This is a genomic window from Dyadobacter endophyticus, from assembly GCF_014641595.1.
GTDB classification, from domain to species: Bacteria; Bacteroidota; Bacteroidia; order Cytophagales; family Spirosomataceae; genus Dyadobacter; species Dyadobacter endophyticus.
Window position 1 is genome coordinate 2,479,877 of sequence record NZ_BMIA01000001.1, and the last position, 57,671, is coordinate 2,537,547.

Sequence of the window (57,671 nt, forward strand, 5' to 3'; positions counted from 1 at the left end):
GGTTTTGATCGTCCGGCAAAGCTCGGTCCCGTCCATTTCCGGCATCATCACGTCGCTCACGATCAGGTCCGGAATATGTTCCAGGGTCATATCGAGGCCGGCCCTGCCATTAGCGGCTTCCAGCACCCGGTATTCTTTCTGAAATACTTCTTTGAGATACTCCCTGAACTCGTCGTTATCCTCTACGAGCAGGATCAGAGGCTTTTCCTTGCCCGCTTTTTCGTCGTAAAGGTCGACATCGATGGGGGCAGCGTCCACCGGCATTGCGTCGGCTTCCTGCACGGGCACCACACGCGCAAGGCGCTCACGCAGGGGAACCGTCACGGTAAATGTGCTGCCCTTGCCTACCTCACTTTCGAGATCGATGGTACCTCCGTGCATTTTGATAAACTCTCCTGCAATGGAAAGCCCGATACCGCTCCCCTGGTTGATCATGTGTCCCGGCGTAGGGTGCTGGTAAAAACGTTCGAATACTTTCTGCTGCGCTTCCGGCGGAATGCCTATGCCGGAGTCTTCCACACTTATCTCCAGAGCCTCCCCGCCCTCCTGCCCTACCGTCCGGAGCCGCACCGTTACCTCGCCGTTTTCGGGCGTGAACTTGAATGCATTGGACAGCAGGTTGTACATCACTTTCGATAATTTATCCTGGTCGAAATCGGCGTAGCGCGACTCCACGGCACTTTCGAACCGGTACCGGATATGCTTGTGTTCCGACAGTTCAGAAAACGTCTGGGCGATTTGTCTTACAAACTGCACAATATCGCCACGCTCCGGCATAAACCGGGTTTCCTCCACTTCCAGCTTTTTGAAATCGAGCATCTGTGTGACCAGATTGAGCAACCGCTGGGCGTTACGGTGCACAAGCGAAAGCTGCCGGTGAACGGTATGGTCCGAACGAATGCCCCTCAGCAGGTTTTCGAGCGGGGTGAGCATGAGTGTGAGCGGCGTGCGGAACTCGTGGCTCACATTGGTAAAAAACCTGATCTTCATCAAATCCAGCTCGTGCATTTGCTGGGCATAATGCCGCTCCTGTTCCAGCTTGAAATTCATCCGCTCCCGTTCGATCAATATCCAGCGGGCGATCATCAATGCGGCCGCTATCAACAAAAAATACAGCAGATAGGCCCAGGGCGTCTGCCAGAACGGCGGTAATATCCTGATTTCCAATCGCCGCTCGGTCGATTCGCCGCCTTCTTTTGTTTTAACCTTAAATGTGTAAGTGCCCGGGTCAAGGTTGGTATAGGTGACGCGGCGTGTGTTGTCTGCCTCAAACCATTGGTCATTAAAACCCTCCAATCGGTACTGGTAATGGTTTTTTTCGGGATGAAGGAAATTCAAAGCCGCGAATTCAATCGTGAATACGTTCTGGCTGTGTTCCAGCACAATGCGATCGGTCGTTGAAATAGATTTTTCAAGAACTTGGCTGCCATCCGCGAGCAGACCCGGATGAATGCTTTTATTAAATATTTGAAAATCAGTCAAAACCACTTTTGCCGCCGTGCGCTCGTCGGTAACGCGTGCGGGATCGAAAATGGAGAAGCCGTTGGCACCGCCAAATACCAGTTCGCCCGAATTCAGCCGGAGCGCCGCATTCTCGTTGAAGCCCCGCCCCTGCAAGCCGTCCACCTCGTTGTAGGCCCGGACCTGAAATGCAGTTGAAGCGGCAGATGTCGCTTTCCTCCTGGTAACCTGCAAATTCACCATTCCTTTCGGGGTGCCAAGCCATAAGTTCTGCCGGGCGTCGACGATCACCGTCAGAATGGAATTGTCGGGCAGCCCGTGGCGGGTGTCGTAAGTCACAAATGCATTCCGCGCGGCATCGTATCGGTTGAGGCCTTCCGAGGTGCCGATCCAGATCGTACCCGCATTGTCCTGCGCCAGCGACATCACGGCATCGCTGCTAAGGCTGTTGCGGTCGCCGGCGCGGTAGCTATAATGCACAAAACGGCCGGTCCGGCGCATCAGCACATCGATACCATTCGCGGTCCCTACCCACAAATTACCCTGCCTGTCTTCCAGCATGGACGAAATGTAATCGGAATTGACGGAGTTGGGTGCGCGGTTGCGATAATGCCGGAATGTCTTCGCCGACCGGTCAAACAGATCGAGTCCGTCGGCCATGGTACCGACCCACAGCCTCCGGCGCGAATCTTCAAATATCTCCCACACGCGGTCGTCTATCAGGCTGGTAGAATCCGCCGGATCGTGCAGATACCGGGTAAATTTCCGGCCATCGAAGCTGTTCAACCCACCGAAGTAGGTTCCGATCCAGAGCACATCCTGCCGATCGAGGAACAGGCTCACAATCACGTCATTGCTCAGGCTATTGGCGTCGCCCGGCTTGTTTCTGAACTGCCGGAAGCTGTTGTTCCTCCGGTCGTAGTAGATCAGCCCCCCGCCATTCGTACCTACCCACAGGTTACCCTTCCGGTCTTCGGCAAACACGTTTACATCGTCGAACGGCAGACTCGTCGCATCGCCGGGTAAATGGCGGACGAGCGAAAATTTGAAAATATTCTGATGGTAATTACAAAAACCCTGCTTGTAGGTCCCCGCCCAGATCATGCCGGTGGCATCCTTGTACAAAGCCTGAATGCTGTTCTGGCTGAGCGTCCTTGGGTCGCCGGGGTTGGAGCGCAGCGTGGAGACCCTGCCGCTTTGTTTGTCCAGGATATTGATACCGCCGTGGTCCGTCCCGATCCAGATTCGGCCGTCAGGCCCGGAGATCATCGCGCTTACGGCATTGTTACTCAGCCTGAAATCCGGGCCGGACGTGCCTGCAACGCGAAGGGTGTTTTTCGTGCAATCAAAATTAAATGCCCCGACAGCCGCTTTGACTATATACACCCAGGGTTCGCCCTGCCCGTCTACAAAAACCTTGTGATTGGACAGCTTGCCCAGATTGCGGCGCTGCAACAACACGCTCCGGATGTCGATCCCTTGCGTGCGGGCATTCACCCGGGCGAGAAGACCGTCGTCGCATACCACCCAAAGATTCCCCTGAGCATCCTCATCGAAATCCGAAATCGTACGCGTACCCGGCGCATCCTGCGTAGGTCCGAACCTTACCTTGATGAGCTGCTTCGAAGCCGTACGATATTTCAGCAGGCCCAATTTGTTGTGACTGATCCAGTAGTCACCCGAACGAGTCTTGATGATGCGATTAAAATCGGCGTCACTGAGTCCGAAACGCTGCGCGGCCTGGTTTGCATTGTGATCGATCGTCTCGGTAACCGGGTCGTAAATATCGAAGCCGAGCCTGGTATTAATCCAGATATAACCTTGCGGATCTTCGAAAAGGGCATTCACCTGGTGGTCTGAAATACTGGTAGAATCGGCCGGATCGTGCTTGAACACCCGGAAAGAATAGCCGTCGAAACGGTTCAGCCCATTAGCCGTGCCTATCCACACAAACCCGCGGCTGTCTTTTAAAAAACAATTGACCTGATTATGGGAAAGCCCTTTTTCGGTATTGTAACGGACAAACTGATAGTCGGCATGGGACGGCGCGGCCGGATGTGGTGCGACCGACTGCGGCTGGGCCGGTTGGCCAATACCACGCCCCACCCATCCCACGAGGCCCGCCAGGGCCAGACAAATATTGATAACCCACCGATTCATTAGCGTGAAGATAACATCGTTTTCCTTCAAAAAGAATTCCAAATTGTTACGCTAAATTGCCTGAATGAAGATCCTGATCATTGAAGACGAGCCCGGCCTGGCCGAAAGCATCGGCGCCTACCTGGCCGCGCAGGACTACCTGTGCGAATACGCAACCACATGGGCACAGGCGCGCGAGAAAGTGGAAATGTACCGTTACGACTGCATTCTGCTGGATCTTATGCTTCCGGGCGGAGATGGCATCGATATTCTCGAAACACTCAAAAAGCAGGGACAGCAGGACGGCGTGATCATAATTTCTGCCAAAGGTGACTACGAGAACAAGATCAGGGGTTTGCACGCCGGTGCGGACGATTACCTGGTCAAACCCTTTCATTTACCCGAACTTGCCGCACGCATTTACTCGGTGATCCGCAGGAGGAATTTTGGCAATCACAACCATGTGGTTCAAAATGAGTTGAAGGTTGATCTGCTCAGTAAAACGGTTACTGTTCACGGCTCATTAATAGTACTGACAAAAAAGGAGCTCGACCTTTTGCTTTTCTTTATCGGAAACAAAAACCGGGTGATCGCCAAAAGTGCATTGGCAGAGCATTTGTCCGGCGATATTGCAGATATGTTCGACAACCATGACTTTGTGTACGCACATGTCAAAAACCTGAAAAAGAAACTCAGCGAGGCCGGTTATGGTAATTATCTGAAAACAATTTACGGTACCGGCTACAAATGGGAAGGATGAAAAAGCTGCTCGACCAAAGTCTGCGCCCGCTGGTGATTTATGCGTTCACGGTACTGGTGATCAGCATTCCGGTTTACTTCCTGATCGTCGACTGGATTTGGGAAAACGAGCTGGACAAGCACCACCATGCCATTCGGGAGAAACTGGAAAAACGCCTCACACGCCTGAGCTTGCCCGACACCGCGGTGGACAATATGATCGCCGCCCTCGACAAAGTGCAGCCCGGCTTCTCGTTCAGCGAGACCGCCGCTCCCCGGCCCGACAGCCTGTATACCGTCATCCGGTTCGACAGTTTCATGAACGACCGGGAACAGTTTCGCTGCCTGACGACCGATATTCGCGTCAATGGTAAACTATACCGGGTGCTGGTCGAAACGAATATGGAGGAGATCGACGAAACGATCCTGGCCATTGCCGCGGCAACGGTTTTCTTTATCACGTTGCTGCTTATCGGCTTTATTTACCTTAATAGAAAAACCGCCTTACGCATCTGGCAACCGTTTTACGATACGCTGGCCAGCCTGCACACTTTCCGGCTGGAAACCGGCAAAGCCGTGCCCTTGCCGGCATCGGACGTGACCGAGTTTGCGGATCTGAATGCCAGCCTCGATTCGCTGATGCAGGGCAGCCTGGCCTCGTACCGCCAGCAAAAGGAATTCACCGAGAACGCTTCGCATGAATTGCAGACCCCCCTGGCGATTGTCAAATCCCAGCTGGACATGCTTTTGCAGAGCCAGTCGCTGGATGCGGAGCAGATGCGGATCGTCGAGCAGGTTTATCAGGCCATTAACCGCGTTTCCCGCATTAATAAGAACCTGCTCCTGCTGGCCCGGATCGAGCATGCGCAATTCGAGGAAAACGGGCAGTTAGCACTCGATCAAACGCTGGCAGCCGTCGCAGCGCAGTTCTCCGACCGTTTTGAAAACAATGCAGTGCATTACGCCGAAAACATCGAACCTTTTCCCATCGAAGCAAATCCGGTACTAACGGAAATTCTGCTGACCAACCTCCTCGTGAATGCAGTACGCTACACGCCGGCGGGTGGAGATGTGCGGGTGCATTTGCGCGGTGGTAAACTTACGGTTTCCAACACCGGCCCGACGGCATTGCAGGCCGAAAACCTGTTCAGAAGGTTCGCGCAGGCGTCGGGCGAACATGCCGGCAGTGGGCTCGGGCTCGCGATCGCACGCGAGATCTGCGAGCGCTACGGCTGGCAGATCGGCTATGATTTCGCCGATGGAATGCATCGCTTCTCGGTCCGTTTCTGAATTCGAAATTTCTTCCAAATCAGTTTTCATTTTTGCCATCAGATAATTCAATATGTACTCTGAATGGCTTTCAAAACAACCCTAACGTTGCTTTTTTGCTTTTTTATCTTGGTCCAGCTCAGGGCGCAGGTAAGTAAAGTAACGCTTTCCGGACAGGTTACTTCTGCTGCAAGCGGGCAAGCGCTCCCGTTTGTCAATATTGTTCTCAAAACTGAAAAAGACAGTGCATTTGTAACGGGAACGATTACAAACGAACTGGGACGATTTAGTTTGCCGGATGTAAAGAGCGGCAATTACCGCATCGCATGCGTTTCGCTGGGTTACAAGGAATTGCAAAAGCCCATCACCGTGGGCACATTGAGCCCGTTTCTCGACCTGGGCGAGTTCCGGATGGCCGATGATCCCCAAAACTTGCAGGAAGTGACCATCACCGGCCAGCAGGCTGAGGGTGTCGACGACAAGCTCGACCGGAAGACCTTCAACATCGGCCGCAATGTAAGCCAGAGCGGCGGGTCGGTATTGCAGGCGCTGAAAAACCTGCCGGGTGTTACCGCCGGAGAAGACGGCAAAGTACTCCTGCGGGGAAGCGATAAAGTAGCTATTCTGGTGGATGGCCGGCAGACCGCGCTCACGGGTTTCGGCAGTCAGACGAGCCTCGACAACATCCCGGCGTCGGCTATCGAACGGATCGAGATCATTCATAACCCTTCGGCGCGCTACGATGCGAATGGCAATGCAGGGATCATCAATATTATTTACAAAAAAGAAAAACAAGAGGGCTTCAACGGGAAAATCGGAATGGCAGCCGGATTGGGTGCATTGTGGGTACGGAAAGAAAACCTGCCCGATATCCGTCCACAATACCGCAATACCCTCAAATTAAACCCCTCCATAGCCCTGAACTACAAAAAGAAGAAGGTGAATGTGTTCTTCCAGGGCGATTACCTGCACACGCCGACTCTCAACAAGAACGAGTTTGTGGACCGGTATTACGACAGCGGCGATACTGTGCGGCAGCAAACCAAGCGCAACCGAAGTACCAATGTGGTCACTGCCAAAACCGGTGCCGACTGGACTTTCGACGAACGCAACGCATTGTCAGTGTCGGCACTATTCAGCAGCGAGAAGATACTCGACCGTGGCGACGAACCTTTTTTCAATGCAAACCTGACCCGGCGAAACCAGCTATGGCAGTTCCTGGAAGACGAATTGAAAACCACCCTAACCGCCAGCGCCTCCTACCAGCATAAATATGCCCAGCCGGGACGCTTGCTCAATATCGGCCTCAACTACACTTTCCACCGCGAGAACGAGCAGTATTTTTTTACCAATATCATGCCCGATTTCACCGGTAAGGATGCTTTCAAACTGATTTCGGACGAGAATGTATTTGATTTTAACGCCGACTACATCCGCCCGCTGCGCTACGGGCGGCTTGAAGGCGGGTTGAAACTGCGCCGGCGTTTCATCCCGACGAATATGCAGTTTTTCCCGGGCCTCAACTCCCCTATCGACAGCCTGGCAGGCGGCTGGGCCGATTACAAGGAGACGATTCCGGCGGTTTATGGAAATTATGTGTTTGAAAACAGAAATTTCGAGGTGGAAGCAGGTTTGCGGGTCGAGTATATCAACCTCCGTTATGACGTCAACCCGACCCACCCTACCTATCACAGCGACGGTTACACTTATGCGAAGCCCTTTCCGAATGTCCGTTTCGCCTACAAAATCGACGATCACAACAAGCTTTCGCTGTTTTACAACCGGCGCGTCGACCGGCCCAATGAGGTAGACATCCGCATTTTCCCAAAGTACGACGATGCGGGGATCATCAAAATCGGCAACCCCGCCCTTAAACCGCAGTTTACCAGTTCCTGGGAGGCCGGTTATAAAACCAGCTGGACCAACGGATCTCTCTACGCCGCATTATACCGCAAGCAGATCAACGGCACCATTATCCGCATCGGCACCATCGTATCCGGCAGCACTTTGATTTATAACATTTTCCAAAATGCCGGCAAAAGCTATAATACAGGTGGTGAGCTGGTTTTGCAGCAGGACCTTGCTCCATGGTTTTCGGTGAATGTAAATGGTAATATTTATAAAAATACGGTTAACGCATTCTCCGTCGAGAACCTGTACCCTGTAAAATCCAAATACAGTTCCGCCAAACAAACGCTCACTTCGGGGAGCGCCAAGGTAAGCGCCCTGCTGAAAAGCAAAAAGACCGAGGTGCAGGTGGTCGCCATTTACCAGGCCCCGGATATCGTCCCCCAAGGCCGCACAGGTTACCGTTTCTCGGTAGACGCCGGTGCCAAACGACAATTGCCCAAAGGCGAGCTTTTCATCAACGCAACAGACCTTTTCGGAACACTGGTTATCCGGAAAACCGTGTACGGCGACGGCTTTCATTACACCAGCCGCGATTATTACGAAACCCAGCTGGTGCGGGCTGGATATAGCTTTAAATTTTAGCATTACTTACCATGCGCTTCCTCTTCTGCCTCCTCCTCACCTCCATCTCTTCCTTCGCAAGCCCGCTTACACCCGCCGACAGCCTGCGTAAACCGTTGACGTTGCACGCGTTATATACGCCCGCATCACTGATCATCGGCGGTCTTATCGCCAACGGCCATTCGGAAGAGTCCATTAAAAACGAGCTTGCCGAAAGCCGGAACCGGCACATTCCCCGGTTCCACACGCATATCGACGATTATATGCAGTTTTCGCCGCTCGTATTCGCTTACGGCCTGGACGCATTCGGTATTCAATCCAAAACCGATGTGCTCAACCGCACCGCCATCCTCGTCAAAGGCGAAGCCATGGCACTTACCACCGCTACCATCCTGAAATCGGCTACACACACCCTCCGGCCCGACGGAAGCTCCTATAACTCGTTCCCATCCGGCCACACGACCCAGGCATTCGCCGCGGCCACGTTTCTGAACGAGGAATACAAAGACCGCTATCCGTGGATGCCCTATGCTTCGTATACCGTCGCGTCGTCCGTGGGGCTATTGCGCGTAGCAAATAACCGGCATTATATCAGCGATGTGCTGGTGGGCGCCGGGATTGGGTATTTGTCGATGAAAGTGGCCTATTGGACGCACAGGTACAAATGGGGAAGAGCTCATGCTAAAATGCAGCCGGTGTATTGATGACTTAATCGGGCATGCGCCGGAACCATTCGGGTCGTTTCAGTTCGTCCGTCCAGAAAAGGGCGGCCTGGCCCCATACTTCACCGCTTGCGTTTCGCAGCTCCCACACTATCCCGTCGTAAATGGTGAAGCTGTTCCCGTATTTATCAACCCTGGGGCCGGTATAGTTGTAAACGATGCCGTCCCGCAGAACGATTTCAAGCATCCGTTGCCGCTCCTGCCGGTCCTGTTCCGAAGCACTCAGCCGGGACGGTACTGCAAGTATTTCGTCTGGCGTATATCTGAATGAAGCCAATGCATGCTTATTGGCATAAATAAAGCGCGGGTCGGCTGCGGTATTGTGCGCCAATATGCCATACGGGGCTTCCTCGTGAAGCCATTGATCAACGGCGGCGGCTCCCGGAGCGTAAAGGGGCTTACCGGATAACCGGTAAAAGCAGTCGTTTATTTGCCGGATTAAAGTGTCGTTTTGTGCAGGGATCATTCGCTATAAATTTTTCAGACGTGGATTCTTACCCAATACTTGGTTTGGGTCAACGGGGACTTCAATGAGCATGGAGCGGGACGGCCTGTCGTTTACTTTACGCAGTATTTCCTCAAGATTACCGAGGTCGGGCGCGAGGCGTATTGCATCCCAGTCGTTTGCCCGGGCAATCGCGCAGTAATCGACGGCGTCGAGCCGGGAATGGTAATAGGCGGTTCCAACATCGGGCAAAACCTTTCTTAGGCCCTGTTCCACAATACCGAATGTCTCGTTATTGAGCAGGAACACCACCAATCCCAAGCTACTCACCTCCGCCAGAGAGCCGGAAAACAGCCGAAAACAGCCGTCGCCGGTAAACAAAAACACTTGCCGGTCGGGATCGGCCAGTTTGGCGCCAATGGCAACCCCAAAGGCACCGCCCATCGCCGAACCGCGATATAGTGAGTAAAAGCGGATATTGTTGTTGGGCCGCTGGGTTACGTATTGGCGGTCTTTGTAAGCCAGGCACGTATCATCGATCCCGATAGAACCCTGCGGCCACCATTGATCGAGGCGTTGGTAAAGCGCAGCCATATCGGCATAGTTGCCCCGGGCATTGTCAAAAGGCAAATCGTTCAGGTTCCGGGGTGCCGGCTCCGTGGGTATATTGGTAAATGGGCGTTCGGCTACGTCGTCAATCAATGTCTGCAGCGACGAATCCAGCGGAGCATGCATTTGATAATACCTGCCTTCCACAACGTGCCGCAAGCTATTGTCGACAAATCCGTAAGCCTGGGAAATATTGCTGAAATGAAATGTAGCGGATGCAGGAATCTTCTTAAAATTGACCGTGTACTCGTCGGGACACGCGCCGACAACCAGCAACACATCACTATCTCCCAATGAATTGTAAAGCGAAATAGCCCTGTCATTACCTCCGAAAGAAATATAACCATAGCCATAAGGATTGTCGCGGCTTACGGCATTGGCGCCATTGATGCTCCATATCGTGGCACCATGCAGCACCTTGCTGAGCCGGGTAGTCAGGTCGGTGGCGTTGGGGTAGCGTGCCATTTCCTCACCCACGAAGATCACTACACGCTTACCCTCCGTTTCCCTCCTGAATGCATCCAGGAACGCTTCGGAATAATGATTTTCGATGACGGGGATGTCAGGTATAGCGGTAGGGATATCAGGCCCTGTTTGTGAAACGCTGAGCCCTTCATTATCCAGAACCAGCACAACCGGCTTCGAGCGGTCCAGCTGCGCCTTTGCCAGCGAGAGCTGTTCGGTTAAAGTTATCTGGTTATCCAGCACAAAAACAGATTCAGGTAATTCGGCGCGCAATTGCATTACGATATTGCTGCCATAAGCTGTGGTGTCTTGCAGGGGCGAGAAGCCTGCGGTACTCCCGTTCGAGACCGGTACTACATATACGGCGGGGATGTCATGCAGCTTGGCATCGCTTAACCCGCAGCAGATAAGCTTGGTAGCTGCGCCGGTGGTCGCAACAGAAGCCGCTATTTTGCCGCTCCCCAGGTAGTAGCCCAAAGGAATAAATCCCGCCGTGTATTCCCCGATGGTCAGAAAAGAGGGCGTTTCGATCGCGCCCTGATCAAGGGGGTCCAGATATTTGAGCAAATGGATCACTCCTCCCCCATTTACACCCGCATATAATCGGATTCCCCAGTTGTTTAATGTGTTAATAATGGTCTGATAGCTGTCTAGACTAAATTGTTCTTCCAATGCGGTGGCAAAGGACGCGGATTCGCTCACTTCGGGATTCATAACGATGTGCTTGCTGAGTAAATGTTTAATTTAACTGTTTCCTGGTCCGGACCGATGCGAGCAAAAGTAGAAATAGTTTGATAATTAATTTGTCAAACTATTTGCAATGAAATAGTAGATATTAATCTATAAATCAGTATCGATTCTGTTTGTGGAATATTTGAGTTCTGCGCTCGGCGGAGCCCTGGTGGTCGGTAGAAGGATTGCGGGAGCCCGTTAAATAGGATGTTCTTGCCCCAGAGTCCGGCATTTGATAATATTGCATTTCCTTCCTCGCGATATTCTTGCTGGCACCCAACTAACTTACTTATTTATGGAACAGCCACACTTGTTGTTCATCGATGATGAAGTTCAATACAGTGAACTGACGAAGGAGTACCTCGAAATGAAGGGATGCAGGGTAATGCTCAAACACGACGGACAGGCAGGGCTCGACGCATTTAAGTCACACCCCTTCGATTTATGCGTTCTGGACATTAAAATGCCTAAAAAGGACGGCTTTACGTTGGCAGAAGAGATCAAGCAGATCGATGAAGCAATCCCCATTATTTTTCTGACCGGGCAGTCACTCAAAGAGGATAAAATCAGGGGCCTGATGCTCGGAGCGGACGATTACCTCACCAAGCCGTTCAGTATGGAAGAGCTCTATTTGCGGATCAGGGCCATTCTCAAACGGGTGAAAGTGCAGGAAAAAACACGTGTGTGCGACCAGTACGAGTGGGGACAGTCCCGTTTCGATCCCGAACTGCGGCAACTCGTCGTTTCCGGCGAGACTATCAAACTAACCTCTATCGAGGCCAAACTCCTGAAATTGTTTTGTGAACACCAGAATAAAGTCCTCACGCGCGACGTCGCGATGATCGGCATCTGGGGTGACGAGGAACATTACCGCGGATACAGCCTCAATGTGTACGTCAGCAAGTTAAGGAAGTTCTTAAAGGCGGACCCGGCAGTAGAGATCCTGAATTTGCATGGCGAGGGTTATAAACTCATTTTCAAACCGGGTGTTGCTTCGTGATGGACCTTTCGCTGCTTGGCAATCTGATGGGCGACGACCAGCAGCTGGTCGAGCGCTTCGTGGCTATCTTCAAAACCCAGGTACCCGGCCAGGTGTCCATGCTTCCGGAGCTCTGCGAGGCACAGGACTGGGAAGGACTTTCAACGGCGCTGCACAGCTTGAAAACGCAATTCAACTACGTAGGAATGAATGGATTTGCCGAGCAAATGCGTAGCCTGGAAGAACAGGTCGACAGCGGACAAACCGATGGAATTTCCTTACAGATCCGAAACTTCACGCAGGAATTTCAACAATCCTGGCAGCCGTAACCAGCTCATTCAAATGTGCCGGCCTGGCTTGCCGGCAATAGCTTCCTCATTTTGTATTTCAATTTCTTAGCTTCAATGGGCTTGGTAATGTAGTCGTCCATACCGGCGTCCAGGCATTTTTGCGCTTCGGAGGGATTGGCGTTGGATGTAAATGCCAGTATCGGCACGCGGCGGCCGTTTTCACGTGCACGAATGGCCCGCGTGGCGCTGTAACCGTCCATTACAGGCATTTTCACGTCCATCAGTACAATATCGAAATCACCGTCAGCCAGTTTTTGCAATGCGATCTCCCCATTGTCGGCAATCGTCACGCTGACGTCGCGGATCAACTTCTTCAAAGTTTCTTCCGCTACCACCTGGTTAAACAGATTATCTTCAACCAGCAATACCGCCAGCCCGGTAAGCGGCGTGTCGTCCCCGGCCTCGGCATGGTCTTCGGACGGGTTGCATATCTGAAATGTGAGGTCGAAACTAAAAGTGGTCCCCTGCCCTGGCCGGCTTTGGACCTGCATCCGTCCGCCCTGTTCTTCCACCAGTTTTTTGGCAATAAAAAGCCCCAAACCGGTACCCGACTGCCTGCTGTTCGAATCGTCGTCGATCCGGGCGAAGGTCTCGAAGATGTATTCCAGCTTGTCTTCGGCGATGCCGATGCCGGTATCATTCACGGCGAATTGCAGTTGCTCGCACGTCCCGTCGCGCGAGGCAACGCCTGCACGAATGGATACGGAGCCATTTTCGGTAAATTTCACTGCATTACCGGCCAGATTCAGCAGAATCTGGTGGAGCCGGATCGGGTCGCCGATCAGTTGCGGGCTCACGTCGGGATCTACGGAAATTTCGAGCTTCAAGCCTTTTTCTTCCGCTATTACCCTCAGAATGTAGCCCAGCCGCTCCAACCGGTCGCGAACCTCGAAGGGTTTATTTACAAATGAAAATTTGCCCGCCTCGATTTTCGAATAGTCGAGAATATCGTTGATAATGGCCAGCAGGTTTTCCGAAGAATAGCGGATGCCCTTGGCATATTCCAGTTGCTTGTCGTTGAGGGGAGTATCAAAAATCAGTTCGGACATTCCCAGAATCGCTGTCATCGGTGTCCTGATCTCATGGCTCATATTGGCAAAAAACTGCTCTTTGAACCGTGATTTCTGCTCCACAAGTTGCTTCTGCCGCTCTATTTCTTCCTTTTGAATCTGGATTTCAGCCGTTCTGACGGCCACTTTCTGTTCCAGCTTTTCATACAAAATCGCATTTTCGATCGCCACCGCTATCTGCCCTGAGAGGAGTTTGATCAACTGGGTGCGTTCCTGGGTAAAAACCCCCGTCGCCAGGTTGTTTTCCAGATAGAGCGCGCCAACGACTTTCCCCTGATTTAATGCGGGGATACACAAGGCTGAGCGAACGCCCCGGACAGCCACTACCGGGTCGCTTTTGAATTCACTCAACTGCGCATCCGGTAAAACAATATCGGTCTTGTTCAGGAAAACATGCTCAATAATGCCCGGCGGAACCGATACCGATTCGGCTAAAGGGATTTTCCGAATATCGGTCCGTTCGTTCACCACCGACCGCGTCGCTTCGATCATCAGTTCTCCGCCCCAGTCTATGATGAAGTAACCCGATTGTGCACCTGCGTTTTCGATCGCGAACTGCATGAGTTTTTCCATGAGCTGATCAAAAATAACCTCGCTTGAAATGGCCGCGGAAGTCTTCATTAATGTCGACAGATCGAGCGTCGATGCAATGCTTTCGCCGGCATTCAGCGGTGCTGTTTTTCCGTGCTCTTCCATGGAGTGGGCTATTGCGGGGAACGCGGCGAGCAATTGTCGCTCCTTTAATACGCACCCCCACTCGTGGTAGCCGTCCAGCGCGGCGCGCAGGTAAAAGTCGGCCGCTTTTCCCTGCCCTTTTTCAACCCAATACCTGCCGCAGAGCTCATGTGCGAGCGCGGCCTCATGTGCGTGACCATTTGCCTGCGCCGCGACAATGGCCTGGTCGAAACAGGCAATGGCCTGGCTGCCTTTACCTTCAATGGCCATAATCTCGGCATCGAGCAGGTAATAGCGGTGCGCAAAGTTGACGGGAACCGTTGCCGCCAGTTTTTGCAACTTTCTCAACTGGGCCTTGGCCGAACGGATATGTCGCGGGTTACGGTCGCCCGCGCGATGTAAGCCCACATTGACCAACCCCAGAAAGAAAGTGTACAGCGGATCAAAAAGTGATGCCTTTACGGCATCGAGGTAAACTGAGGCATGTGTAGCATGCAGCATTGCCCGGGATGGGTTTCCGTCGAGGTATGCGATAATCATTTTATAGACAAAACAGGCAAACATCCGTGACCGGTCCTTTTGAGCCAGGATTGCCGCAAAATCAGGTTTTTCATCAAAATAAGGCCCTGAAAGTGTCGCGGGGTCGTCGGTGTTGCCGAGGAGGCTGGCGATTATCTGGATAAATGGCTCGTTGTGATGGGTTGTGTGCTCGCGGGAAAGTGCCCGCGGCGGCTCATTGAACCGCATGATCTCATGCTTGACCCAATGCAGGTTTTTCCCAGACAGCATTAAATGAAAGGCGTAGCTGTTAGACGCATAGGTGCAATACTCTAGATCACCCATTTCAATGCCCGTCAGGTACGACTTCCGCAATGGTTCGAGGGAATCGTTGATATGCTGGCCCCACGGGCGGTTCACGATGTTGTACACCAGCAAAGTCCTTTCGCGCGCTACGCCGCCGGCTTGCTCGGCCAGTTTCAGGGCAAGATTGCCATAGCGGTAACAGGCCGCGGGATTCGTTTCGACGGCATTGACTATCGCCCCATAGGTTGCAAATGTGATCGCCGATTCCGCCGCCACACCATGCCTGAGTGAAAGCTCCACCATTTTGATAACCATCAGCGGATACAGCGCGGGGATCCTGGCATACACAATGGCGGTGATGTTCTGCAACACCCGCATAGCCGCCAGCGCGCGAACATCCGTCATGGCCGGCAGCAGCAACAGCGATTCGATCGTTCTCCCGCGCAGCCACCATTTCGATTTCAGATAGGCAGTAATAATATGTACATTGCCGGGTCGGCCGGGAAAACGGATGCCCAGCTCGCGCAGAACAGCGAGGGCAATTTCAATAGCAGCGCCTTCCTGTTCACTTAAAATAAGACACCGGATCTGAACGTCGTAGATTTCCACCTTGTCTTCGAGCCGGTTGGCACGGGCAAGTATCTCCCCCGCGATGGCCAGGCAAACCTCGTGATGACCTGCCAGATAAGCGCTCTCTGCGCATTGAATACCGAGGGAGAACGCAAGCGGGTAATCATCCTGCCAGTCTTCCTGCCTAAGCAGCTCCCTGCCCTTTTTAAAATAGGCGAATGCCACCGAATAGGCTGCCGATGCCTTGGCCTTTTCGCCGGCGTCACAATTGAGGCGGGCGATCCGGCGGCGCTCGGAGGCGGCCTCGTATTCGGGGCAGTAATTCAGGTGATTGACTATCTCGAAAAGCTGCTGTCCCCGTTCCTCCGCCGAAAGCCTTTCGAGGAGAAAATAGCCAGTGTTCAGGTGGGTATCGGTCTGTTCCCCAACCGTAAGCAGGTCATAGGCCGCAGCCTGAACCTGATCGTGCACAAAAATGTATCTGTTTTGAACCAGGTAATGCGCTTCCGGCTGCCGGCTTGCGACGACGCGGAGCAGGTGTTCGGTTACAGCCTCCTGGACATCCTCCCCCGTTTCCTGCGGGGTTTTGTCCAGCAGCGCCGACAACACCACCAGATCGAATTCGGTACCGATGCAGGAGGCGGTGGTCAGCGCTTTCCGGGCCGCGGGAGAAAGGCTGGTGATCTTGGTGGCCAGCAAATGCTGGGAGGAAACCGATTTCGTGTCGCTGTTTAGCCGTTCCAGGTCCCATAACCATTTCTTCTCCTTCGCATCGTAGGTGATCATCGCCTGGTGATAGTACCTTTGAAGGGTTTCCGACACAAAGTAGGGATTACCCAACGTTCCTGCCAGAACCACCTCCGCCAATGGCATTGCTGCACTTGCAGGACATGAAAAAGTATCAGCCACGAGTTCTGAAATGGTCTCTTTATGCAAAGGAAGAAGTGCGATCTGGGTCAGGCGGGACTGGCTTTTATCGAGTTCCCGGATGGCCGTCCGGAGGGGGTGCGCGGCCGGGACTTCATTGTCGCGATAGGTGCCAATTATGAGCAGATTCCTCCCCTCTACCGAATGCGTAACGCGGCTCAGGAAACGCAGGCTGGAAAGGTCGGCCCAATGCAAATCGTCGAGGAATATGACCAGCGGGTGTTCTGGTTTGGTAAAAACATTAATAAAATTGGTAAATACATTTACGAACCGGTTCTGCGCTTCCAGCGGCGAAAGGCGTTCTACGGCAGGCTGGCGCCCAATGAGATGTTGCAACTCGGGAATAACGTCAACAATAATCTGCCCAAAAGGCCCTAGCGCGCCTGCAATGGTCTTTTTCCAGTGAGCTGCATCGCCCTGCGATATCTTGCACACCAGCTCTTTGAAGGATTTGATCACCCCTTCGAACGGAATATTTTGGACATACTGATCAAATTTCCCGGAAATAAAGAGCGCCCCGACGGCTTCCAATCGTTGCTGCACGGCGGCGACCAGCGACGATTTCCCGATCCCCGATTGCCCCGATACCAGCACCAGCTCATTGGCCTCGTGAATGCGTGCGTAGGCGGCCAGTATCTGCGCCACCTCATCCGCGCGCCCGTAAAGGCCGTCGGATATTCTGAAAACGCCGGGTTGATCGGCCTTGCCGGCCACAAAATCTTCCGACAAAAGCCCATTGCTTTTACAGATCGCCAGGTCCGCCAGTATGCCGCGGGTGGTCTGATAACGGTCTTCCGGCTTCTTCGCCAACAGTTTCAGTACAATGCTTGAAAGCGCGGACGGTCCTTCGGAAAGGCGCCCGGGCGTACGCGCAATGTGCGCATGTACGAGTTCATTCGGGTCGGTGCTGTCAAACGGCAATTTGCCGGTGAAAAGGCGGTAAAACAACACGCCCAGGTGGTAATACTCGGAGCGATAATCGACCGGGACGTCGATAAGCCCGCTTTGCTCGGGGGCAATGTAATGCAGATCGATAGCCGAGTGGTGGCCCAAGACGCCAGGATCGGTGGCCGACGGCCGTGCATGGAGCATGTCTGCGAGCCGGATGCTTGCTGTCGAAGGATCGATCAACAAGTGTGCCGGGCGGAAGTCGGAGTGCGTAATGCCCTGGTAATGCAGTTCCTCCACGATCAGAACGAGCTCTTCTGCGATCGCAATGCCGGTGGGAATGTCTATTTCATTGGTATCCAGATATTGCTCTAACAGCATACCGTCGAAATAGTCCAATTCGGTAATGTGGTAGCTTTCTGTCCGCACGAACCGCCGGGTATTCAGAATGCGGTCGAACCGCCGGGTATTTAGCCAGGCGAATCCCTCGGACGACCGGTCGTACACCTGCTCGCTCCCGGCGGAAACGGGGACTGCTTTTAAGATGACTTTTTCGCCCGTGCTTTCACGCACCGCCGAAAAAAAAACGCGGCTCCGGTCTTTATAAAGTTCCTGCGTGACCCGGTAGTCCGGCACTTGTATGTTGTCGAGACTCATTACATCTTAAAATATTCAGTTTCAAAGCAATGCAAAGGTAACTTCCAGACAATACCGTCAAATGGAGCCTGCCTGATTTTTATATTTTTTTATACTTTTTAAGGAGTTCTTACCACTTGGCACCAGTCGGTGACGGTACCTTTGTCAGCATCAAATGAAATCAAACACATCGGACAATGAGAAAGATAGCAATTATGGGCGCGGGCCAATCGGGACTACACCTTGGTATCAGACTGGTCAGAAGCGGATATGACGTGACCATCATTTCGGAGCGTTCGGCAGAGGAGATCTTCAACGGGCCGCCAACCGGCGCCACCTACCTTTTCAACGATACCCTGCAATTGGAGAAGGAGCTGGGCCTCGATCTCTGGGCCGACACCGCTTTCCATTCGACCGGGTTCAATATCAACTTCGGTACCCCCGCCGGTGACTTTGCTTTCGGAATCCAATCGCGCACCAGCAAACCAGGCGCTTCCATCGATCAGCGTTTGAAATTTTATCAATGGATCAAACTGTTCGAAAAACTCGGCGGCAAGTTCATTGTAAGCGACACCACCCCCTCCGACCTACTGGCATGCACGGCACAGTTCGATCTCGTCGTCGTTTCATCCGGCAAAGGCCCTCTGGCGAGGCTGTTTACAAAAGACGAAGAACGGTCGACACACCAGGTGCCGGCCCGCAAGCTTGTGCAGATCCATATCAACGATTTCGAACACACACACAGAACCCGGTTCAATGCGATCACGCTGGACGCGGTAATGGGTGCCGGGGAGATTATTACGGCACCGTTTTACCAAAAGGACGACATTCAATGCGCCTTCCTGCTTCTCGAAAGCATTCCGGGGGGTCCGATGGACGTTTTCGACGAAGCCGATTCGGCGGCGGCGATCCTCGACAAAGCAAAGGAAATGATGCGCACGCTCCTGCCCTGGCGGTATCCCGCATTTGAAAATGCGGCACTTGTCGGCAACAACGCTTTTCTGAAAGGCTCCTTCACACCCGTGGTCAGAAAGCCCGTTGTACAGCTCAATTCGACGGCGGCCGTGCTCGGTGTGGGCGACACTGTTATCCTCAACGACCCGATAGTAGGCCAGGGCGGGAATAATGCCTCTAAAATGGCGAATACTTATGCCCAGGCGATCATTAACCGGGGTGATGCCCCGTTCGATGTAGAATGGATGAACCGGACTTTTGAAGAATTCTGGCAGTATTCGCAGCATGTCAACCGTTTTTGCGACATTTTTCTGGCGCCTCCCGCCCCGCATGTGGTCGAAATTCTGCAGGCAGCCGCCCGCTATCCCGAGGTCGCTTCCGATTTCGTGAACGGTTTCAACCATCCGCCCGCCTTGTTCCCCTGGCTCGACGACGCCGATGCCGCGCGCGAATACCTCACAAGAAAAACCAAGATACCCGCCTCGGCAGCATTCTAAGCATTTCCTTTTTTTAGCACATACTTACACCAAACTCAACTGAATCATGCAGAATCAAAGCTTCGCGTCTCTTCGGGACGCTGACGGGGACTCTATTGTGCTCACCGCCCCTGCACCCACCCGTCGTGTAACCGCATCCGATGCCGTCAGTCTTCTGGTTGACAATGCTGGCTGCCGGAGGGCCGCAGGAATCCGAATATCCACTGCTGGATGCATTGATGAATAACTTATATCAGATGAAGCTGGCGGGCCAGCTCGATAGCACTACGCTGACGTTTCTGCAAGGCTTGTTTCACGACGAATTCCGGGCGGAAACGATCCACGGATACGTATAAAGAAAGCCGTTGGATTATGCAGGTGATTTCCGGCTGATCAGGCCACACTTTGTATGAATTAATGCTTTCAAGAATTTTTCGATTCCATTCTATATCCATATCAATTCAATTATCCATGAAAACATCATTCAAAACAATTCTGGGCAATGTCACACTTTTTGCCTGCATCGCATTAGTCTCCGCTTGTAGTTCAGACAATGACGATCAAAACCCCTCGCCGGCGATCAATTTCACTGAAATCAAAGGCAGCGGCGATATTAACACGCAAATCTCGGCATTCAGGACATTACTGGGCAATCCGCTGAACACGACCGTCAATACAACCGGCCGCCGGGAGATCAACTGGGACGCCGTACCCGACAACCAGACAAACACCGACAATTTCCCTGGTGACTTTTTCAACAGTACCGACCCCGCTCTGCCCGCCGGCAGAAAGCGCGGCGTTATCTTCTCCACGCCCGGTAAAGGCTTGCGGGTAAGCGACAAGGATTTCAGCGACGCGGTTTCCGGCCATAGCGAGCAATTCAAGGCGTTCAGCCCGGCCCGCACTTTTGCCGCTATCGGCAGCAACAAAATGGACCTGACTTTCAAAATACCCGGCACGTCCAATGCCGCATTCGTGAGGGGCTTCGGAGCCATATTCTCCGATGTGGACCGCGACAACATCAGCAGTATTGAGTTTTTCGAAGGAGATAAAAGCCTGGGTAAGTTCAATGTACCTGCCAGAACGGACGGCAACGGCTTCTCATTCCTTGGCGTCGTTTTTCCCGACAACAAAGTGACAAGGGTTACGATTACCTCCGGTTCGGCGGGCATTTCCGGCGGGTACAAATACAATGCCAACGACGATCTGGTGATCATGGACGACTTCTTTTACAGTGAGCCGGCAGCGGGTCAATAATAGACGTTGAATATTCCCCAAAGGCACTGCCAGGCGATACGTCGTCCGGCGGTGCCTTTGCCATATGCAGGGTATACGTTCATTGTTCAGGCATGGTTTTTATTGAAATCTTTCTGTGGAGCACTCCTCTGGGGGCGTTTTCCCGGAAAGTGTTTCATTTAACAGACCATTCAAGAATTGACCATGAGTTTGGAACCCTCAGAATCAACCAAAATGCATCGTACACTCCCCAAATCGAGCAGCGGCATGCGCGGCCTCGACGAAATAACTGCGGGTGGATTGCCCTCCGGCAGGCCAACACTGATTTGCGGCGCTGCCGGGTCAGGGAAAACCCTGTTCTCGATGGAATTCCTGGTTCACGGTGCTACACGGTATAACGAACCTGGTGTTTTTGTGGCTTTTGAAGAAAAAGCAGAAGAACTGGCCGTCAATGTAGCATCCCTGGGATTCGACCTGAACCAATTGCAGGCCGACGGGAAAATCCGGATCGATCACGTGCGTGTTGAACGCAGTGAGATCGAAGAGACTGGTGAATACAATCTGGAAGGCCTCTTTATTCGGCTCGGATATGCGATAGACAGTATTGGTGCCAAGCGCGTGGTGCTGGATACCATCGAAAGCCTCTTCGCAGGGTTGACCAATCAGGGCGTATTAAGAGCCGAGCTCCGCAGGCTGTTCGAATGGCTTAAAGAAAAGAAGGTAACAACGATCATTACCGGCGAAAAAGGGGAGGCATCCCTTACACGCCAGGGCCTCGAAGAATATGTGTCGGATTGTGTAATCCTGCTCGATCACCGGATTGAAAACAAGATATCTACCCGCATTCTAAGGATCGTAAAATACCGCGGCACGATTCACGGCACCAACGAATATCCGTTTCTGATCGACGATGAAGGCATTTCCGTGTTACCTGTCACTTCACTCCAACTGAACCATCCGACCTCGGTCGAAAGGTTATCATCAGGCATTCCCGCACTGGACAAAATGCTCAACGGAAAGGGCTTCTTCAAGGGCAGCAGCGTATTGGTTTCCGGCACGGCGGGTACGGGAAAAACCAGCATAGCCGGGAGTTTTATCGACAGCACGTGTAAAGACGGCGGACGTGCCATCTATTTTGCATTCGAAGAATCGCCGCACCAGATCGTTCGCAACATGCGATCGATTAATATCGATCTGCAAAGTCACCTGGATAGCGGCCTGCTGCTATTCAGTGCATCCAGGCCCACGCTTAACGGTCTCGAAATGCATTTGCTGAACATCATAAGGCTCGTCGAAAAGTTCAAACCCAACGTGGTCGTCCTCGATCCGATCAGCAATCTCATTACAGTCGGCTCAACCAGCGAGGTAAAGAGCCTGCTCACACGCCTCATCGATTTTCTGCAAAGCCAGCAGATTACCGTCATGTTTACAGCGCTGGCACTCAATGACGGCAAAGCTGAACAAACCGACGAGAGCATCTCGTCCCTGGTGGACGTTTGGATACTCGTCAGGGACATCGAGTCCAATGGTGAGCGCAACCGTGGATTGTACGTCATGAAATCGCGTGGGATGAAGCATTCTAACCAGGTAAGGGAGTTTGTCATTACGGACGAAGGCCTTAAACTGGTAGATGTATTCCTCGGCCCCGTAGGCGTGCTGACGGGCTCCGCACGGGAGACACAACAATTGTTGGAAAGAACCTCCGAAGCCATTCACGACCATGCCATTTCGAGAAAAGACCGGGAGATCGAACGCAAAAGACTCGTCCTCGAATCGAGGATCGCGGCTTTGAAGGAAGAATTCGAGTCGGTTCAGGAAGAGCTTAACAAAAGTTATATCGAGGACGAGCTCAAAAAGAGCATTCTAAACGACAATCGCAAAGAACTCACGCACAAGCGCGACAATTTGCTTTAACACCGTATTATGGAGGTAAATGAGGAAATATGGGAGCTCAGACTTTACGTCGCCGGGAAAACCGCCCGGTCCGTGACCGCGCTCGCAAATCTTAAAAAATACTGCGAGGAGCACCTGAAAGATAAATATGTGATAGAAGTGATCGACTTACTGGTTCAACCGCAACTGGCCGAAGGCGATCAGATACTAGCCATTCCGACGCTCGTCAAAAAGGTCCCCGAGCCCATTCGCAAGATCATCGGAGACCTTTCTAATGAAGAAAAAGTATTGGTAGGACTCAATATTCGCCCGGCAAACTAAGTGAGATGATTCAAGGAATACACCAGAAACAGGATTGGGATGATGGCGACGAGGTGGACAATCACTTCGAGCTAAACCTGTATATAGCCGGTGCTTCCTCCAATTCGATCCGGGCGGTAGCGAATCTTAGGGAAATCTGTGAACAATACATCAAGGAAAGATATACGCTCCGGGTGATAGATGTTCATCAGGAGAAGTCGCTTGCCTCGCAGGAACAGCTTGTGGCCCTGCCGATGCTGATCAAATCAAGGCCTTTTCCCGAGCGGCGGCTCATCGGGGATATGTCCGATACGCAGAAAGTTTTGAAAGGTCTTGGTATTTCCGGCGAATGATATGGGCGATCTGAAAACTTACGAACAATTGCTTCGGGAAAACGCCGAGCTAAGCCGGCGATTGGAGGAAGCCACCGACACCATCGACGCGATACGCACGGGTCAGGTGGACGCCCTGGTGGTTAACGACGCGAAAGCCGGACATCAGCTTTACACGCTCAAAACCGCCGACCACTCCTACCGCCTCTTTATCGAGAAGATGAATGAGGGCGCCGTAACCTTGAACGAAGACGGCATTATTCTCTACGCCAATTCGCGGTTCGCGTCCATGCTGGACGCCACTTTATCGGACATCGTCGGAAAGGTTTTCGAATCATTTGTTTCTGATGATTGCCAACCGGAGTTCAAAGATGCGTTCGGTATGGCCTGGAACAAGGATATGCAGATCGAAGTTAAGATTTGCCGGGATAGCGACGCAGTACCGTGCCAGCTATCCCTTGCGGTGCTGCAACTGGACGAGGGGCTGTCGTTGAGCGTGATCGTCACGAACCTTACTTTTCAAAAAAGGATCCAGGGCTTGCTTAAAGAGAATAACGAACGCCTGACTATCGCCAACGGGGAACTGGAAGCGAGCAATCACGACCTCCAACAGTTCGCTTCGATCGCCTCTCATGACCTTCAGGAGCCTCTGCGGAAAATATTGATTTTCTCTAACATGATCAGGGACCGGCATGCGAAGGAGCTTCCCCCGGAAAGCCGCAAATACCTCGATAAAATCATTTCGTCATCGCAAAGAATGCGTTCGATGGCATCGGATATTCTGAATTATTCCAGCCTGTCGACAAGCCCTCACGCCTTTGATGAGGTGAATCTGGAAGCGATAATCGCTGAAATCCTGGACGATTATGAATTGCTGTTACAGGAGCGGAATGCCGAAGTGCTCGTAGAACGGCTGCCGGTCCTCGAAGGAAACCGGGCGCAGATTAAGCAGGTTTTCCAGAACCTGATCAGCAACTCCATTAAGTTTTCCCGGCACGACCAGCCGCCGGTAATCCGGATATTCTGTACGCCGACGAATGCTCCTTCCGACGGACCAGACGAGGTTGCACTTTACCACATTGTCGTTGCCGATAATGGCATCGGCTTTGAAAAGCAATACCACGAAAGGATATTCTCCCTGTTCGAACGGCTCAATAACAAAGACCAGTACGAGGGTTCCGGGATCGGGCTGTCAATCACCCGGAAAATCATAGAAAGGCATCACGGAAGGATTTCCGCCGAAAGCACCCCGGGTAAAGGCTCCCGCTTCACGATCAGCCTGCCCGTTAAACAGCCGATGGCCGTGGCCTGATACGGGCAAACATATAGGTCAGGTTTAAGTTGTAGTTCCGATTACTTTTGATGTATTAACCGACTTCCTTACACCTCTGTCTTTCAGCATTTGGCTAATCTGGCTTGCCATGTAAATAGAAGCTTCGATTTCTGCTTTGCGGATAGCCACGCTCTCGATATTGAAACCAAAGGGAATGGACCGCTGCATGCAGAATGTGGTAAGTTCGGAAGCAATGTCAAGGCATATATTGACCGACCTTTCAAGCATATCATCGGACTTTCGAAGATCTTCTTTCAGCTCTTCGGGCACATTAATGCCCAGCCAATCCATGAAATGCAGCGTTTTTTCGGACCCACATGCCGTAATCGTGAAAATAATCGTAGGCGGGGCTATCTGCTGGCGGTCGCAACTAAGGGCCAGGTCGTCGATCACCTGCTTTGCATACTCGAGGTTAAAAACACACTGTGAAATGAAATAAGACACCCCGCTTTCCATCTTATCCAGTATCCGCACATCTTCATCTTGCAGCACTTTATGGCGCTCGGGAATGGTTACAGCACCGATAACGGACGTTTCTTCATTTTTGCGCCAGATTTTATAAGCTTCTGGAAGACTGGTCTTTACTGGAAAATCGGGAGCGGGAACGCCGACAAACACAGGGTAGAAACTTTGCTTGTGCAGCGCTTCGAGCCATTCGGACAGCTCCTCTCCGGAAAACTTGCCGGCAGGACGGTATATTATTTTCGGGACGTCGAGCGTGCCCAGATATTCCGAGGCAAAAATGAGCGGATCAAGCGAGTTCAGGAACGGGAAAGGCCTTTCCTCTTTGGTGCGGGCCGATTCATCCTGCACATCATACACGACCAGCGCATCAATATCGAGCGCTGCTAACCGCTCAATAGTCTTCTGGGCAATCTCGGCAATGCGTTCAGCAGTGGTGTCGGCTTTGGGTGGCGTGATACCGTAAAGTACCACTCCTGATTCCTGGGATTTGATCTTGTTTAGAAACATGACGTTACTTGATATACGGCTTCCTGCCGCTTCTCCATAAAAGAATACCTGCATGATGGACATCCTGCTACCCTGGCCGTCCATTCTTCAAACTAAACATCATTTTCTGAATTTATTACTAGTGAATGCCCCTCCTGCGCATCTTTTTTATTATTCAGCAAAATCCCGGCACCGGCCGCTTCCTTCCTACTGCTTTTTTTCAAAGCCTTCTGACGACACGAAAATCTTCGGATTTGCACGCGGCGGAAAGGTATATACCGGCGCGGCAATACTTAGTAATTCGGATCAACACATTACCAGTCATGGCTAACAGACGTGAATTTTTAAAAACTACCGCGGCAGGCTCGCTGGGGATCGCCATCGGCGGAACGGCCATGGGTTTCAGCGCGAAGAGCTATAACCGCATTATCGGTGCGAACGACCTCATCCGCGTAGCGACGATCGGGGTCAACAGCCGGGGCAAAAGCATGAGCGGCACATTCGCAAGTCAGAAAAATGCAGAAGTAGGTACCATTTGCGACGTGGACGAACGGGCAATCCCGAAAGCCGTAGAGGCCGTTATGGATGCCAAACAAACCGCCAAACCCAAATCGGAGAAGGACTGCCGCAAGGTACTGGAAGACAAATCGATAGATGCCATATATATTGCTACGCCGGACCACTGGCACGCCCCGCTGACGATCATGGGCTGCCGGGCGGGCAAGCACGTGTATGTAGAGAAGCCACTGAGCCACAACCCGCGCGAGGGCGAGCTGGCGGTCGAGGCGGCGCGCAAGTACAAGCGCGTCGTACAGATGGGCGCGCAGCGCAGGTCCGCGCCGGTGCTCACGGAAGGCATCAAGCAGTTGCACCAGGGCATTATAGGTCGCGTGTATTTAGCCAAAACATGGTATACCAATAAAAGAAAGGCGACTTATCTGAAACCGGGTACCGTTCCTTCCTGGCTCGACTATGAACTCTGGCAGGGGCCTGCACCGCGTATGCCGTACAAAGAAGGCCTGATCCATTACGATTGGCACTGGTTCTGGCATTGGGGTACCGGCGAGGCCCTCAACAACGGTACGCATGAGGTGGATGTAGCCCGCTGGGGACTGGGCGTCGACTTCCCGACGCGTGTTAGCTCAGTGGGCGGACGGTACGAGTTCAAGGACGATTGGGAAACACCCGACACGCAGGTGATCGCGATGGATTATCCAGGCCGCATTTCGCTGATCTGGGAATCGAGAAGTTCGAATGGCCGCAAGATCGAAGGCCAGGACCGCGGGATCATTTTCTACGGTGAAAACGGCAGCCTCGACACCGGCGGCGACAGCTACAAGGTCTACGATCTCGATGGCAAACTGATCAAAGAGGTGAACTCACCTACCGAAGAAGCGGGAATGCAAGGCCGTAACCTCGCCAGCCCGAGCCTCGGTATGGACAACCTCCATGTGGCCGACTTCCTGGACGCGATCCGCAACAACCGCAAACCGAACTGCGATGTAGAGCTGGGCTACAAGAGTGTGGTGGCAATGCAGCTCGGCAATATCGCCTGGCGCGTGGGTCGCGACCTGAAAATCGACCCTAAGAACGGGCACATTATCGGCGACAAAGAAGCTGAGAAATTGTGGTCACGCGAGTATGCGAAGGGCTGGGACCCGGTAGTATAACATATTGGCGCCCTGCACACACGTTTGCAGGGCGCCAATTCTATTTCTTGATGGCATAACCGGCATAGAGTATATTCATGTCCTTGCTTCCTACCAATTTGAACTTCTGACCGAGCTCTACGAAAGTCCATTCTCCTTTGACCCGTTTCCTGAGATAACCCAGCATTTTGGGGATAGATACATTAGGTTCGGACCCGCGGTGCTCTTTCCATTCGAACCCGCTTTTAGCTAAAAGTGATTTTATTTCCTCCGGCTTGATGAACATTTCCCAAACGTGCAGATTAGGCGGCATAAATGCCCAGCGTTTCCACTCCTGCCATATTTTAATCGCGACAAGCTTACTGATAAATGTCCTGTTGAGCGTATCGTAAAAGAAAATACCGTTATCTTTTCCATTTCCTTTCGATTTAGTTATTTATAGGGTTTTCCAAAAACTGAATGCTGTTGGGGCAGCAGCAAGGCGGGAATAACTCCCACCTGCTGAGCCTATCGATCAACGTTGAGTAATTAGCAATTGAAGAAGACGCTTAAATGATATTATTCAGTGTGCAGGCGTGCCAGTGTGAAAGAGGGTGCCATCGCGCTAAATCCTTGTTACAAAGCTATTCAAGGCCGCAGCCAAGCAGGTGGAGAATATACCCAAAAAGGTGGATTATTGTTTCAGACGCCGGAATTCCGTAGGAGAATACTCAAATTCTTCGGAAAACAGCCGGCTGAAATACTTAGGGTCTTCGAACCCGACGGCATAGGCAACTTCGGAAATGGTCATGGGGCTGGTAGTCAGCAATTGACGCGCCTGCGTAAGCCGTAGCGAACGGTCGTAGCGCGTAACCGACATACCTGTGAGCGCGATCATCTTCCTGTGGAGCGAAGAGCGGCTCATACCCATCTCGTGATAAATGGCTTCCATCGACGACGGGCTGTTTTCCCACTGCCCTTCCAGCGCCGAGCGCAACTTTTGTAAAAACAGGTTTTCCAGAGACTCGTTTTCTTCGACGAAAGCCGTACCAGGCTCCAACGACTCTATCGCGTGCTGGCTGTAATATACGCGCAGGCGCCGCCGCGATTCGAGCAGATTGCCCAACACCACCTCCAATTCCTCCCGTTGATAAGGCTTGGTAAGATATGCATCCGCACCGCGCCGGAGGCCGCTGAGCCGGTCGTTCATCCCGGCCCGGGCCGTCAGCATGACGATTGGAATATGGCTCGTCGCCGGACTGTTTTTTAGCGTATCGCACAGTTCGTAGCCATCTTTCAGGGGCATCATTACGTCCGTCAGGATTAGGTCCGGAATGCTTTCCAAAGCAAGATCGATGCCTGCCTGCCCATTTTCGGCCCGGAAAATCTGGTAATGGGTATTGAGCGAAGATACGATGTAAGCAGCTACATCCTCGTTGTCTTCCACAAGTAGCAGCACCGGTTTCTCCTCATCCGTTTCGCTGGTCACGTCAGTTGCTTCGGGCAGGTCGGGTTTGCTGAAAATGGCCTTCGGCTGCTGCGGCAATAAAACAAACGGGGCCCGGCGGGTCCGCCGGAAACGTACAACAAACTCGGCGCCTTCACCGGGCACACTTCGGACTGCCAGCCCGCCGTGCATCAGGGATACCAGCTCCCGCACGAGCGCGAGGCCAATGCCGGTCCCCCCAGTTTCGGAAGCCGGTTGGCCTGAAACCTGGAAAAACCGGTCAAAGATCAAGGGTAACTTATCGGCCTCGATACCCAAACCGGTATTTCGTACACGGATTGAAATCCATTCACCATCCGACTGGCTCCCTACCGGAACGGCCTCATAACATTCCGTGCCAACTAATGGGTCCTTGTCATCCAGGGTCAGCCGCAGATAAATATCCCCTCCTGCCGGTGTAAACTTGATGGCGTTAGTCAGGAGGTTGGATAGGATGTCCTGCAATTTATCTTTATCAAAATCGGCTTCCAGAAATGCCTCGTCGGAATAAAAATGCATTTGAATATCCTTTCCTGCGGCCATCGTATCGAAAGACTCGGCCACATACCGCGCGAACCTGACCAAATCCGACCGGATGGGCTGCCATAGCATCGCCCCGGATTCGAGTTTCGAAAGGTCCAGGATCTGATTGATCAGCCGCAATAAACTGCTCCCATTCCGTTCGATCAAGTCGGCCGCGCGAGGGCTCCGCTTCAAAAGCTCATCAGGCCCATAACGTTTCAGTTCGGAAGTCATACCAAGTATCACCGTCAGAGGCGTCCGGAATTCGTGAGAGATATTGGCAAAAAAGCGGGATTTTGCCTCATTGAGCTCATGCAGCGACCGGGCCTGATGCTCGATAACCTTCTTATCCTGTTCGATGCGCGCTGTGGCGTGCCTGATCTCCGCTTCCAGTCGTACCTGTTCCTGCTGATGATTCCAGATCCGCCATTTGAGCCAACCCCAGATGCCAGCCATTAAAACCAGCGCCGCCAGCACCAAAAACCAGGTTTGCAGATAAAACGGCTTCAATACTTCGACAGCAAAAGTCAGCGTGTTGGCCGACCATTGTCCATCGGCCGCCTGACCTTTGATCAACAGTTGATAAGTGCCGTAAGGCAGTGTCCCAAGCCTCAATGTCGATTCGGTCTGCTGCGTCCACGCATTGTCCAGCCCTTGTAACCGATAGGTATAAACGTTCTTTTCCGCGTCGGTAAAATTCAGCATGGCAAATTCGAGCACGGCAGTATGCTCGCCTGGCTGCACGACGATTTTCTGCGTTTGAGCAAGCTCTTCCGTTTTGTCTTTGAGCTCGCCGAGCGAGTTATCAAATTGCCGGAACGAAACCACGCGCATACTCAGCGGATTCGTCGGTTTTTCGGACTCAAAATCCCGGGGATTGAATGCGGTGACGCCGTTTAGTCCTCCGAAATAGATATTGCCGGCCTTGTCCTGAAAATGCGCAATGCGGTTAAATTCATTATGGGTAAGGCCGTCTTGGGTAAAATACGTCCGGGTGGTGAGTCTCCCCGGGTCGAACTGCATAATGCCGTTGTCGCTGCTTAGCCAGAGATGCCCACGTCTGTCGGGATAGATCGCGTGGATATTGTCGTTGGACAACCCTTCAGAGCGCCGGAACTGGCGGTATTTGTTCCGCGGCCTGTCCCAGCGTATCATGCCCGCATTAGCCGTTCCCAACCAAAAGACGCCATTCTGATCCTCATAAAAATACTCGTAAACATCCGCCGGCAGGTAGAACTCGCCTTTGCCACCGCTCCAATAGCGGCCGGTAATGCCTTTCACCGGATCAGCCGTATACAAACCGGTTCCCGAGCAAATCCAGAAAGTACCTTTCCGGTCGGGGGCTATGTACAGTACGTGCGACTGCGCCAGCTCCTTGAACTGGTTGAATTTCGTGAATGACTCGACCTTACCGGCTTTTGAATCACCTAACCACAGTCCCAGGCGGCCACCGATCAGCCACCGGTCTTCACCAAAGCGGCGCACAGCCCAAATTGTCACATTACCGGGTAATTCAAATGCCGCTCCCGCCCCGCTTTTGAACCCATAGTCAATCAGCGCATTGCCCAATCCAAGCATTACCCGACCAGGGAGATTGTCGACAAGCGCCACGGTTGGGCCATAGCGCGGCTCACTCAGCAGTTTCTTAACCGATCCTCCATTTAAGCTGCTCGAATAGAGTCCGAATTTTTCAAGACTGGCGTAAACGGCATCTCCCGCAACGGTAATGCCGCGAATCGCCGCCGTTTTCTCGCCCGTGTAGGTCGCATTGTAAAACAGCCTGCGAAAGTAATTGGGTGCTACTTTCACCTGATACACTCCAAAACTTGTCCCCAGCCACATCGAGCCGTTCCGATCAACAAAAAAGCTCCGATTGACTACCGCTTCCCCCGACAACTGATCGTTGATATCCAGGAGAACTGCCCCCGTCGAATCGCGAAGACGTGTTCCGTCCCACATGGCGCCGGTTTTATCAAAAATGTAACAAACCGGAAAAAGTGCCTGGGACAAAACCGGAAGCTGCGCACGCGGTAATTCATGCCGGTTGCCCGCCTCGTCTATCCTGTAAAAATGGTAAGCGAAATCGCGGGACAGCGTTACAAGCAGATAGCAAAATTCGGTACCGGCGTTACGTTGCCCCATACAATTCGCGATCAGGTTCACCGAGTGCTTATACTCCCGAAGGACCCGCCCCTCTGCGGTAAGCTCGACCAGGTTCTTCCCATCGGCAATGCACCAAACCGTGTTGTGAACCGTTGCTCGCAGGAGCGTCAATTGCTTGAACTGTTTCAAACGAACGGACTTCAAACCGGATTTTGAGCGGTAGGAAGACAATATAGCAGACTGGTAGTTTGCAAAAAAGATGGTCCCATCCGGGGTCGCCAGCAGGCGCTGCGGAACGTTCAGGTGACTATTCAGGTATTTTTTGCCGAATTTCTCTTCAAAAGGGATGGTTTTCCCCGTTAGCGGATTGAAAAGGGAAATACGCGATTCCCCGAAAGGGCCCATCAGCCACAATATTCCGTCGGCGTCCTGCGCAATAGATTGTATATCATCAAATGCAAGCCCGCTGCGGTCTTTGGTGAAGTTCGTAAATGTCTTTCCGTCAAAACGGCTGAGCCCGTACTTGGTACCGAACCACATAAACCCCTGCCGGTCCTGAAAAATGGCGTTCACTTCCCGATGCGCCAGCCCCTCTGCCGGGCTATAGTGTTTCACCCAGGCAACGTAAGGATGGGCCGCGTTCGGTCGGGCGGCATTCGGTCGGGCCGCGTTCGGTCGGGCAGCGTTCGGTCGGGCAGCGTTCGGCTGGGCTGCACACGGTCGGATGCACAGCAAAAAAAGTAACCCTAAGACAAGACCTGCTGTTTTCACCTGGTTAACAAAAGCTACAAAAACAATAAATGTAGCAGACCTACTTTACACCATTTGTAGCTAGAATTCGGGCCTAGCAAATTAGCCGGCAGGTAACAGCTTCCTGTCCACCGAAAACCTCCCGCTGCCCTCCGCGATAATCGCCAGCGCCAGCCCGATCACGAGCAAATGGTACTCGTAGCCCTCACCCTGCTGGTTACCGAACCAGTTCATGAAAAAGCCGTTCTGTGCGTGCTGCCCGACGAAAATAATCCCGGTAAACAATCCGATGATGGCCGCAGACCAAAGCCGGGAAGCGAAACCGGCGATTAATGCGATCGCACCCGCGAATTCGATCAGGATCACCAGGAAGCCCACGAGCCAGGGAATATGCAGGGTTTGGGTAAAAAACTGCATTTCGCCTTTGAAACCCGGGCCGCCGAACCAACCCAGTACTTTTTGCGCGCCGTGGGGAAAGAGAACGAGGCCTATGGTAAGGCGTAGAACTAGACCTGTCCAGTCGTTATTTACTTTGAAAATGATTGCTTTCATTACTTTGCTAATGGTTATTTGAAGCAGCAAAGGACCGGAAAGCGTGCGCCTAAAAAATTAAAGTAGTTGAAGAAATCAGCCTTCCATTAACTTTTTTCGAAGCATACTGAGAAATACAGGAGTGATCCCGAGGTACGCAGCGATCTGCTTTTGCGGAATACGCTGGCCGAAAGCGGGATATTTACGCACAAAATGCTGGTAGCGCCCCGCCGCATCGAGCGAAAGTGATTGATCGATCCGTTCCATATGGGCAATGAATGCATTTTGCAGGAGAATCCTGAAAAACCGCTCCATTTTAGGGACCTTTTCGTAAAGCAGGTCGAGGTCGGGCTTCGTGATTTGCAGCAGTTGGGTATCTTCCAGTGCCTCGATGTGATAACGGCTTTCCTTCCCCGTCAGAAAGCTGAACAAATCGCCTACCCACCAGCCTTCGGCCCCAAACATCAGAATGTGCTCAAATCCATTTTCATCGATAGAATATATTTTAACACACCCTTTCACGATGAAATGCTCCGACCGGCACACTTCGCCTTGCCGCAGCAAAAATGCTTTTCGCTTCAATTGCTTCGGCTGAAACAGGGAAAGGACCAATTCAATCTCCCCGACGTCGAGGTGTACGTGGCGTTCGATATTCTGGATTAATAGGCTGGTACTCATGCCGGGCTTCGCCGTTAGTGCGCTATTTTCGTTTGTTTGTCCCTTTCCGGCACCCAAATCCAGGGTGCATTTTAATCCTAATTTAAGGTCATTTTAACGGCGTTTAAATCTGCACTGCCCTCTTTTGGACTATATTTTTTTAAAATATTAATATCCCCCTCCCCCTGACAAGAAACCGAACTACGCCAGCTACAAAGCAAAAGGCGATGGCTTTGCTATGTTCGGAATTTACTAAAACCGGAAATCATTACTAAACCTTTTTTTAAATCATGACAAATATCCGCTCCCCGTCCCGCCCGTACGGACGCTCCTCTACCTATTTTTTTGAAATAAAACGCTTGATAAAAACTAACTGATTTCTACATGAAAAGTTATGTACAACCGCCCGTCGACCGGTCGGGAGGGATTATAAAGATAATCCTGCTAAACCTTTTGCTCCTGATCTCGCTTTGCGCCAACGCCGGCGGAAACATTTTTGCCGCCGATAAGAAAATTACAGGTAAAGTACTCGATTCTAAAGACGCCTCTCCACTGCCCGGCGTGAATGTGCTCATTAAAGGAACCGGCATCGGAACCTCCACAGATGCTTCCGGAAATTACGAAATTAATGTCCCTGGTGAATCCAGCGTACTGGTATTCAGCTTTGTAGGCTTCACCAGCCAGGAAATTACCGTCGGGAGCCAGTCGGTAATCGATGTAAACCTGGCTACGGACGCGAAAGCGCTGAGCGAAGTGGTCGTGATCGGGTACGGTACCGTACGCAAATCGGATCTTACAGGCGCTGTGGCCACCATCAAAGGTGAGCAGCTGATGGACAAGCCGGTACCCAACGTTTCGCAGGCCCTTCAAGGTAAAATTGCGGGTGTCGAGGTGAGCGTAAACAGCAATGCACCCGGTGCGGCGGCAAAAGTGCGCGTTCGCGGTATCGGCTCCATCAACTCCAATATCGACCCGCTTTACGTGGTGGATGGGGTGATCGGTGTGGACGGAAACTCGATCAATCCGAATGATATTGCTTCGCTCGAAGTGCTCAAAGATGCCTCGTCGACAGCCATTTACGGTGCGAGAGGTGCCAATGGCGTGATCATGATCACGACCAAACGCGGACGGGCGGGCGGAATGAAGGTTTCTTATGACGGGAATGTCAATGTAAGTGATCTTTACCGCCATGTCAAAACGCTAAATTCCGATGAGTTTGTGAAGGTCTACAACGAGGCCTATGCCAATGGTACCAAATTCGACCCGGCCGGCGGCACCTGGACGCCCCCTGCGTTGCTCAACCACGCCAATTTCCCGTTGCTGTTCGATGCCAACGACAAGCCATTGTACAATACCAACTGGGAGAAAGAAGTGTACAAGCCGGCCATTTCCACCAATCATTCGCTTAATTTCCAGGGAGGTAACGATAAAACCCTATTCAGCCTTTCGCTGGGCTACCTGAACCAGAATGGTCTAATGGCCACTTCCGCATTCAAGCGGTACAACCTTCGATTTACCGTTGACAGCGATATCAACAAGTGGCTGAAAGTGGGCGGAAGCCTGTCACTGATCGACAGCCGCCAGCGCATGGTGTCCGACGGCAACGGCTCGTTGAATGTGCCCCGCATGGTGTCGGAAGAGGTACCTATCCTACCTGTTAAATATCCCGACGGTACCTGGGCCGGCAACAACGACATCGCCGGGTTGGAAGGTGGCCCCAACCCCGTGAACATCGCCAACAACCGGTATACCATCAACAACACGCTCCAATCCCTGGGCAATACCTATTTGCTATTCCACATCACCAAGGACCTGGATTTCAAAACCGACCTCGGATTTAACCTGCAATCGCAGAAAAACAATTACTTCTCTTCCCAAAACCTGGCGCACATGTCGGCCGACCAGGGCGGGGTCGCGAACATCCGGGGCTATCTGAACACTTACTGGCAATCGGAAAACTACCTGACCTGGAACAAGACGATCAACCAGCGCCACCGGTTTACGGCATTGCTCGGCGCTTCGTGGCAGCAGTACAACCAGGAAACCGATTTTGTTGAAACCCAGAACTTTATCGACGACATCTTCCAATGGCACACGCTAGGTTCCGGTTCTGTAAGGAGCTCCTCTACCTCAGCCGATTACAAATGGGCCATGAACTCCTACTTCGCCCGGGCGACTTACAACCTCGACGAGAAGTACCTGTTCACGGCGACCGGTCGCTATGATGGATCATCGAAATTCGGTGCGAACAATAAATATGCGTTTTTCCCTTCGATAGGTGCCGCGTGGCGCGTTTCGGAAGAGGCTTTCCTGAAAGGCAACAAGACGATCACCAATTTGAAAGTACGCACCAGCTACGGGCTTTCGGGAAATCAGGAAATCGGTCAGTATCAATCTATTGCACAAATTCAGCCAGGCACTACCAATGCAACCAGTACGGTTCTGAACGGAGCATTGCAATCGACTTTGCTGCCGAGCTATTTGGGTAACCCCAATTTGAAATGGGAGAAATCGCTGCAATTCGATGCGGGTGTTGAACTGGGTCTGGGACAAAAAATCGACCTGACGGTGGATTATTACAACCGCGTGACGAAAGACCTGCTGCTTCAAGCGCCTATTCCGTGGTCGGCCGGTGAAGTGAATGCGAATGTGTACCAAAACGTAGGTTCGGTGCGGAACTCGGGCTTTGAAGTGAGCTTGAATACGACGAACATCGAGACGCGCAACTTCTCCTGGACCACCAACTTTATTTTCGCCACCAATGTGAACAAGATCCTGAAATTGAACCGTGGTAATGCCGACATTTTTCCCGGCCCCAACTTCCTCGGGCAGACCAACATCCTGCGCGTAGGCGAGCCGATCGGTTCATTGTACGGCATGACAAGGCTCGGAACTTACAGCACCGACGAAGCAGCCCTGGCCGCGGAGCATAACCTGAAACCAGGCGACAGAAAGTACATTTACAATGCCGACGGCAGCAATTATTACAGCATTATCGGCCGCACGACGCCTAAATGGACCGGCAGCTTCAACAGTACCATGAAGTACAAAGGCTGGGATTTTTCATTCAACATCCGGTTTGTCGAAGGCCTGAATACGGCAGCGACATTCAAGCACTCGGTGGAAGACAGACAGACCATCGCCAACAGCCTCGCTACCGTGCTGAACGCATGGACACCTACAAACCAGAACACCATGATCTCGCAAGTGCGGAACTACAAGTTCGCGCAGGATTCGCATTTCGATACCTGGTGGGTTGAAAACGGCTCGTTTATCCGCGGCCAGAACTTCATGCTAGGCTACTCGTTCAACGACCCTGTTCTTGAAAAGCTGAGAATTGACCGTCTGCGCCTGTACGCAAGTGTCCAGAACCTGTTTGTGATCACGAAATACACCGGTTACGACCCCGAGGTGGATACATTCAATTCCGGCTACGGGGCTAATACCGCCTTCTCGCAAAACCTGGATTTCTTCTCCAATCCCCGCCCACGGGTTTGGAACCTGGGCTTGACACTTACTTTTTAAACCGCAACTACAAAAGATATGAAAGTGCTGAAAAATATATTGCTGGCAGCATCATTGCTGACCCTGGGTTCCTGCTCGGATTTTCTCGAGGAGAACCCGACCGGCTTCCTGACACCCGAATCGGAGGCGTCCAGCAGCAAAGTGGCCCGGGCTTATGCGAATTCCGCGTATGTTAACTTGCAGGGGCTTTTGGCCGGCCAGCCTGCTTCCTATGGCGGGAACACCTACAATTTGCTCGAATTCATGACCGGCAAGGCCAACAGCGATCTCGGCCAGACCGGATTTGTGAACTACCAGAACCTGGGTTATACTAATACTTCGTTCTACTTCGACACCTGGTGGCAGCAAATGTACCTCGGCGTGGGTGCCTGTAACCTGGCTTTGCAAAGCATCCCGGGCATTAATGCGGCCGGACTTACCGACGAACAAAAGAACAATATGCTTGCGGAGGTCCACACGCTGCGTGCATTGTACTACTTTTACCTGGTGCGGATGTACGGCGCGGTGCCTGCGGTAACCGCCGTTCCTACAAACCTCGACCTGAACGTCGCACGTACCCCGGCGAAGGACATTTATGACAAGATCATCATCCCCGACCTGCTCGCTGCGGAAGCATCCTCGTTACCCTGGTCGAATACGACCGGAAATGTATCAATGTCGGCAGTGGAATCGCTGTTGGCGGACGTGTACCTGACCTACGCCGGCGCGGCGATCAACGGTGGCCAGCAGTACTATGCCGAATCGGCGAAGCGGTCGCTCAATGTGATTCAGAAAGGCGGTTATACACTTTTCAAAAATTACACCGACATGATCAACCCGGCAAACAAAAACCTGGGCGAATTCATTTTCCAGGTGCAATATGCTGCCAGCGTGCCGCTGACCAATCCGCTCACGCCGCTTACGATCCCGAATTATTCAGGCATTTCGAAGTATGCGGATGAATACGGCTCGGTTTACCCGACGCCCGAGTTTATCAAGTCGTTCCCGAAGGGCGACAAGCGCGTGGAAGAGAAGCAATTCTTTTACACCACTGCTCCGAGCATCAAAACCGGCCAGCCCGTGAAATTCAAGAATACCTACATCTATAAGTGGTTCGATGCCAATGCGATCACGAGCACGATTAAATCCGACCTGAATTACACGCTTTACCGCCTCGCGGACGTGTACCTGATGTACGCGGAAGCGTCCAACCGCGCAGAGGGCACGCCTAACGCAAAGGCGGTCGAGTATGTGAATGCGATCCGTGCCCGCGCTAACCTGGCACCTGTTTCAGGGTTGAACCAGACTGCATTCGAACAGGAAGTGTGGTCGCAACGTTATTTTGAATTGTGTTTTGAAAACAAAATGTGGTTCGACATGATCAGGACACGCAAAGTACGCAACGACGTCACCGGCAACTGGGACAATTTCGTGGGCCACAAAACCGTTTTCGGCGCTACTTTCAGCGAAAAGCAACTGCTGTTCCCGGTACCGAGACAAGAATCGGACGTGAACCCGAATTTGCTGCCAAACAACCCTGGGTTTTAATTAAAAAACAATAATGGTTAGAATGGAAACAGCCGGCTCACTGAGTCGGCTGTTTTTATTGGGCCGCCTGCGCAACGTGCTGTAATTGAGCAGTGTCTGAATTATTATACACCGACCTTTCGCGCGCATCGGTTTCCAGAATCGCCTCACGGAGAATAATTATATTGATTTAAAATATAGTTATATTTATTACAGAATGATTTTCGTGTGAACCCTAAGCATCCATTACCATGAAAAACATTACCAGGCTTATGCCCAACCGGGCCTGCTGCGCGATCATCGTTGCGGCGCTATCGCTGTCAATCGCAGTTTTACATGCCCAACCGCTGGCCAGTCCCATCTGCTCTTCTACGTCACAACATCAAAAGCTGATCCTATCTAATTCCCAGAAACAAATTTTTAACCATGCACAACAAAGTCTTGCGGCCTACATTGCCGCCAAAAAGGCCAGCCGCACAAATGCCGTCGACCAGGTTTATACGATTCCGGTCGTTGTGCATATTATTGAACCTATCGGCTATTCCCTGCTGACCGACCAGCAGGTGATCGACGGGATTGCCGAGGTGAATAAGATGTTCAGAAACCAGCTCCCCGAATCGGACGGGGTGGATACGCAAATACAGTTTCAGCTGGCCGTCAGGTCACCTCAGTGTACACCGTCTGCGGGCATCAACAGGATTTACACCAACAATGCGGCCTATACCCAATTTGGTGTCACAGGTGTCGGCGGCAACGGATTGCCTTATGACCAGGTATATCCCATGAGTTATTGGAGTAATCTTGAATACTACAATATATGGGTGGTAAATTACATGGACCAGGCTGGCGCATTCGCAGCTTATCCGACGGGGGCCTACTCGCCAAACGATGGCATGATGACGATGTCGGCTTACTTCAATACCAAATTGCTCGCGCACGAGCTGGGGCACGCCCTGTTTCTGGGTCACACATTCTCGAGAGGGATCGGCGAGGGCGATCTGGGTACAGTTGAATGCCCCCTGAACGACAATTGCAGCGCACAGGGTGACAATATCTGCGATACCGAGCCGGTCAATCAAAGCTCCAATTATCTCTGTTTAGGAAATCCCAATCCCCTTAATGCGTGCAACAACAATAGTCCGTACGGGAATGTTCTCAAAAATTACATGGGTTACAATAGTTTCGAGTGCCAGTCGCAGTTCACCAACGACCAGCGTACCCGGATGCGGAATGCCCTGGAATCCCTGCGATCGGGGCTGATCAACAGCAAAGGGCTGGACCCGGTCATCGCCCCGTTGAGCATTCCGAAAGGGACCACCGCTACCCTCACTGCAACGGGCTGCAATGGGTTAATAAATTGGTATGATGCCCCGTCAAATGGCAACCACCTGGCGTCAGGCAACAGTTATACCACGCCCGTCCTGGAAGAATCCAAAACCTATTACGCTTCATGCCTGCGCGCCGACTGCCCGAGCGATGTGCGGGTACCGGGCGTTGTAACTGTCGGCTCGGGCCTGCCGGTCCATCTTATCCGCTTCAGTGCCGCGCTGACGGAACAAAACCAGGTCACATTAAGCTGGGCTACCTCATTTGAAACCATGCACGACCATTTCGACGTGGAATCGGCGCGGGATGCTAAAACGTTCCACTATACGGGACGGGTTACTGCCCCTTTCCGGTCAGTCGCCGGGATTTCGGAATACCAGTTTACTGACATTCCCGAACCACCAGCCGATATGGTCTATTATCGACTGAAACAGGTCGATACCGACGGAACTCATGCTTTTTCCAGAACGATACCCGTTCGCATTCCCGAAAGCGTGCTGGTAACTGTCGGCCCCAATCCTACCGACAACATTATTACCGTAAGCGGAGTATCGCATACCTGGGACATCGAAGTGATCAATGCGAACGGTACGGTAGTTCAGCGGGCGAAGAACCAACGCTACATTGATTCAAAACGCCTTCCTGCCGGACTTTACGTGGTTCGGGTAACGACGGGAAACGGGTACACGGTTTCAAAGAAAATCATTAAAAAATAAGCCAAATGCCGGCGGAGCGTTTATCAGCAAACGCTCCGGCGGCATTTAATAAATCCTATTTATGGCTAATCGATGCTGTAAAAGAAACTTCTCAGTTCGGTTGCGAAAACGTCGGGCACCTCTAACGCTGCAAAGTGACCGCCCTCGCTCATTTTCCGGAAACTGACGACGTTCACGAAACGTTCTGCCCACTCTTTCGGGAACTGGGCCTCCCGGGGGAACAGGGCCACACCCGCCGGTACATTCGATTTTTGTAATGGCTGGGCACCACTCCATTGCGCTATCGCATCGGCCTTGTACATCCTCACCGAGGTAGCGATGGTTTGTGTCACCCAATAAATCATCACGTTGGTAAGCAACCCGTCCCGGCCGCCAAATGCGCCTTCCAGGATTTCGGGAGAAGCCCCGGCACTGCCAAAGCTGAGGATCCAGGCAGCGAGTCCGGTAGGCGAATCGTTCAGTCCGTAGGCAAGCGATTGCGGTTTGGTGGCATGTACCATCGCATAAGCACCTTCGCTGTACCACCATTGCTGTACAAACTGCGCGAACTGTTTTTCAGCCTCGGTCATCGTAGCGGGGTCTTCCTGGCCCATGGGGTAGCCAACGTCCGTAAAATGCACCCCAGCGACAATCCCGGGATATTTGGAGGCCAATGCTTTCGTAACACCCATTCCCACATCTCCGCCGGCCGCATAGAATTTTTCATAACCCAGGTTACCGGTCATCAACTCTTTCCATAAATCGGCAACTGCTTCGGTGGTAAGGGCCACTTTACCCGAAAATCCGAAGCCCGGAATGGAAGGGATCACCAGGTCGAAACTCTGTTCCCCTTCGGTCAGGAGCGGGATGATCTTGTGGAACCGGTAATAGCTGTCGGGCCAGCCGTGCGTCAGGATGAGCGGCTTGGAATTCTTGCCTTTGCCTTTGATATATTGAAAATGGACCTTCACCCCATTCACGTCGGCAATGTATTGCGGGTATTTGTTGAGTTCGGCTTCCTGCTTGCGCCAGTCGTAGGTGGTAAGCCAGTATTGCACCAGTTCCTTCAAATATACCTCGCTGGTACCGAAGTGCCAGCCCGAGCCCTCCGCCTCTCCCGGCCAGCGGGTGTTCTGCAAACGGCTTTTCAGATCATCCAGTACTTGCTGCGAAACCGATACTTTAAATACCTCCATGTTTTTCATAGTTGCGTTTTTTTTGGTTTGTGAAAAAGTGACCATCCGGCTCAGTACGAGCGCTGTAAAAATGAGCATGCGAAGTTTTTTCATGGCGTCCTGTTGTTTGAGTAAAACAAAGGTATCGCTATGAAGCGGGGTGCCGTTAGGAAGGATTTCGGGAAAGATAGTAAAAAACTCCGCTGAACAAATCAGTTTTTCCGGTATTCGGTCGGCGTTGTATTCGTCTGCTTTTTGAACGACTTGTTGAAATGCGAAGCGTCCTCGAAGCCCAGCCAGTAGCAGATCTCCTGGATCGACAAGGACGTTTGTTTCAGCAAACTTTTGGCTTCCATCACCACATATTCGTCGATGAATGCTTTTGCGGGCTTGCCTAATTCCGCCTGCAAGACTTCACTCAGGTATTTCGGGGTGATATGCAATGCAGTCGCGTAAAATGCAACTTCCTTATGCTCCGGGAAATGCTCCGCGACCAGCTTCCTGAATGCCTGGGCTATTTTTTCTTTGTTGGAAATGCCGTTGGAAACCCGATTCGAAACGCCGTTCGGGCTGCCGGCGTTTTGCGGCTGACCAGACAGCTCGGAATGGAACGATTCGGCCAGCATCAGCAAGGAATGGACGATACCCGGAACCGCACTTTTGTCGTCTCTTAATTCTTTGAGCAGACTAAACAACGACGCCATTTTTCGGGTCTGGTCGTCCGAGAGCCTGATCACATGCCTGCCCCCGTGGAAGAAGAATGAAAGCGAATGCAGAAACGAGTTGTTTTGTAAACCCGCCAACAGCTCTTCCGTGAAATAGACCGTATCGTGCTCGGCCGTATAGTTGCCCGTCCACTGGCAAACCATCCCCGGCCCTACGGTCGTAAGGCACCCGCCCGTCACCAGGTAATCGGTACTGCCGATCTTGAACACGTCCCCCTCACCGGAATACGTAACACCCAGACCAAACGTGAATGTCCGGAACGGGAAATTTACATGAGCGCTTTGATAGGTATGCCTGTCGGCCAGAAAGAACGGAACATTGAAACCATGGGAATTTTGGTGTTTGAGAAACTCGTACAGATTGAAGGACGTCAGATTGAATTTTTTGTGCATAACGTGCTGGTTTCTATGTTCCTGTTTGTCAACGGCGGGCGAACGCCCTATCAGGCCGCCAAAATAGTGAAAATTTTATTTTACCATTAAAAATAGTTTTACTAGTAAAATAGCTATTTTTGAATGGAATGTAAATTAACAATCAGCCGGTCAGACATGATGAGGACGTTGGATAACCTGCAAATGGATGGAGGATGCCTGGTGTTTAATTTCGTAAACACTGTCAATACCCGAAAACCGGCGCCTGAATTCGACTACCTGGAAACATTTGAGGATGTTTTAACGTGGTCCGCAAAGGCGGAATCGCTTGACGGGAAGCAGTTACGGGCTCTTAGTGAATATGCCGTGCAGGAGCCGGACGCTGCCCTGGCGGTGCTTCAAGACGTGATCGAAGCCCGCGAAATGCTCTACGGTTTATTTTCGGCCATTGCCAAAGGCACCCCGCCCGACGTTACGGTGACCGATGCGTTCAATCAGAGGCTATCAATCGCGTTCCAAAGGATTCATTTAACGTTCGGCCCCGCCGGTGCCGAGATACATTTAGGCGGTAAAGGGGTTTCTTTGGACGAGCCGCTGCTTCCCGTCCTGAAATCCGCATTTGATATCCTTACCCGCGATGGTTTTGAAAGGATAAAAGAATGCCCACGCTGCGGATGGCTTTTTCTGGACACTTCTAAAAACGGAAAGCGCAAATGGTGCGATATGAATGTGTGCGGCAGCCGCGAAAAATCGCTCGAATACTATTACAGGAAAACCAAAGCCCGCCATAACACATGAGCTCCGGCAAATACATCAGACATCTTCTGCTCATCGCAACCGCATTCACCATCCTGCAATGCACCCGCGACGGGGGACAACAAGCGACGATCGGCTATCCTACGCCACAGCCCGACTCCATCGCGATGCCTTTCCTACCCGGCATTGTCAGCAGCGATTCGCTCGATTTCAACTCAGCCTTTTCGCCGGATGGGAAGTCCTTCTATTTTTCAAGATCAGGCAAGGGTAAATGGATGATATATGTAACGGAGCTGCAAGCAGGATCGTGGAGCAAACCCCGGTTGGCCCCGTTCAATGAGCTTCGCTATTCGCAGGCTGATCCCTTCATCACCAGCGACGGGACGCTGTATTATATTTCGAACCGGCCCAAAGTCGCCGGAGACACCATTTGCGACTATGATATTTGGCGGATCCGCCCCCGGCCGGACGGCTCCTGGACGAAACCCGAAAATGTGGAGGCCGTAAATTCAGACAGTACCGAATATTATGTATCGCTTGCCGCTAATGGTAACCTGTACTTTGCGTCCGACCGGCAGGGCGCACTCGGGTCACACGATATATACGTTAGCCGGTACGTGAACGGCAATTTCACGCAGCCTGAAAACCTCGGCCCGGCTATCAATTCCGTCAAGATGGAACATGATCCGATGATCGCACCGGATGAGCGGTACCTCCTCTTCACGTCCGTCGACCGGAAAGATTCGCATGGAAGCGGTGACCTCTACTACGCACTCCGCAATGAAGACGGCACCTGGGCAACCGCTGAAAACATGGGCACCCGATTCAATACCGACAGCTATGAATACTGCTCCTACCTCACCCCGGATGGACAGTATTTGTTTTATAGTTCAAATTACGATGTAAAATGGATCAGCACAAAACACCTCCCGCGGGCGCGCTGATGCTGGTGATCAGATGATAACCTGTCATCCGACACACCAGCCAGCTGCATTTGTCACTTCTTAATCACCTTGTAATGCCGCACGTTGCCTTTATGCTGGCTCGAAAGGATAAAAATACCCGCCGGCAGTCCGGATAGGTCCAGTTCCTTCAAAGTACCCGGCGCCGACAGGTAGCGCCGCACAATCCCTTTCGAATCCGTGATCCGCAGCGTTTCGTATTCAAGCGGCTTGTCAAATACGATCCTGTCCTGATCGACGGGATTCGGATAAATCACAAATTCCGATGCAGGACTCTGAGCTTCCGCCATTGTTGCGACGCGCGTCGGGACAGTCAGCACATCGGGACTTAATGTAATGTCCATATCAAAATACACGTCCGAGCTTGTCAGACTGGTTTGATGCAGTTCAACGGCAATGGTGTTCTTGCCCAATCTGAAAAAGCTGCCGTCATTCGGGACTACGACCGTCTGCCAGGAATACTCCGGATTGGCGTTACTAGCCAGGACTGGAAAGGTAACCGCACCGGCGGCCATATTGGAATCCCGCGGGGTTAGCTCTTTTCCATTGATATAAATCACCACGCCATCGTCTCTTTTATAATTGATAATGACCGATTTATGATAAGCCATATATTGCTGGGTCATAAAAACGGAGCTCCGGTAATACGACGTCGTCCAACGGTTCGCACAAGGTGCGGTAAGGCAGCCTTCGCGCAGGTACGATGCCGTTCCACGGAACTCGTAACAATCCAGCTCTGCCTGACAGGCCGGAATCAGCGTCCTTTCGCCATCTTCCCGGTTGGGCGAATATCCGAAGGGCGCCGAGCCAAACTGCCAGTGCGAGTCGTTATCATAAGTGTCTTCATCGGCTCCGGTGATTTCATCGGTGTCCTGTCCACCTTTCCAGTTGTATTTGCCATTGTCGGGTGGAGCTGTCCCTCTGGCGTAAAAGTTCCACGTACGGCCGGCATTCAGTATCACAACGGTACCACGGGGATTCTGGTTGTAGACCTGGCCGCCTATCCCCCCGCCCCCATTAAGCCGCCCTACCACGAACTCGCCTGAATAGAAGGGATAAGATTTAGTCGGGTAAAAAAATATGTCCGGCTGATTGAACCCGTACCGCCACTTGTATTCAAACAAGGTGGCCTGTTGACTGGGAATACTGCCCTGATAAACGTCATAGAGCCAGATACCGTCTTTGTTGATGTCCGCAGCAGCCTTGATTTTGTTATGGACGCCATTCACGGGATTAAGGTCATATGCAGTGGGCAATAAACTGTTTATTTTAAAGAACCGCAGACTGAAATGCCCTATGTGCTCGTAAGCACCTTCGTTGTAACGCAGGTAGGTCAAATCCGAATCCGTATAATAGTGCCGCACAGTCACCTGCTGCTTTTTCGTGAGCTCGGGATTGGGTTTAACGGACCAATACCGGTTCATGACGCGCCAGTTGGAGCTGAACGACCGGACTCTGTCCGACCGCACGTAGTTGGTACCAGGGCCGAGTGCACCCACCTCCGTTCTGCCCGGCTTGCCGCCCAGCTTCACCTCAAAAGGAGGCACCCCCACTTTACCGATGTTCAGGTCGTGTTTGTTGATCGACAGCAGCAGTTTACCTTTATTATCGACGTAATGCGTGAAGTTATTGCTTCCGGGCTGCGCATCTGTACATTCGCAGATCGCCGTGCGGGTAGAATCGTCGGTTTCCGGGACGGTGAACCCGTCCAGGTCTTTGAAAATCGTGAACTGATCGAGCACCTGCTTTTTAGCACTGATAAACTTGGCGGTCAGCCGCTTGTTCTCAACCTCAAGATACATCGAACCGCCGCCGGTAAAATAAGACGACGCCATTAACCGGCTAACGAGCCCCGGATTTTTCAGGTTACTGCTCAGCTCTGCCTCTCCTTTTCGTCCACCTGCCCCATTCACAACATACACGATCCCCTCATTTTTAGCAGCAGCGCTGTTTTTGTAATAAAAGCACGAATTGGGTGTACCATCATAGCGGGCGTTGCCCTGTGCATTGCTTCCTACGGCCGGGTTGTGGGTCGCCATCACGAAATTGGTGGAAGTCGTAAAGTGGTCGCGCATGAGTCGTGAGCGCTCGTAGCTGTGACTATGTCCGGCCAGTACCAGGTCCACTTTATAAGCGTCCAGAATGGGCACCAGGTTGTTGCGGATCTGCATCAGGTCACGCTCGGTGTCCGAATTATGTGAACCGCCGCTGAACGGCGGAATATGCGTAAACACGATCACCCAGTTAATATCCGGATTGGCATTGGCTTTGGCGAGGTCTTTTTTCAGCCACTGCACCTGAACGCCGTTGGGTGCCAGGATTTTCGTGTGGTCGTCACCCAGCTTCTCGAACCCATAAGTATCTAGGCTGATGAAATGGATATTGCCATAGTCAAAAGAATAATAGGCTTCGGTCATCGATGGTTCTCCTCCTCCTTCCCCATTCGTAAAATTGTCTACGACACTGTAATAATGAATGTTCTTATTGGCCCTTACCTGGTAAAGCGAGGCGCTATCGACGGTTCCATCAAAATAATCGTGGTTACCCGGGGTGGCGTAGAAGGGCGTTTGCCGGAACATAAAGTCGTATCGCGACCTGGTCTTATTGAAAATGCGTTCCTGATACTCGTCCTTCTTTCCCTTCTCGTAGGCATTGTCGCCCAGCCAGAGCCAAAGGTCCATCGGGCCTGTTTTGTTCACCGTCATGAAATCCTTCCATGCATCGATAACACTGTCCTGGCGGCTGGCCGTCGGGGGAGTTGGGTTGGTATATCCAAAATCGCCCAGCACCCACATTTTGATCTTCTTTTTCACACCCGTAAGCGGCGGCGTCCTGAAAAAGTGATCGGGTGACTTGTCCAGGGTTTGCGGAAATCCCGAAGTAACACTTCCAATATAACCTCCGATATAGTAACGGTACTGCTGATCGGCTTTAAGGCCCGTCAGTGTAACGCTATGCTCTGTGGTAGCTGCGGTTTCATCAGCAATAGGCGACCCATTTCCGAGCAGTTCATATTCCGGCTCGGCCGAATAAACGACATGCCCGATGGTAGGGATGTCGGTCCACCAGCGGATGGTTACCGAAGCACTTGTAGCAAACTCATTCAACTTTTTCGAATATGCCATTTGCAAATACGGGCCGCGTGTTATGACGGCCGTCTGGGCAACAGACTCCGAAAACAACAGGAGGCAAAATGAGAGGACTGATAGAATCGGTCTCATAAGCATTAGGATTTGAGATGGAAGAAGAGGGACAGCGATGTGCAAATAATTGTATATAAAAATTGCTATTTTTTCTTTATATATCCAAATTAAATTCAATATATTTACCTCTATCAGACCTTAATAATCAGACAGTTACAACTATTGTCGATACAGCCTCTATTTGTGTTCACTGCCCGGTTTCCGCGGAAAAGTGAGGTGGTAAACGCTGGCGTTTACCCATGCATTTCGAAACGTTTGCCCCTTCCCCCTACCTCGACAAAATGATGAAAACGATACCTTTCTTCGGCAAAAGCTGCCTTTGGATATTCATCCTGTTATGTACGATCTTGGCATGTAAAGGACCTGATGGCGACACCGGCCCGGCTGGCCCCCAGGGGCCACAGGGAACCCCGGGCCAAAACGGCGCGCAAGGGCCCGCCGGACCTAAGGGAGTCGCAAACCTGATCGTATCGCCGTGGCTCAAAGTGCCTAATACTGCCTGGCAGCGCGGCCAGGACTCCACCTACTTCCTGGTAACGCATCAGGACAACAATATCACCCAGGCTATTCTGGACAGCGCACTGGTAATGGCCTATTACCGCAATGATGGCCGGTCAAATGTGGTGTTTTCTTTGCCCTCCGCCAATGAAGAATTAACGCTGGGCTATTTCATGCAGGTTCAAAACCAGGTCGGGACCATGAACTTCGATTTGCTCTATTATGCCAAAAGACTCACCCCTATCGACTTCGACCTCGAATTTCGCTGGATCATCATCCCGCCCAACGCCCGCGGACGTATCAACATAGCTGATTTGAAAGATTACGCACTTATCAAACAGCAACTTGGCCTGACTGACTAGCCAGGCCGGGTTGCCGTGCGGATACCGATATACGTAGCGAAAATAAGGCGAAGAACTAGGCACCCGGAAGCGGTCCTGAGGGGCGATAGGTATTGATAATCATACCCGTCGAGGTGATTTGCGTGTCGACCAGCGCGAGACGGCCCGCGGGAACGCCGTTTTCAAACAACCGCTTTCCTCCGCCAAGCACCACCGGAGCGATCCACAAGCGGTGCTCATCGACGAGCCCGGCGGAGATGAGCGTTTGCAGCAAATTGCCGCTGCCCCAGATATGGATATCAGGCCCGTCCGAAGCCCGCAGCCGTCCGATTTCTTCCACGTCGTGTACAACCTGGGCGTTGTGCCAGTGGGTTTGGTCAAGCGTGCGTGTGGCAATGTATTTCTTTGCTTTGTTGAACGCTTTTCCGATCGGATTGTCGTCGTGCTGAGGCCAGTACGACGCAAAGATGTCGTAGGTACGGCGCCCCAAAAGCATTTCAAACTCTCCTGCGATGGTTTCATTGATGGTCTTATTCAGCAGATCGTCCCCGTAATGCATAAACCAGCCACCGTGCGTGAACCCGCTGCTCGGATCTTCATCGGGCCCGCCAGGCGCCTGCATGACGCCGTCGACCGAAATTTGGGTAATAGCAATGATCTTTCCCATGTTTTCTCCTCTATTTAGTTTTTCTGATTCAGCGAAATCGTGATCTGACTAAACAAAAGTACATTGACATTCAACGGGAATCCGGGTGTAAACCTGCCAAAAGAAGGGGGCGATCGCGTAAACCTTAAACCGACCACTCGGTAGGCGCCTTACCGAATTTTTTCTTGAATGAATGTGAGAAATGTGAAAGACTTTCAAACCCGAGGTCGAGGTAAATCGCCGACGGCTTCTTGTTCTTGGTCTCGATCAGGTACCGGGCTTCTGCAAGCCTTCGCTCTTGAAGCCAGTGCCGCGGGGACATACCGAACAGCCGCTGAAAATCGCGCTTGAAACCTGCCAGGCTTCTTCCGGTAAGCCTCGCAAACTTTTCGACCGGCACATTGTAATGGAAATTGCTGAGCATGAATTTTTCCAGATCCATTTTATAGGGCTCCGAAAAATCGAACAACATTTCTTCCAGCTCCGGCATGGCGTGCATCAGCAAATGCACCGCTTCTTTCACTTTGAGCATCCCAAGGCTGGTGGTTACAGCCTCGTGCGGGTTGCGGACATAAGGGATTACCGACTGAAAGAAGGCGCGTAAAAAATCGTTTCCCGGGATGAGCACATTGGGCGGCCCGGAGTATTTGTGCCCCGTTTCGACCTGCTCTTCGAGCGCAATCGTCCGCAGCATGTCCTCCTGCAAGCAAATAACGATGGTCTGATAATCTTCCCCGTCCAGGGGGGTCTTGGTAATTTCGCCTAACTGATTCTTTTGTACCAGCAGCATCTCGCCGGCGCCCATCGATACCTTCTGCGTGGCCGTTTCCAGCGAAAAACGGCCCGAGACCTGCAATATCAATGTATTGTGTTCCATAAATGCCACTTTATCTTTCCTCTGTTTCGAGAGATAAGAGTAAAAGATAACACCCGGGATTATTTCAGTTGGATTCGTCACGCCGTAAAGATATTAAAAACCAAGGCTTGAAAATAGCCCCGCTATCGTTGAAGATAGGTTCCTCCTACTATTGCGCCAGGTGCAAAGTGCGTATTAAGCACATCCATTTCCTCTGGGGTAAACCCGATTTCCATCGCCTCCATGTTTTCCGACAGTCGCGCCCTCCGGTTCATGCTCACCAGCGGCATGATATGGTCACCCTGCGCATTCACCCAGGCGATCGCCAGCTGCGTCGCCGTGTACCCTTTATCCCTTGCCATTTGTTTTAATACCTCCACAGTTGCCAGGTTTTGGATAAGGTTCTCTCCCTGGAAACGCGGAAAGTGGTGCTGGTAACTGCCGGCTGCGAGCGGAGCGTGCATTTCCCCCGTCAGAAGCCCCTCGGCCGTATTGGCAAACGCTACAACGCCGATGCCCAGCTCTTTGGCCGTCGGAAGCAGGTCGCTTTCGATTTGCCGGTCGGCCAATGAATAGCCTATTTCCAAAGCGGTTACCGGATGGACGCTATGCGCCTGACGCAGTTGCTCAGCGGTAATTTCGGAGACACCCAGGTACCGCACTTTCCCTTCCGTGATCAGGTCGGCGACCGTACCGATCACGTCTTCCACCGGAACGCTGTTATCCAGCCTGCATGGCTGGTAGAGATCGATGGTATCAATCCCCAGACGCACGAGTGAATAGTTGATGAAGTTTTTGATGGCCACCGGGCGAAGGTCCAGCCCAAGCCATTGGTTATTGTAAAAAATAGCCCCGAACTTGACACTGATGAAAGCATCGTCGCGGCGGCCTTTGATGGCTTTACCCACCAGCAATTCATTGTGACCCGCGGCGTAAAAATCCCCCGTATTCAGGAAATTAATGCCATGATCCAGCGCCGTTTGAATGGTAGCAATGCTTTCGGACTCGTCACTGCCCACGCCTCCCCAAACGGGCGACATGCGCATACAGCCCAATCCAAGTTTAGAAACAAGCGGCCCATTCTGGCCAAGGTTTATTTTTGTGATCGTTGTCATCTTTTTTCGTTGGTTTTAACGATACAAAGATGACGCGTTACCGCCCCCCGCCGATTTCCTCCACGGCTCAAATAACTTGCTTGTACGGATCAGGTAGTATAAACGCGCTACCCGGGAAAGATTTTACCGATCATCCGGCCGATCTCGACAAAATCGTCGTGGTTGCTGACGGACCGCTTTTCAGTCTCGTCGGCATTTTGTTGTGAGAATGGATAAATGAGCAAGAAATTGTTTGTCAATGCGTGCTGGTTCAGGATGTCGGGCACCTGGCCCATTCTCGGAAAAAAGGATACCATTCCCCGTTTGGCCATAAACAATATCAGCCCCTCGTCGGCCGAGATCCCGGCGATAGCCTCCTCGGCCTCGCCCCAGTAGTCGATCGCGTGCGACGATAGTTCAATGGCGGATTTTTTGGCTACCCTTTCGATGATACTGATGATCGGGGCGCTGGTATAGAAAGCCATTTCCGAGCCCGACGACTTCCCGATGTTCCATACGCGGAGCAGGGCATGAAAAAAGCCGGGCTCCTTATCCGCTCTGGGCGGGATGAGAACAAAGTATTTTTTGATGGTCGAAATGGGCTGAACCGCATGGTAGATCAGCGTGTTGACATTTTCATTCTGCAAATAGCCATTGGTAAGGTTGTAAACGAACGAAGGCGTCAGACCTTTGTCGGGCTGCAATGCGAGTATCAGATCGGTTATCCTCTGTTCTTTGATCACATTGCTGATACCCGTTGCCGCATCGCTGTCGTACCGGGTAAGCGGCTGGATCCGGATGTCGGCGGCCGCGGCCATCGTCACTGCCGCGTGGAGTGTTTTTTCCGCATTCCTGACAGACGACTCATTCTTTTCGTCATTGATCACATTCAATGCGAACAGCCTGTTTCTGTTATGCGTTGCCTTGATGAGTAAGCCAAGGTTCACCGACTTTTCCACCGTCTCCTCATAGTTGAGGGCGATCAGAATATTTTCAGTCTCAGGATTCGCCCCCGACGCCGTAGCCTCATTATCGGCCTCTGCGATCTTTGCCGCGCTCGACATTGACACAAACGACGAAACCGTACAGGAGATGAGTATCAGCAGGATACTGCCATTGAGCACGTGTTCACTCAGCAAACGTACCGGCTCGCCGCTTTCGGTCTCGGAAACAATGATGTTGTAACCCACCATCACAGCCGCCAGCGTTGCCGCCGCCGACGCCGAACTCAACCCGAAAATGATCATGCCTTCATCCTTCGTCAACCTGAATGTCTTCTGCGTCAATACTGCCGCCAGATACTTTCCGCCAATAGAAGCAATGAGCATTACTGCCGCCACACCGAGGGTTTCCAGGCTTTTGAAGAAAACCGAAAAATCGATCAGCATTCCCACACTGATCAGGAAAAAGGGAATGAAAATGGCGTTACCGACAAACTCCACCCGGTTCATCAGGGCTGACGTATGAGGAATAAGCCTGTTGAGCGCAAGCCCGGCAAAAAAAGCACCGATTATCGCTTCGATGCCGGCAAGTTCCGCCAACACGGCTGCGAGGTAGATCATCACCAGCACAAATATGTATTGGGAGATTTTGTCGTCGACCTTTTTGAAAAACCATCTTCCTATTATTGGAAAAACAAATAATACGGTGAGGCTGAACGCCAGCACTGAAAGGCCCAGGCGCAACCAGAATGCACTATTTACTTCACCCTGCGTCATACCCACCACCACGGCCAGCACCAGGAGCGAAAGGACATCCGTCAGCATCGTCCCTCCTACGGTGATATTAACCGACAAGTTTTTCGCAACGCCCATTTTGCTCACCAGTGGATAAGAAATGAGTGTGTGTGAAGAAAAAAGACTGGCAAACAGTACGCAGGTAAGTAACGGAAAATCCAGCACATAATAACCGCCTGCCATTCCCAGAATAAACGGAACGGCAAACGTGAACACGGTAAATGTGATGCTCTTGCCCATATTCTTCTTGAAATCGCCCATATCGATTTCAAGCCCGGCCAGGAACATAATGTAAAGCAGGCCCGTAGTACCGGTAACGACTACGCTGCTGTCGCGCGACAGAAGGTTCAGGCCGTTGGGCCCTACCAGGGCACCGGCAATCAGCAGGCCCAGCAAATGCGGTACCTTGATTTTATTGAGCAGCAGTGGTGCACCGAGTATGATGATCAGTTCAAGCAGAAACTTCAATACCGGGTCTTCGATCGGTAAACTGCCGATGTGGATGTTGAGCAGCGGCATAATTTAGCGGTTTGTCAAGCGGTTCAGCTCGATTGAAAATTTCGCAGTACACGATTTGTCGATACCCGCGGTTTGCATTCCCTTGATAAGGTTTTTATTGTCCCGCGTGAGTTCCACCGTCAATTCAAGATTTTTGCTTGCCGAAGTGTCGCTGGCATAATGGAGCTGGATGCTGGTACTGTCAAACTTCGCAGAAAACACCCGGACGACCTTATTATTGTTGATCACACGAGTGTAAAGCCCGGTTGAGTCACTGATAAATTCCCAGGTATTGGACCGCTGGTCGCCGATGACATAGTCACCGCAATTGGATTCGCGGCAAACCGACTTGCTATTCCAGAGTCCGGCAATATCGTCGGGCCAGTGCTGGATGATAACGGCTGTATCTCTCCTGGTGAGCAGGCTGTCGCGCATGCGCAGAAGCGACTGATAATCGGCCTCTTTGGTCGCGAACTCTTTCTCTCTTGCAAGTATTCGCTGCTCCCGCAAGTCAAGCCCGCGCTCCTTTTCTTTGTTGCGACAACCCCAGAACAGGCTCAGGATTACAAGTGTGCCAGGAAGGTATTTGTATAATGCCATAAGGAGATGAGTTCTGGTGGAAAATGCCGGATAGTGCGGCCCGCTTTCATAGCGTATGGCCAGGCAAGTTAAAAAAGTATTACTTTAAACAAAGCCAAAACTACCCCGAATGCGCTTGCAGCAGGCTGCGGTAACGGTCGAGCAACCTCGATTTTGCAATGAAACCGATGTAACGGCCTTTGGGATCGGTGACGGGCAAATGCCAGGAGCCGGTCTGATCAAATTTGGTTACGATCCGGGCGACAGGCTCTGTCTCCGCAACCGTTGCAGCCGGCTCCCGCATGAAGGAAGCGACAGTCAAACCGGTTTCTTCGCCCGAAGCAAACAGGTAAGGATGCAGCTCTTTAACGAGGATTATTCCGCGTAAAATACCCTCGCTGTCTACCACGGCCATGTGGTTATGCCGGTTTTCGTGCAATGCATCCACAAAGTTTTCAAATGGCAGGTCTATGTTCACCACGGGTACGTCCTTGTCGATGAAATCCAGCGTATTCAGCTGTGAAAGCAGGTTCCGGTCGTGTTCCCGCGTGAATATCTTGCCCTCATCGGCCAGCCTTTTCAAATCGGGAGAGATGGCCGAAAACCATTTGGAGATCAGAAAGGACATAACTCCCACTACCATCAAAGGAATAAAGAGATCGTATCCCGAGCTGGACTCGGCGATCAGAAATATTGCCGTTAGAGGGGCGTAAAGCACCCCGCTCATGACACCCGCCATTCCTACCAGTACCAGGTTGGCCACCGGCACGTCGGAGATGCCGATGAAGTTGCAGAACAAGGCAAATACGAACCCGAGCGTGCCGCCTGCAAAAAGCGAGGGGGCAAAGTTACCGCCATTACCGCCGCTGAAAATAGTGATGGAGCTTGCAAAGGCCTTCAAAAGGCACACGATTGTGAGGAACACGACGACAGCCCACCGCTGTTCGCCTACAATGCCGAAAAAGCTGTTTTCCATCAACTCGCCGACCTGCCCGTTGACCAGCGACTTGATGGTTTCGTAACCTTCCCCGAAAAGCGGCGGGTACAAAACGCAGAGCGTCGACAGCACCGCTCCGCCTATCATCGCCTTTCTGAGCCTCCCGCCTTTGAGATTGGCAAAAAATCGCTCCACCTGATGCCCGATTACCACAAAGTACCGGGCATAAAGTCCACACAAAACACCCAGCACAAGGTAAAAGGGCAGGTTGTGGTAATTGAAGGGGTGGCGGCTGCTGAAATGGAACAGGGTCTCCTCATTGAGCAGCATTCTGGAAAGCACATTACCGCAAACTGCCGCCAGTACGAGGGGAATAAAGTCCGTAAAAACCACACCGGTTAGCAATATTTCCACGGCGAACATCATCCCGGCGATCGGCGCGTTGAAGGCCGACGCGATCCCGGCTGTGGCCCCGGCCGCCAATAACAAGGTCCGCTCGCGGTAATCGAGCTTGTAGGTTTGTGCGAAATTGGACCCGATCGCCGAGCCAGTTACGGCAATGGGGCTTTCTAGTCCCGCAGAACCTCCAAGCCCCACAGTAATGGCACTTTGCACTATTTGCGAGTACATTTTCACCGGGGCGACGATACTGGAATTCTGGGCGATTTCATGCAGGATAGCCGGAATGCCTTTGCGGTCATTACCGCCGAAGAACAGGATCACGACAATGGAGGTGAGCACGATCCCCAGGAAAGGGAACACCGCATAAAACAGGATCTGCGTCTCAAAATGCACCCTGTGCGTGATCAGATTATGAATGCCGTGCACCAGTGATTTGAGGATTACGCCTGCCAATCCGGCACTGCAACCCACCAATATCCCGGATAATATCAGAAACTGCGACCTGGTCAGGATATTTTTAAGCCAGAAGATGATGACTTCATACAGCTTGAACTTCCTTAAACTGTACGCAGTCAGCCCTCTTTTAAATTTCAGGAATGAGTGGAATTTCTTGATTGTAGCCTGTTTCACAATGGTCAGCTTTGTTCCCTTTACGATACGTCTGGGTTAACCGGATAAAGTAAAGGTAAAAATCCAGGCCAGGCAAATTCGGCGGTGCTCGAAACACTCGAATTCCCGTGACTCGACAATGCGAATATTTTTCAGATTAGTTTTACATTAAATTCAAGCCATAAACTACTTCCATACCCGTGCTCAAAAAGTTCACTCTCCTAACTTGCTGTCTATTCCTGATTTTCGATTTCTCTGTCGCTCAGTCCGATACGATCCGTTGGCACCCGGGCATCACGTTAAAATTCAGCGATTTTTCGATTGACCATTCCAGTAAACATCTTTTCGCAGATGTCATCGTACATTACGATTACACACTTCAGCCAACGAAACCGGGCAAATATCTTCCGATCATCCATGCCTATGCATTGTTAAACCGGAAGACCGCTACCCTGCCCGATTCCAATGTAAATGCTTTGCGTTATGCCCGGTTATTATTCGATCTGTCGGGTTACCAGAGCAAGCTGATTAAATCAAAAGTTTTCGAGCTCGGCGAGCTGAATGAAAGGAATACACCGGCAAAAACGGCCATCGACAATGCGATTTCGCAGGCAAACAATGAAGTTTCCCAGTTGAAAAAGAACATGACAGGGCAACTTTCCGAGCCTGATAATGAACAGGCATTTGCCGAATGGGAATCCAAAGTAGCCGATCTATTACGAAATACACCGGAAATTACAGAAGAAAGGAGCCCGGGAAAGTTGCAGCTGGGTCTTTTTCTTGGTGCAACACGAAGCATATTTACAGGTAAAACCAGCGATTACTTTACCGACGCGACAGGGCTGAATTTTGGTTTTAATGTGGGCGTAAAAAGATCACGGTTTGTTCTGGATTTGAATTTGGATTTTAATAAAACAAAACAAGAACTAGAAAACAGAGGATACTGGTCGCCCAGAATGAAAACCCATTTTGCTTCGATTGAAATTACTTACGGCGTAAAGCTACCTGAAAACAAATGGCTGGCTGTTCCTTTCGCAGGCTTTTCGGTCAACGAATTCACACCAGCCAAATCGGACAAAGACGACAAGCGAAGACTGGACGGATATAGCCCGGTAGTAGGACTCGAGATTAACCGCTATTTTGGAAGCAGGCACGATCCGTATGAAAACGTCAGCTTTTTTTACAAATGCCGGGCATCAATAAATCCGTCCAATTTGATTAAAGATTACGGCGGCACGCAATTCAACCTGAAACTTGCCATCGGATTCGACACATCGAAAGCAAAAACCAAACTGGTAAAAAAGATGTAGACGATCATAGCGTTACAACTATATGCCTTCTGGACGGGTCTAAGTCATAAATTGGTGACATTATGAACAGACTATTACTTTTTCTCGTACTCGCATTAGCCTTTGCCCAGTGCAAACGCGATAGAGATCCCGAACCTCAACCGGAAATCTCCGGCATTGTCGGCGAATGGCATATGATTGAAACCCGGTATACTTCCGGCGATTCAACAGTTATTAAAAACATGACCAACGAGCCGCAGAGAGCCTTTTCGATCCGTTTCGATGGCGTGATGCTGTACGACGGATTTGCATCTTGTTGCGCCGCGTCTGAGTACCTGGTCAATGGAAAGGCGTTCGAAGTAAAACCGCTTAAGGACGTGCCTCATGACCTGGATTGCGGCTTGGTCGACTGCTGGGCCTGCCCGAAGCTGATCATCACCCAAACAGGCGACGAGATGACGATCGAGTCATGTAACGGGGGAATTAGCAAATATGTCAGAAAAAAATAGCGGCGTATAACATCCAGGGTTACTCATCCGGCTCGCCCATCGGTTATTAGCTTACCTCACTTCCTGCCGTTTGCTAATAACCCCACAACACACTCATTTCCAGTGTGATATTTTCTATATTTGCATATACCGCGCCCCGCGGCCTATTTTACCTAAACATGATCTGTGACTCAAACTTCTACGCTCATGAAGCACGGCCATTGTTACCTCGCACTCGTTGTTATTCTTTCGGCCTGCTTCAAAAAGAAGGAGGAAAAAGAAAAACCCGTATCCGACAGGATCACGGTGTGTTACAACCCCCAAACCACCGACGCCGAATGGTACCGTTC

Annotated in this window: 41 protein-coding genes (2 of these 41 running past the window's edge); 23 read left to right on the forward strand and 18 right to left on the reverse strand. The window is 51.8% G+C overall.

From position 1 onward, the window contains the following. Positions 1 to 3,621 carry the 5' portion of a two-component regulator propeller domain-containing protein gene (locus IEY24_RS10110; protein WP_188931252.1) on the reverse strand. It extends 570 nt beyond the left edge of the window, so only the first 3,621 of its 4,191 coding nucleotides appear in the window; its start codon is at positions 3,619 to 3,621; the stop codon falls past the left edge of the window. Positions 3,622 to 3,685: 64 nt separating this feature from the next. Here IEY24_RS10110 and IEY24_RS10115 point away from each other — a divergent pair, with 64 nt between their 5' ends. From IEY24_RS10115 to IEY24_RS10130, 4 genes are all read left to right on the forward strand, one after another. Beyond that, on the forward strand, positions 3,686 to 4,360 hold the full coding sequence (locus IEY24_RS10115) for a response regulator transcription factor (RefSeq protein ID WP_188931253.1): 675 nt from the start codon (positions 3,686 to 3,688) through the stop codon (positions 4,358 to 4,360). Next, on the forward strand, positions 4,357 to 5,628 hold the full coding sequence (locus IEY24_RS10120) for a sensor histidine kinase (RefSeq protein WP_188931256.1): 1,272 nt from the start codon (positions 4,357 to 4,359) through the stop codon (positions 5,626 to 5,628). The genes IEY24_RS10115 and IEY24_RS10120 overlap by 4 nt, the downstream gene beginning before the upstream one ends. 63 nt (positions 5,629 to 5,691) lie before the next feature. Then, positions 5,692 to 8,100 carry a TonB-dependent receptor gene (locus IEY24_RS10125; RefSeq protein ID WP_188931264.1) on the forward strand — a complete coding sequence of 803 codons (2,409 nt, stop codon included), beginning with the start codon at positions 5,692 to 5,694 and terminating at the stop codon, positions 8,098 to 8,100. Between the two features lie 11 nt (positions 8,101 to 8,111). Further along, the gene (locus IEY24_RS10130; protein WP_188931267.1) at positions 8,112 to 8,783 is read left to right on the forward strand and encodes a phosphatase PAP2 family protein; all 672 of its coding nucleotides are present in this window, start codon (positions 8,112 to 8,114) and stop codon (positions 8,781 to 8,783) included. Between the two features lie 4 nt (positions 8,784 to 8,787). On the opposite strand, the gene IEY24_RS10135 is transcribed toward IEY24_RS10130, so the two are convergent. Together IEY24_RS10135 and IEY24_RS10140 are read right to left on the reverse strand one after the other, a co-directional pair. Next, the gene (locus IEY24_RS10135; protein ID WP_188931269.1) at positions 8,788 to 9,267 is read right to left on the reverse strand and encodes an MEKHLA domain-containing protein; all 480 of its coding nucleotides are present in this window, start codon (positions 9,265 to 9,267) and stop codon (positions 8,788 to 8,790) included. Positions 9,268 to 9,270: 3 nt separating this feature from the next. Beyond that, positions 9,271 to 11,034: a thiamine pyrophosphate-dependent enzyme gene (locus tag IEY24_RS10140; RefSeq protein WP_188931271.1), complete on the reverse strand. Its 1,764-nt coding sequence runs from the start codon at positions 11,032 to 11,034 to the stop codon at positions 9,271 to 9,273. Positions 11,035 to 11,347: 313 nt separating this feature from the next. On the opposite strand from IEY24_RS10140, the gene IEY24_RS10145 reads away from it, so the two are divergent. Beyond that, entirely contained in the window at positions 11,348 to 12,052 is a 705-nt protein-coding gene (locus tag IEY24_RS10145; RefSeq protein ID WP_188931273.1) for a response regulator transcription factor, read from the forward strand. Continuing rightward, positions 12,052 to 12,360 carry an Hpt domain-containing protein gene (locus IEY24_RS10150; RefSeq protein ID WP_229222102.1) on the forward strand — a complete coding sequence of 103 codons (309 nt, stop codon included), beginning with the start codon at positions 12,052 to 12,054 and terminating at the stop codon, positions 12,358 to 12,360. The genes IEY24_RS10145 and IEY24_RS10150 overlap by 1 nt, the downstream gene beginning before the upstream one ends. Before the next feature lie 5 nt (positions 12,361 to 12,365). Here the strand turns inward: IEY24_RS10150 and IEY24_RS10155 are convergent, their stop codons facing one another. After that, positions 12,366 to 17,972: an AAA family ATPase gene (locus tag IEY24_RS10155; protein WP_188931277.1), complete on the reverse strand. Its 5,607-nt coding sequence runs from the start codon at positions 17,970 to 17,972 to the stop codon at positions 12,366 to 12,368. 176 nt (positions 17,973 to 18,148) lie between these two features. Here IEY24_RS10155 and IEY24_RS10160 point away from each other — a divergent pair, with 176 nt between their 5' ends. The 7 genes from IEY24_RS10160 (at position 18,149) to IEY24_RS10190 (ending at position 24,454) form a co-directional block, all read left to right on the forward strand. Then, positions 18,149 to 19,402 (forward strand): styrene monooxygenase/indole monooxygenase family protein, encoded by a 1,254-nt coding sequence (locus IEY24_RS10160; protein WP_188931279.1) that lies wholly within the window; start codon positions 18,149 to 18,151, stop codon positions 19,400 to 19,402. 140 nt (positions 19,403 to 19,542) lie between these two features. Further along, positions 19,543 to 19,737, forward strand: a complete 195-nt coding sequence (locus IEY24_RS10165; RefSeq protein WP_188931281.1) for a hypothetical protein — start codon at positions 19,543 to 19,545, stop codon at positions 19,735 to 19,737. Positions 19,738 to 19,852: 115 nt separating this feature from the next. Then, positions 19,853 to 20,638: a hypothetical protein gene (locus IEY24_RS10170; protein WP_188931283.1), complete on the forward strand. Its 786-nt coding sequence runs from the start codon at positions 19,853 to 19,855 to the stop codon at positions 20,636 to 20,638. Between the two features lie 213 nt (positions 20,639 to 20,851). Further along, positions 20,852 to 22,531, forward strand: coding sequence for a circadian clock protein KaiC (gene kaiC, locus IEY24_RS10175; protein WP_229221785.1), 1,680 nt, complete (start codon positions 20,852 to 20,854; stop codon positions 22,529 to 22,531). A 9-nt stretch (positions 22,532 to 22,540) separates the two neighbouring features. Next, complete coding sequence (locus IEY24_RS10180) at positions 22,541 to 22,831, forward strand: circadian clock KaiB family protein (RefSeq protein ID WP_188931291.1); 291 nt, start codon at positions 22,541 to 22,543, stop codon at positions 22,829 to 22,831. 5 nt (positions 22,832 to 22,836) lie between these two features. Next, positions 22,837 to 23,163 carry a circadian clock KaiB family protein gene (locus IEY24_RS10185; RefSeq protein WP_188931293.1) on the forward strand — a complete coding sequence of 109 codons (327 nt, stop codon included), beginning with the start codon at positions 22,837 to 22,839 and terminating at the stop codon, positions 23,161 to 23,163. A 1-nt stretch (position 23,164) separates the two neighbouring features. Next, positions 23,165 to 24,454, forward strand: a complete 1,290-nt coding sequence (locus IEY24_RS10190) for a sensor histidine kinase (RefSeq protein WP_188931299.1) — start codon at positions 23,165 to 23,167, stop codon at positions 24,452 to 24,454. Positions 24,455 to 24,478: 24 nt separating this feature from the next. On the opposite strand, the gene IEY24_RS10195 is transcribed toward IEY24_RS10190, so the two are convergent. Then, positions 24,479 to 25,531, reverse strand: a complete 1,053-nt coding sequence (locus IEY24_RS10195; RefSeq protein ID WP_229221790.1) for a methylenetetrahydrofolate reductase — start codon at positions 25,529 to 25,531, stop codon at positions 24,479 to 24,481. Between the two features lie 218 nt (positions 25,532 to 25,749). Here IEY24_RS10195 and IEY24_RS10200 point away from each other — a divergent pair, with 218 nt between their 5' ends. Next, positions 25,750 to 27,096: a Gfo/Idh/MocA family protein gene (locus tag IEY24_RS10200; protein ID WP_188931301.1), complete on the forward strand. Its 1,347-nt coding sequence runs from the start codon at positions 25,750 to 25,752 to the stop codon at positions 27,094 to 27,096. A 40-nt stretch (positions 27,097 to 27,136) separates the two neighbouring features. Here the strand turns inward: IEY24_RS10200 and IEY24_RS10205 are convergent, their stop codons facing one another. The 4 genes from IEY24_RS10205 to IEY24_RS10220 form a co-directional block, all read right to left on the reverse strand. Further along, entirely contained in the window at positions 27,137 to 27,388 is a 252-nt protein-coding gene (locus IEY24_RS10205; RefSeq protein ID WP_188931303.1) for a hypothetical protein, read from the reverse strand. A gap of 360 nt (positions 27,389 to 27,748) precedes the next feature. Next, a complete protein-coding gene (locus IEY24_RS10210) occupies positions 27,749 to 31,780 on the reverse strand; it encodes a hybrid sensor histidine kinase/response regulator transcription factor (protein ID WP_229221791.1) in 4,032 nt (1,343 codons plus the stop codon). Positions 31,781 to 32,017: 237 nt separating this feature from the next. After that, positions 32,018 to 32,467, reverse strand: coding sequence for a DoxX family protein (locus IEY24_RS10215; RefSeq protein WP_188931305.1), 450 nt, complete (start codon positions 32,465 to 32,467; stop codon positions 32,018 to 32,020). A 75-nt stretch (positions 32,468 to 32,542) separates the two neighbouring features. Beyond that, on the reverse strand, positions 32,543 to 33,124 hold the full coding sequence (locus IEY24_RS10220; protein WP_188931307.1) for a Crp/Fnr family transcriptional regulator: 582 nt from the start codon (positions 33,122 to 33,124) through the stop codon (positions 32,543 to 32,545). A 363-nt stretch (positions 33,125 to 33,487) separates the two neighbouring features. Between IEY24_RS10220 and IEY24_RS10225 the strand changes: the two genes are divergently transcribed. The 3 genes from IEY24_RS10225 to IEY24_RS10235 all read left to right on the forward strand — a co-directional run bounded on the left by IEY24_RS10225 (position 33,488) and on the right by IEY24_RS10235 (position 40,176). Beyond that, on the forward strand, positions 33,488 to 36,628 hold the full coding sequence (locus IEY24_RS10225) for a SusC/RagA family TonB-linked outer membrane protein (protein WP_188931309.1): 3,141 nt from the start codon (positions 33,488 to 33,490) through the stop codon (positions 36,626 to 36,628). Positions 36,629 to 36,646: 18 nt separating this feature from the next. After that, entirely contained in the window at positions 36,647 to 38,155 is a 1,509-nt protein-coding gene (locus IEY24_RS10230; RefSeq protein WP_188931311.1) for a RagB/SusD family nutrient uptake outer membrane protein, read from the forward strand. A gap of 230 nt (positions 38,156 to 38,385) precedes the next feature. After that, positions 38,386 to 40,176 carry an Ig-like domain-containing protein gene (locus IEY24_RS10235; RefSeq protein WP_188931319.1) on the forward strand — a complete coding sequence of 597 codons (1,791 nt, stop codon included), beginning with the start codon at positions 38,386 to 38,388 and terminating at the stop codon, positions 40,174 to 40,176. Positions 40,177 to 40,241: 65 nt separating this feature from the next. Here IEY24_RS10235 and IEY24_RS10240 read toward each other — a convergent pair whose 3' ends face one another. Both IEY24_RS10240 and IEY24_RS10245 read right to left on the reverse strand, forming a co-directional pair. Further along, complete coding sequence (locus tag IEY24_RS10240; protein WP_229221793.1) at positions 40,242 to 41,444, reverse strand: epoxide hydrolase family protein; 1,203 nt, start codon at positions 41,442 to 41,444, stop codon at positions 40,242 to 40,244. A gap of 98 nt (positions 41,445 to 41,542) precedes the next feature. Beyond that, positions 41,543 to 42,448, reverse strand: coding sequence for a helix-turn-helix domain-containing protein (locus tag IEY24_RS10245; RefSeq protein WP_188931321.1), 906 nt, complete (start codon positions 42,446 to 42,448; stop codon positions 41,543 to 41,545). A 156-nt stretch (positions 42,449 to 42,604) separates the two neighbouring features. On the opposite strand from IEY24_RS10245, the gene IEY24_RS10250 reads away from it, so the two are divergent. Together IEY24_RS10250 and IEY24_RS10255 are read left to right on the forward strand one after the other, a co-directional pair. Continuing rightward, the gene (locus IEY24_RS10250; RefSeq protein WP_188931323.1) at positions 42,605 to 43,225 is read left to right on the forward strand and encodes a CGNR zinc finger domain-containing protein; all 621 of its coding nucleotides are present in this window, start codon (positions 42,605 to 42,607) and stop codon (positions 43,223 to 43,225) included. After that, the gene (locus IEY24_RS10255) at positions 43,222 to 44,127 is read left to right on the forward strand and encodes a TolB-like translocation protein (protein ID WP_188931325.1); all 906 of its coding nucleotides are present in this window, start codon (positions 43,222 to 43,224) and stop codon (positions 44,125 to 44,127) included. The genes IEY24_RS10250 and IEY24_RS10255 overlap by 4 nt, the downstream gene beginning before the upstream one ends. Before the next feature lie 53 nt (positions 44,128 to 44,180). Here IEY24_RS10255 and IEY24_RS10260 read toward each other — a convergent pair whose 3' ends face one another. Further along, positions 44,181 to 47,366: a metallophosphoesterase gene (locus IEY24_RS10260; protein ID WP_188931327.1), complete on the reverse strand. Its 3,186-nt coding sequence runs from the start codon at positions 47,364 to 47,366 to the stop codon at positions 44,181 to 44,183. A gap of 221 nt (positions 47,367 to 47,587) precedes the next feature. Here IEY24_RS10260 and IEY24_RS32960 point away from each other — a divergent pair, with 221 nt between their 5' ends. Further along, entirely contained in the window at positions 47,588 to 48,208 is a 621-nt protein-coding gene (locus IEY24_RS32960; RefSeq protein ID WP_188931329.1) for a collagen-like protein, read from the forward strand. Positions 48,209 to 48,263: 55 nt separating this feature from the next. Here IEY24_RS32960 and IEY24_RS10270 read toward each other — a convergent pair whose 3' ends face one another. The 6 genes from IEY24_RS10270 to IEY24_RS10295 all read right to left on the reverse strand — a co-directional run bounded on the left by IEY24_RS10270 (position 48,264) and on the right by IEY24_RS10295 (position 55,565). Further along, a complete protein-coding gene (locus tag IEY24_RS10270; protein ID WP_188931331.1) occupies positions 48,264 to 48,854 on the reverse strand; it encodes a dihydrofolate reductase family protein in 591 nt (196 codons plus the stop codon). Positions 48,855 to 48,978: 124 nt separating this feature from the next. Next, on the reverse strand, positions 48,979 to 49,710 hold the full coding sequence (locus tag IEY24_RS10275; protein WP_229221795.1) for a helix-turn-helix domain-containing protein: 732 nt from the start codon (positions 49,708 to 49,710) through the stop codon (positions 48,979 to 48,981). Between the two features lie 122 nt (positions 49,711 to 49,832). After that, positions 49,833 to 50,804: an aldo/keto reductase gene (locus IEY24_RS10280; protein ID WP_188931335.1), complete on the reverse strand. Its 972-nt coding sequence runs from the start codon at positions 50,802 to 50,804 to the stop codon at positions 49,833 to 49,835. Positions 50,805 to 50,911: 107 nt separating this feature from the next. After that, positions 50,912 to 53,038: a cation:proton antiporter gene (locus tag IEY24_RS10285; protein WP_188931337.1), complete on the reverse strand. Its 2,127-nt coding sequence runs from the start codon at positions 53,036 to 53,038 to the stop codon at positions 50,912 to 50,914. Positions 53,039 to 53,041: 3 nt separating this feature from the next. Further along, the gene (locus IEY24_RS10290) at positions 53,042 to 53,617 is read right to left on the reverse strand and encodes a hypothetical protein (RefSeq protein ID WP_188931339.1); all 576 of its coding nucleotides are present in this window, start codon (positions 53,615 to 53,617) and stop codon (positions 53,042 to 53,044) included. 100 nt (positions 53,618 to 53,717) lie between these two features. Next, on the reverse strand, positions 53,718 to 55,565 hold the full coding sequence (locus IEY24_RS10295; protein ID WP_188931341.1) for a chloride channel protein: 1,848 nt from the start codon (positions 55,563 to 55,565) through the stop codon (positions 53,718 to 53,720). A 179-nt stretch (positions 55,566 to 55,744) separates the two neighbouring features. Between IEY24_RS10295 and IEY24_RS10300 the strand changes: the two genes are divergently transcribed. The 3 genes from IEY24_RS10300 to IEY24_RS10310 form a co-directional block, all read left to right on the forward strand. Then, positions 55,745 to 56,854 (forward strand): hypothetical protein, encoded by a 1,110-nt coding sequence (locus IEY24_RS10300; RefSeq protein WP_188931343.1) that lies wholly within the window; start codon positions 55,745 to 55,747, stop codon positions 56,852 to 56,854. Between the two features lie 62 nt (positions 56,855 to 56,916). After that, positions 56,917 to 57,342, forward strand: a complete 426-nt coding sequence (locus tag IEY24_RS10305) for a hypothetical protein (RefSeq protein WP_188931345.1) — start codon at positions 56,917 to 56,919, stop codon at positions 57,340 to 57,342. Between the two features lie 186 nt (positions 57,343 to 57,528). Further along, on the forward strand, positions 57,529 to 57,671 hold the beginning of the coding sequence (locus tag IEY24_RS10310) for a tetratricopeptide repeat protein (protein ID WP_188931347.1). The gene runs 1,582 nt beyond the window's last position; 143 of the gene's 1,725 nt are visible here — the first part of the coding sequence; its start codon is at positions 57,529 to 57,531; its stop codon lies beyond the right edge, outside the window.

Coding starts and splice junctions, on each gene's coding strand:
- IEY24_RS10270 (WP_188931331.1), bottom strand. CDS start 48,854: ATGGGAAAGATCATTGCTATTACCCAAATTTCGGTCGACGGCGTCATG.
- IEY24_RS10230 (WP_188931311.1), top strand. CDS start 36,647: ATGAAAGTGCTGAAAAATATATTGCTGGCAGCATCATTGCTGACCCTG.
- IEY24_RS10115 (WP_188931253.1), top strand. CDS start 3,686: ATGAAGATCCTGATCATTGAAGACGAGCCCGGCCTGGCCGAAAGCATC.
- IEY24_RS10120 (WP_188931256.1), top strand. CDS start 4,357: ATGAAAAAGCTGCTCGACCAAAGTCTGCGCCCGCTGGTGATTTATGCG.
- IEY24_RS10280 (WP_188931335.1), bottom strand. CDS start 50,804: ATGACAACGATCACAAAAATAAACCTTGGCCAGAATGGGCCGCTTGTT.
- IEY24_RS10290 (WP_188931339.1), bottom strand. CDS start 53,617: ATGGCATTATACAAATACCTTCCTGGCACACTTGTAATCCTGAGCCTG.
- IEY24_RS10165 (WP_188931281.1), top strand. CDS start 19,543: ATGCCGTCAGTCTTCTGGTTGACAATGCTGGCTGCCGGAGGGCCGCAG.
- IEY24_RS10160 (WP_188931279.1), top strand. CDS start 18,149: ATGAGAAAGATAGCAATTATGGGCGCGGGCCAATCGGGACTACACCTT.
- IEY24_RS10140 (WP_188931271.1), bottom strand. CDS start 11,034: ATGAATCCCGAAGTGAGCGAATCCGCGTCCTTTGCCACCGCATTGGAA.
- IEY24_RS10170 (WP_188931283.1), top strand. CDS start 19,853: ATGAAAACATCATTCAAAACAATTCTGGGCAATGTCACACTTTTTGCC.
- IEY24_RS10130 (WP_188931267.1), top strand. CDS start 8,112: ATGCGCTTCCTCTTCTGCCTCCTCCTCACCTCCATCTCTTCCTTCGCA.
- IEY24_RS10255 (WP_188931325.1), top strand. CDS start 43,222: ATGAGCTCCGGCAAATACATCAGACATCTTCTGCTCATCGCAACCGCA.
- IEY24_RS10260 (WP_188931327.1), bottom strand. CDS start 47,366: ATGAGACCGATTCTATCAGTCCTCTCATTTTGCCTCCTGTTGTTTTCG.
- IEY24_RS10195 (WP_229221790.1), bottom strand. CDS start 25,531: ATGGACGGCCAGGGTAGCAGGATGTCCATCATGCAGGTATTCTTTTAT.
- IEY24_RS10125 (WP_188931264.1), top strand. CDS start 5,692: ATGGCTTTCAAAACAACCCTAACGTTGCTTTTTTGCTTTTTTATCTTG.
- IEY24_RS10225 (WP_188931309.1), top strand. CDS start 33,488: ATGAAAAGTTATGTACAACCGCCCGTCGACCGGTCGGGAGGGATTATA.
- IEY24_RS10235 (WP_188931319.1), top strand. CDS start 38,386: ATGAAAAACATTACCAGGCTTATGCCCAACCGGGCCTGCTGCGCGATC.
- IEY24_RS10240 (WP_229221793.1), bottom strand. CDS start 41,444: ATGAAAAAACTTCGCATGCTCATTTTTACAGCGCTCGTACTGAGCCGG.
- IEY24_RS10185 (WP_188931293.1), top strand. CDS start 22,837: ATGATTCAAGGAATACACCAGAAACAGGATTGGGATGATGGCGACGAG.
- kaiC (WP_229221785.1), top strand. CDS start 20,852: ATGCATCGTACACTCCCCAAATCGAGCAGCGGCATGCGCGGCCTCGAC.
- IEY24_RS10275 (WP_229221795.1), bottom strand. CDS start 49,710: ATGGAACACAATACATTGATATTGCAGGTCTCGGGCCGTTTTTCGCTG.
- IEY24_RS10285 (WP_188931337.1), bottom strand. CDS start 53,038: ATGCCGCTGCTCAACATCCACATCGGCAGTTTACCGATCGAAGACCCG.
- IEY24_RS10190 (WP_188931299.1), top strand. CDS start 23,165: ATGGGCGATCTGAAAACTTACGAACAATTGCTTCGGGAAAACGCCGAG.
- IEY24_RS10215 (WP_188931305.1), bottom strand. CDS start 32,467: ATGAAAGCAATCATTTTCAAAGTAAATAACGACTGGACAGGTCTAGTT.
- IEY24_RS10250 (WP_188931323.1), top strand. CDS start 42,605: ATGATGAGGACGTTGGATAACCTGCAAATGGATGGAGGATGCCTGGTG.
- IEY24_RS10155 (WP_188931277.1), bottom strand. CDS start 17,972: ATGAGTCTCGACAACATACAAGTGCCGGACTACCGGGTCACGCAGGAA.
- IEY24_RS10145 (WP_188931273.1), top strand. CDS start 11,348: ATGGAACAGCCACACTTGTTGTTCATCGATGATGAAGTTCAATACAGT.
- IEY24_RS10150 (WP_229222102.1), top strand. CDS start 12,052: ATGGACCTTTCGCTGCTTGGCAATCTGATGGGCGACGACCAGCAGCTG.
- IEY24_RS32960 (WP_188931329.1), top strand. CDS start 47,588: ATGCATTTCGAAACGTTTGCCCCTTCCCCCTACCTCGACAAAATGATG.
- IEY24_RS10135 (WP_188931269.1), bottom strand. CDS start 9,267: ATGATCCCTGCACAAAACGACACTTTAATCCGGCAAATAAACGACTGC.
- IEY24_RS10220 (WP_188931307.1), bottom strand. CDS start 33,124: ATGAGTACCAGCCTATTAATCCAGAATATCGAACGCCACGTACACCTC.
- IEY24_RS10245 (WP_188931321.1), bottom strand. CDS start 42,448: ATGCACAAAAAATTCAATCTGACGTCCTTCAATCTGTACGAGTTTCTC.
- IEY24_RS10200 (WP_188931301.1), top strand. CDS start 25,750: ATGGCTAACAGACGTGAATTTTTAAAAACTACCGCGGCAGGCTCGCTG.
- IEY24_RS10180 (WP_188931291.1), top strand. CDS start 22,541: ATGGAGGTAAATGAGGAAATATGGGAGCTCAGACTTTACGTCGCCGGG.
- IEY24_RS10305 (WP_188931345.1), top strand. CDS start 56,917: ATGAACAGACTATTACTTTTTCTCGTACTCGCATTAGCCTTTGCCCAG.
- IEY24_RS10205 (WP_188931303.1), bottom strand. CDS start 27,388: ATGCCGCCTAATCTGCACGTTTGGGAAATGTTCATCAAGCCGGAGGAA.